This is a genomic window from Micromonospora sp. NPDC005161 (assembly GCF_053599855.1).
The window spans coordinates 1-56,520 of record NZ_JBSFYQ010000018.1 but is presented as its reverse complement, the minus strand read 5'-3'; the positions used below and the strand labels follow the sequence as shown (position 1 = coordinate 56,520).

The 56,520-nt window shown below is 71.6% G+C and carries 52 protein-coding genes and 1 pseudogene (1 of these 53 only partly in view); 34 read left to right on the top strand and 19 right to left on the bottom strand.

Annotation, left to right across the window (positions count from 1 at the left end):
• The 5 genes from ACWD5O_RS18915 to ACWD5O_RS18895 all read left to right on the top strand — a co-directional run.
• Window positions 1–5,234, top strand: partial view of an amino acid adenylation domain-containing protein gene (locus ACWD5O_RS18915; RefSeq protein WP_450086056.1) — the 3' portion only. It extends 277 nt beyond the left edge of the window; the window shows 5,234 of its 5,511 coding nt (coding positions 278–5,511); its start codon lies off the left edge, out of view; it ends in the stop codon at window positions 5,232–5,234.
• Complete coding sequence (locus ACWD5O_RS18910; RefSeq protein ID WP_450086055.1) at window positions 5,231–6,562, top strand: FUSC family protein; 1,332 nt, start codon at window positions 5,231–5,233, stop codon at window positions 6,560–6,562. The genes ACWD5O_RS18915 and ACWD5O_RS18910 overlap by 4 nt, the downstream gene beginning before the upstream one ends.
• A 188-nt stretch (window positions 6,563–6,750) precedes the next feature.
• Window positions 6,751–7,485: a phosphotransferase enzyme family protein gene (locus ACWD5O_RS18905; RefSeq protein ID WP_450086054.1), complete on the top strand. Its 735-nt coding sequence runs from the start codon at window positions 6,751–6,753 to the stop codon at window positions 7,483–7,485.
• Between the two features lie 110 nt (window positions 7,486–7,595).
• Window positions 7,596–7,736 carry a DUF397 domain-containing protein gene (locus ACWD5O_RS18900; protein ID WP_354966758.1) on the top strand — a complete coding sequence of 47 codons (141 nt, stop codon included), beginning with the start codon at window positions 7,596–7,598 and terminating at the stop codon, window positions 7,734–7,736.
• 194 nt (window positions 7,737–7,930) lie between these two features.
• A complete protein-coding gene (locus ACWD5O_RS18895) occupies window positions 7,931–8,887 on the top strand; it encodes a sulfotransferase (protein WP_450086053.1) in 957 nt (318 codons plus the stop codon).
• Between the two features lie 235 nt (window positions 8,888–9,122).
• Here ACWD5O_RS18895 and ACWD5O_RS18890 read toward each other — a convergent pair whose 3' ends face one another.
• Together ACWD5O_RS18890 and ACWD5O_RS18885 are read right to left on the bottom strand one after the other, a co-directional pair.
• On the bottom strand, window positions 9,123–9,518 hold the full coding sequence (locus ACWD5O_RS18890; protein ID WP_450086052.1) for a VOC family protein: 396 nt from the start codon (window positions 9,516–9,518) through the stop codon (window positions 9,123–9,125).
• Window positions 9,515–10,306 carry an arsenate reductase/protein-tyrosine-phosphatase family protein gene (locus tag ACWD5O_RS18885; protein WP_450086051.1) on the bottom strand — a complete coding sequence of 264 codons (792 nt, stop codon included), beginning with the start codon at window positions 10,304–10,306 and terminating at the stop codon, window positions 9,515–9,517. Before ACWD5O_RS18885 ends, ACWD5O_RS18890 begins: the two co-directional genes overlap by 4 nt.
• Window positions 10,307–10,841: 535 nt before the next feature.
• Between ACWD5O_RS18885 and ACWD5O_RS18880 the strand changes: the two genes are divergently transcribed.
• Window positions 10,842–11,213 carry a VOC family protein gene (locus ACWD5O_RS18880; protein ID WP_354966697.1) on the top strand — a complete coding sequence of 124 codons (372 nt, stop codon included), beginning with the start codon at window positions 10,842–10,844 and terminating at the stop codon, window positions 11,211–11,213.
• Window positions 11,214–11,634: 421 nt separating this feature from the next.
• Here ACWD5O_RS18880 and ACWD5O_RS18875 read toward each other — a convergent pair.
• Window positions 11,635–11,715 (bottom strand): annotated as a pseudogene (locus ACWD5O_RS18875) (DUF4291 domain-containing protein); the annotation flags it as partial.
• A 96-nt stretch (window positions 11,716–11,811) separates the two neighbouring features.
• Here ACWD5O_RS18875 and ACWD5O_RS18870 point away from each other — a divergent pair.
• A complete protein-coding gene (locus tag ACWD5O_RS18870) occupies window positions 11,812–12,390 on the top strand; it encodes a DinB family protein (RefSeq protein ID WP_354966696.1) in 579 nt (192 codons plus the stop codon).
• A 118-nt stretch (window positions 12,391–12,508) separates the two neighbouring features.
• Here ACWD5O_RS18870 and ACWD5O_RS18865 read toward each other — a convergent pair whose 3' ends face one another.
• Complete coding sequence (locus ACWD5O_RS18865) at window positions 12,509–12,865, bottom strand: MarR family winged helix-turn-helix transcriptional regulator (protein ID WP_450086050.1); 357 nt, start codon at window positions 12,863–12,865, stop codon at window positions 12,509–12,511.
• Window positions 12,866–12,908: 43 nt separating this feature from the next.
• Here ACWD5O_RS18865 and ACWD5O_RS18860 point away from each other — a divergent pair, with 43 nt between their 5' ends.
• Both ACWD5O_RS18860 and ACWD5O_RS18855 read left to right on the top strand, forming a co-directional pair.
• On the top strand, window positions 12,909–13,514 hold the full coding sequence (locus ACWD5O_RS18860; RefSeq protein WP_450086049.1) for a YdeI/OmpD-associated family protein: 606 nt from the start codon (window positions 12,909–12,911) through the stop codon (window positions 13,512–13,514).
• A 16-nt stretch (window positions 13,515–13,530) separates the two neighbouring features.
• Entirely contained in the window at window positions 13,531–14,013 is a 483-nt protein-coding gene (locus tag ACWD5O_RS18855) for a hypothetical protein (RefSeq protein ID WP_450006503.1), read from the top strand.
• Between the two features lie 261 nt (window positions 14,014–14,274).
• On the opposite strand, the gene ACWD5O_RS18850 is transcribed toward ACWD5O_RS18855, so the two are convergent.
• The 3 genes from ACWD5O_RS18850 to ACWD5O_RS18840 form a co-directional block, all read right to left on the bottom strand.
• Window positions 14,275–15,519, bottom strand: a complete 1,245-nt coding sequence (locus tag ACWD5O_RS18850; protein ID WP_450086048.1) for a hypothetical protein — start codon at window positions 15,517–15,519, stop codon at window positions 14,275–14,277.
• 63 nt (window positions 15,520–15,582) lie between these two features.
• Window positions 15,583–16,098: an NUDIX hydrolase gene (locus ACWD5O_RS18845; protein ID WP_450086047.1), complete on the bottom strand. Its 516-nt coding sequence runs from the start codon at window positions 16,096–16,098 to the stop codon at window positions 15,583–15,585.
• Window positions 16,091–16,528 (bottom strand): OsmC family protein, encoded by a 438-nt coding sequence (locus ACWD5O_RS18840; protein ID WP_354966690.1) that lies wholly within the window; start codon window positions 16,526–16,528, stop codon window positions 16,091–16,093. Before ACWD5O_RS18840 ends, ACWD5O_RS18845 begins: the two co-directional genes overlap by 8 nt.
• A gap of 95 nt (window positions 16,529–16,623) precedes the next feature.
• Between ACWD5O_RS18840 and ACWD5O_RS18835 the strand changes: the two genes are divergently transcribed.
• From ACWD5O_RS18835 to ACWD5O_RS18820, 4 genes are all read left to right on the top strand, one after another.
• Window positions 16,624–17,115 (top strand): type II toxin-antitoxin system PemK/MazF family toxin, encoded by a 492-nt coding sequence (locus ACWD5O_RS18835; RefSeq protein ID WP_354966689.1) that lies wholly within the window; start codon window positions 16,624–16,626, stop codon window positions 17,113–17,115.
• 98 nt (window positions 17,116–17,213) lie between these two features.
• Window positions 17,214–17,555 (top strand): ArsR/SmtB family transcription factor, encoded by a 342-nt coding sequence (locus tag ACWD5O_RS18830; RefSeq protein WP_354966688.1) that lies wholly within the window; start codon window positions 17,214–17,216, stop codon window positions 17,553–17,555.
• Window positions 17,539–18,012: an SRPBCC family protein gene (locus tag ACWD5O_RS18825; protein WP_450086046.1), complete on the top strand. Its 474-nt coding sequence runs from the start codon at window positions 17,539–17,541 to the stop codon at window positions 18,010–18,012. The genes ACWD5O_RS18830 and ACWD5O_RS18825 overlap by 17 nt, the downstream gene beginning before the upstream one ends.
• 54 nt (window positions 18,013–18,066) lie before the next feature.
• Entirely contained in the window at window positions 18,067–19,083 is a 1,017-nt protein-coding gene (locus tag ACWD5O_RS18820; RefSeq protein WP_450086045.1) for a phosphotransferase enzyme family protein, read from the top strand.
• A gap of 45 nt (window positions 19,084–19,128) precedes the next feature.
• On the opposite strand, the gene ACWD5O_RS18815 is transcribed toward ACWD5O_RS18820, so the two are convergent.
• A complete protein-coding gene (locus tag ACWD5O_RS18815) occupies window positions 19,129–19,779 on the bottom strand; it encodes a GGDEF domain-containing protein (protein ID WP_354966756.1) in 651 nt (216 codons plus the stop codon).
• A 264-nt stretch (window positions 19,780–20,043) separates the two neighbouring features.
• Here ACWD5O_RS18815 and ACWD5O_RS18810 point away from each other — a divergent pair, with 264 nt between their 5' ends.
• The 7 genes from ACWD5O_RS18810 (at window position 20,044) to ACWD5O_RS18780 (ending at window position 25,941) form a co-directional block, all read left to right on the top strand.
• Window positions 20,044–20,283 carry a DUF397 domain-containing protein gene (locus ACWD5O_RS18810; protein WP_354966685.1) on the top strand — a complete coding sequence of 80 codons (240 nt, stop codon included), beginning with the start codon at window positions 20,044–20,046 and terminating at the stop codon, window positions 20,281–20,283.
• A gap of 195 nt (window positions 20,284–20,478) precedes the next feature.
• Window positions 20,479–21,312 carry a helix-turn-helix domain-containing protein gene (locus ACWD5O_RS18805; protein ID WP_450086084.1) on the top strand — a complete coding sequence of 278 codons (834 nt, stop codon included), beginning with the start codon at window positions 20,479–20,481 and terminating at the stop codon, window positions 21,310–21,312.
• Between the two features lie 166 nt (window positions 21,313–21,478).
• A complete protein-coding gene (locus ACWD5O_RS18800) occupies window positions 21,479–22,543 on the top strand; it encodes a LacI family DNA-binding transcriptional regulator (RefSeq protein ID WP_450086044.1) in 1,065 nt (354 codons plus the stop codon).
• 2 nt (window positions 22,544–22,545) lie between these two features.
• Complete coding sequence (locus ACWD5O_RS18795; RefSeq protein ID WP_450086043.1) at window positions 22,546–22,749, top strand: hypothetical protein; 204 nt, start codon at window positions 22,546–22,548, stop codon at window positions 22,747–22,749.
• Between the two features lie 110 nt (window positions 22,750–22,859).
• Window positions 22,860–24,329, top strand: a complete 1,470-nt coding sequence (locus ACWD5O_RS18790) for a protein kinase domain-containing protein (protein ID WP_450086042.1) — start codon at window positions 22,860–22,862, stop codon at window positions 24,327–24,329.
• Between the two features lie 33 nt (window positions 24,330–24,362).
• Window positions 24,363–24,989 (top strand): histidine phosphatase family protein, encoded by a 627-nt coding sequence (locus ACWD5O_RS18785; RefSeq protein ID WP_450086041.1) that lies wholly within the window; start codon window positions 24,363–24,365, stop codon window positions 24,987–24,989.
• Window positions 24,990–25,068: 79 nt separating this feature from the next.
• On the top strand, window positions 25,069–25,941 hold the full coding sequence (locus ACWD5O_RS18780) for an alpha/beta fold hydrolase (RefSeq protein WP_450086040.1): 873 nt from the start codon (window positions 25,069–25,071) through the stop codon (window positions 25,939–25,941).
• 15 nt (window positions 25,942–25,956) lie between these two features.
• On the opposite strand, the gene ACWD5O_RS18775 is transcribed toward ACWD5O_RS18780, so the two are convergent.
• Together ACWD5O_RS18775 and ACWD5O_RS18770 are read right to left on the bottom strand one after the other, a co-directional pair.
• Entirely contained in the window at window positions 25,957–26,397 is a 441-nt protein-coding gene (locus ACWD5O_RS18775) for a VOC family protein (RefSeq protein ID WP_450086039.1), read from the bottom strand.
• 74 nt (window positions 26,398–26,471) lie between these two features.
• Window positions 26,472–27,338 (bottom strand): SDR family oxidoreductase, encoded by an 867-nt coding sequence (locus ACWD5O_RS18770; protein ID WP_450086038.1) that lies wholly within the window; start codon window positions 27,336–27,338, stop codon window positions 26,472–26,474.
• A 116-nt stretch (window positions 27,339–27,454) separates the two neighbouring features.
• On the opposite strand from ACWD5O_RS18770, the gene ACWD5O_RS18765 reads away from it, so the two are divergent.
• Window positions 27,455–28,066, top strand: coding sequence for a TetR/AcrR family transcriptional regulator (locus tag ACWD5O_RS18765; RefSeq protein ID WP_450086037.1), 612 nt, complete (start codon window positions 27,455–27,457; stop codon window positions 28,064–28,066).
• Here ACWD5O_RS18765 and ACWD5O_RS18760 read toward each other — a convergent pair.
• Entirely contained in the window at window positions 27,969–28,844 is an 876-nt protein-coding gene (locus ACWD5O_RS18760; protein WP_450086036.1) for a carbon-nitrogen hydrolase family protein, read from the bottom strand. The two genes, ACWD5O_RS18765 and ACWD5O_RS18760, sit on opposite strands and share 98 nt — an antisense overlap.
• On the opposite strand from ACWD5O_RS18760, the gene ACWD5O_RS18755 reads away from it, so the two are divergent.
• From ACWD5O_RS18755 to ACWD5O_RS18735, 5 genes are all read left to right on the top strand, one after another.
• Window positions 28,843–29,625 (top strand): DedA family protein, encoded by a 783-nt coding sequence (locus tag ACWD5O_RS18755; protein ID WP_450086035.1) that lies wholly within the window; start codon window positions 28,843–28,845, stop codon window positions 29,623–29,625. The genes ACWD5O_RS18760 and ACWD5O_RS18755 overlap by 2 nt on opposite strands.
• Before the next feature lie 30 nt (window positions 29,626–29,655).
• A complete protein-coding gene (locus ACWD5O_RS18750) occupies window positions 29,656–30,819 on the top strand; it encodes a sensor histidine kinase (RefSeq protein ID WP_450086034.1) in 1,164 nt (387 codons plus the stop codon).
• Complete coding sequence (locus tag ACWD5O_RS18745) at window positions 30,810–31,454, top strand: response regulator (RefSeq protein ID WP_450086033.1); 645 nt, start codon at window positions 30,810–30,812, stop codon at window positions 31,452–31,454. Before ACWD5O_RS18750 ends, ACWD5O_RS18745 begins: the two co-directional genes overlap by 10 nt.
• 958 nt (window positions 31,455–32,412) lie before the next feature.
• A complete protein-coding gene (locus tag ACWD5O_RS18740; RefSeq protein ID WP_450086032.1) occupies window positions 32,413–32,970 on the top strand; it encodes a hypothetical protein in 558 nt (185 codons plus the stop codon).
• Between the two features lie 415 nt (window positions 32,971–33,385).
• Window positions 33,386–33,808 (top strand): protein-tyrosine phosphatase family protein, encoded by a 423-nt coding sequence (locus ACWD5O_RS18735; RefSeq protein WP_450086031.1) that lies wholly within the window; start codon window positions 33,386–33,388, stop codon window positions 33,806–33,808.
• A 193-nt stretch (window positions 33,809–34,001) separates the two neighbouring features.
• Here the strand turns inward: ACWD5O_RS18735 and ACWD5O_RS18730 are convergent, their stop codons facing one another.
• A complete protein-coding gene (locus ACWD5O_RS18730) occupies window positions 34,002–36,296 on the bottom strand; it encodes an ATP-binding cassette domain-containing protein (protein ID WP_450086030.1) in 2,295 nt (764 codons plus the stop codon).
• 176 nt (window positions 36,297–36,472) lie between these two features.
• Here ACWD5O_RS18730 and ACWD5O_RS18725 point away from each other — a divergent pair, with 176 nt between their 5' ends.
• The 3 genes from ACWD5O_RS18725 (at window position 36,473) to ACWD5O_RS18715 (ending at window position 39,606) form a co-directional block, all read left to right on the top strand.
• On the top strand, window positions 36,473–37,201 hold the full coding sequence (locus ACWD5O_RS18725; RefSeq protein ID WP_450086029.1) for a MerR family transcriptional regulator: 729 nt from the start codon (window positions 36,473–36,475) through the stop codon (window positions 37,199–37,201).
• A 188-nt stretch (window positions 37,202–37,389) separates the two neighbouring features.
• Window positions 37,390–38,694: a D-alanyl-D-alanine carboxypeptidase family protein gene (locus ACWD5O_RS18720; protein ID WP_450086028.1), complete on the top strand. Its 1,305-nt coding sequence runs from the start codon at window positions 37,390–37,392 to the stop codon at window positions 38,692–38,694.
• A 159-nt stretch (window positions 38,695–38,853) separates the two neighbouring features.
• The gene (locus tag ACWD5O_RS18715) at window positions 38,854–39,606 is read left to right on the top strand and encodes a peptidylprolyl isomerase (RefSeq protein ID WP_450086083.1); all 753 of its coding nucleotides are present in this window, start codon (window positions 38,854–38,856) and stop codon (window positions 39,604–39,606) included.
• Window positions 39,607–39,831: 225 nt separating this feature from the next.
• Here the strand turns inward: ACWD5O_RS18715 and ACWD5O_RS18710 are convergent, their stop codons facing one another.
• The 5 genes from ACWD5O_RS18710 to ACWD5O_RS18690 all read right to left on the bottom strand — a co-directional run bounded on the left by ACWD5O_RS18710 (window position 39,832) and on the right by ACWD5O_RS18690 (window position 47,651).
• Window positions 39,832–40,650: a BPL-N domain-containing protein gene (locus ACWD5O_RS18710; protein ID WP_450086027.1), complete on the bottom strand. Its 819-nt coding sequence runs from the start codon at window positions 40,648–40,650 to the stop codon at window positions 39,832–39,834.
• Between the two features lie 16 nt (window positions 40,651–40,666).
• Window positions 40,667–42,076, bottom strand: coding sequence for a heparan-alpha-glucosaminide N-acetyltransferase domain-containing protein (locus tag ACWD5O_RS18705; protein ID WP_450086026.1), 1,410 nt, complete (start codon window positions 42,074–42,076; stop codon window positions 40,667–40,669).
• Entirely contained in the window at window positions 42,073–42,831 is a 759-nt protein-coding gene (locus ACWD5O_RS18700) for a BPL-N domain-containing protein (protein WP_450086025.1), read from the bottom strand. The genes ACWD5O_RS18705 and ACWD5O_RS18700 overlap by 4 nt, the downstream gene beginning before the upstream one ends.
• Window positions 42,831–43,640 carry a dimethylarginine dimethylaminohydrolase family protein gene (locus ACWD5O_RS18695; RefSeq protein WP_450086024.1) on the bottom strand — a complete coding sequence of 270 codons (810 nt, stop codon included), beginning with the start codon at window positions 43,638–43,640 and terminating at the stop codon, window positions 42,831–42,833. Before ACWD5O_RS18695 ends, ACWD5O_RS18700 begins: the two co-directional genes overlap by 1 nt.
• Before the next feature lie 84 nt (window positions 43,641–43,724).
• A complete protein-coding gene (locus tag ACWD5O_RS18690; protein WP_450086023.1) occupies window positions 43,725–47,651 on the bottom strand; it encodes a Pls/PosA family non-ribosomal peptide synthetase in 3,927 nt (1,308 codons plus the stop codon).
• 695 nt (window positions 47,652–48,346) lie between these two features.
• On the opposite strand from ACWD5O_RS18690, the gene pgsB reads away from it, so the two are divergent.
• Genes pgsB through ACWD5O_RS18670 form a run of 4 tightly spaced genes read left to right on the top strand, consistent with a single transcriptional unit; the run spans window position 48,347 to window position 52,398 of the window.
• Window positions 48,347–49,675, top strand: a complete 1,329-nt coding sequence (gene pgsB, locus ACWD5O_RS18685; protein ID WP_450086022.1) for a poly-gamma-glutamate synthase PgsB — start codon at window positions 48,347–48,349, stop codon at window positions 49,673–49,675.
• A 20-nt stretch (window positions 49,676–49,695) separates the two neighbouring features.
• A complete protein-coding gene (locus ACWD5O_RS18680) occupies window positions 49,696–50,160 on the top strand; it encodes a poly-gamma-glutamate biosynthesis protein PgsC/CapC (protein WP_450086021.1) in 465 nt (154 codons plus the stop codon).
• Between the two features lie 35 nt (window positions 50,161–50,195).
• A complete protein-coding gene (locus ACWD5O_RS18675) occupies window positions 50,196–51,212 on the top strand; it encodes an NlpC/P60 family protein (protein ID WP_450086020.1) in 1,017 nt (338 codons plus the stop codon).
• On the top strand, window positions 51,181–52,398 hold the full coding sequence (locus tag ACWD5O_RS18670) for a CapA family protein (RefSeq protein WP_450086019.1): 1,218 nt from the start codon (window positions 51,181–51,183) through the stop codon (window positions 52,396–52,398). Before ACWD5O_RS18675 ends, ACWD5O_RS18670 begins: the two co-directional genes overlap by 32 nt.
• Before the next feature lie 216 nt (window positions 52,399–52,614).
• Here the strand turns inward: ACWD5O_RS18670 and ACWD5O_RS18665 are convergent, their stop codons facing one another.
• A complete protein-coding gene (locus ACWD5O_RS18665) occupies window positions 52,615–53,652 on the bottom strand; it encodes a LacI family DNA-binding transcriptional regulator (RefSeq protein ID WP_450086018.1) in 1,038 nt (345 codons plus the stop codon).
• Between the two features lie 231 nt (window positions 53,653–53,883).
• Window positions 53,884–54,939 carry a LacI family DNA-binding transcriptional regulator gene (locus ACWD5O_RS18660; protein ID WP_450086017.1) on the bottom strand — a complete coding sequence of 352 codons (1,056 nt, stop codon included), beginning with the start codon at window positions 54,937–54,939 and terminating at the stop codon, window positions 53,884–53,886.
• Window positions 54,940–55,078: 139 nt separating this feature from the next.
• On the opposite strand from ACWD5O_RS18660, the gene ACWD5O_RS18655 reads away from it, so the two are divergent.
• Window positions 55,079–56,386, top strand: coding sequence for an ABC transporter substrate-binding protein (locus tag ACWD5O_RS18655; RefSeq protein WP_450086016.1), 1,308 nt, complete (start codon window positions 55,079–55,081; stop codon window positions 56,384–56,386).
• Window positions 56,387–56,520: the final 134 nt, after the last annotated feature.

Sequence of the window (56,520 nt, the reverse complement as noted above, 5' to 3'; positions counted from 1 at the left end):
AGTCGCTGCGCACCCGGTTCCCGGCCGACTCCGACGGGCGGCCCACCGCGGTGCTCGACGACGCGGTCGAGGTGCCGCTGACCGTGGTCGACGCCGCCGACGAGGCCGCCGCGCGGGCGCTGGTCGACCAGGCGGCGGCCGAGCCGTTCGACCTGGCCAACGGGCCGCTGCTGCGGGCCCTGCTGATCCGTCTGGCGCCGACCGAGCACGTGCTCTTCCTCGGCCAGCACCACATCGTCGGCGACGGCTGGTCGGTGGACGTGCTGTTGCGCGACCTGATCACCCGCTACCGCGACAGGGAGCTGCTTGCCCTGCCGGTGCAGTACGGCGACTTCGCCGTCTGGGAGGCGCGGGAGCTGACCGGGCCGAGTGCCCGCCGGCACCTGGACTGGTGGAAGGGACGGCTGGCCGGGATCACGCCCCTGGAGCTGCCGCTGGACCTGCCCCGGCCGGCGACCCAGACCTACCGGGGCGACTTCGTCGAGTTCACCCTGGACGCTGCCGCCACCGAGGGGCTGGCCGCGCTGACCCGCTCCTACGGCGGCACGCTGTTCATGACCCTGCTCGCCGCGTACCAGGTGTTCCTGGCCCGGCACGCCGGCCAAGACGACTTCGCGGTGGGCGCCTCGGTGGCCGGCCGGTCCGCGCCGGAGCTGGAGAACGTGGTCGGCATGTTCGTCAACATGCTGCCGCTGCGCGCCGAGCTGGCCGGCGACCCGACCTTCACCGAGCTGCTGGGGCGGACCCGCCGCGCGGTGCTGGACGGGTTGGAGCACGCCGAGGTGCCGTTCGCCCGGGTGGTGCACGAGCTGGGCCTGCCACGCGATGTCAGCCGCTCGCCGGTGTTCCAGGCGATGTTCGTGTTGCAGAACTACGAGATGGGCCGGTTCGACGGTGTCGCCGACGACGGCGGGGTCGGCTTCGAGTGGCATCCGATGGAGCTGCGCGCCACCCGCTTCGACTTCGAGCTGCACGCCGTCGAGACCAGCGACGGGCTCTGGGGCAAGCTGGTCTTCAACACCGACCTGTTCACCCGGGCCACCGTCGAGCGGATGGCGCACCGGCTGACCACCCTGCTGCGCGCCGTGGTCGCCGCACCGGACCTGCCGGTCTCCGCGCTGGACCTGCTCGCCCCGGCCGAGCGGGAGCTGTTGACCGGATGGAACGACACCGCCGGCGACTTCCCCCGGCAGCAGACGCTGCACGCCCCGATCGAGGAGCGGGCCGCCCGTACCCCGGACGCGGTGGCGCTGCGGTTCTACGGCCGCTCGGTGACGTACGCCGAGCTGAACGCGGCGGCGAACCGGGTGGCGCACCGCCTGCGCGGCGCCGGGGTGGGCCCGGAGACCCTGGTCGGGGTCTGCGCGGAACGTTCGGTGGAGCTGGTCGCCGGCCTGCTCGGCGTGCTCAAGGCCGGCGGCGCCTACCTTCCGCTGGACCCGGAGTACCCGCCGGACCGGCTGGCCTTCATGGTCACCGACGCCGCGGCGCCGGTGGTGCTGGTGCAGGAACACCTACGCGACGTGCTGCCGGCGACCGACGCGAGCGTGCTCGCCCTGGACGACGAGTCGACCTGGGCCGACCAGCCGGTGACCGACCCGACTCCGGCGGCGGACCCGGCCAACCTCGCGTACGTCATCTACACCTCCGGCTCCACCGGCCGGCCCAAGGGCGTGCCGAACACCCACCGGGGCATCGTCAACCGCCTCGACTGGATGCAGCGCACCTATCGGCTCGGCGCCGACGACGCGGTGTTGCAGAAGACCCCGGCCAGCTTCGACGTCTCGGTCTGGGAGTTCTTCTGGCCCCTGCGCGAGGGCGCCCGACTGGTGCTGGCCGAGCCGGGCGGTCACAAGGACGCCGGCTACCTGCGCGACCTGCTGATCTCCGAGCGGGTCACCACCGCCCACTTCGTACCGTCCATGCTCACCGTCTTCCTCGCCGAGGACGGCGTCGAGGCGGCCACCGCGCTGCGTCGGGTGATCTGCAGCGGCGAGGAGCTGCCGCTCGCCGCGGCCCGGGACTTCACCGCCCGTTTGCCCGGCTGCGGCCTGCACAACCTGTACGGCCCCACCGAGGCGGCGATCGACGTCAGCGCCTGGACGTGCGACCCGGCGCTGCTGGCGGAGCTGACCAGCGTGCCGATCGGCGCGCCGATCAGCAACCTGAGGCTGCACGTGCTGGACGCTCGGGGCAACCCGTGCCCGGTCGGCGTCGCCGGTGAGCTGCACATCGGCGGCGTCGGGCTGGCCCGGGGCTACCACCGCCGGCCGGCGCTGACCGCCGAACGGTTCGTGCCGGACCCGTTCGTCGCCGAGCCGGGCGCCCGGCTCTACCGCACCGGCGACCTGGCCCGCTGGCGCGTCACGCCCGGCGTGGCGGCTGGCGGGGTGCTCGAGTTCCTCGGGCGGATCGACCACCAGGTCAAGCTGCGTGGGCTGCGCATCGAGCTGGGCGAGATCGAGAGTGCGCTGCGCGCCCAGCCCGGGGTGACCGAGGCGGTGGTGCTGGTCCGCGAGGACACCCCCGGCGACAAGCGGCTCACCGGGTACCTGGTCGGCGCGGCCGAGCACGACGCGGTCAAGGCGGCGTTGAAGGAGACCCTGCCCGAGTACATGGTGCCCGCCGCGTTCGTCACCCTGGACGCCCTGCCGCTGAGCCCGAACGGCAAGCTGGACCGCAGGGCGCTGCCCGCGCCGGTGGTCACCCGCGCCGCGTCGGTGGCGCTGGTCGAGCCGCGCGACGACACCGAGCGGTTGCTCGCCGGCATCTGGTCGGACGTGCTCGGGGTGGCGAGCCTCGGCATCGACGACGACTTCTTCGATCTGGGTGGGCATTCGATGCTCGCCACCCAGGTGGTGGCCCGGATCCGCAAGGCCGAGCACGGGGGACGGCCGGTCGGCGTGATGGACCTGTTCCAGCAGCGGACCATCCGCGACCTAGCCACGTTCATGTCCGGCGACGGTGAGAGCGACGGGCCGCGCCGGCTGCTCTACGAGCTGACCAAGCCGATCCCGGCGGCGCAGCGGGTGATCACCTACGTCTGTGTGCCGTACGGCGGCGGCAGCGCGATCGTCTACCAGCCCCTCGCGGACGCGCTGCCGGCCGGGCACGCGCTCTGGTCGCTGGCCATCCCGGGTCACGACGTGGGGCTCACCGAGGACGCGCTGCCCTTCGACGAGCTGACCTCCCGCGTCGCCGAGGAGATCCTGGAGCGCGTCGAGGGCCCGCTCGCCCTGTACGGGCACTGCGGCGTCGGCAGTGCGATCGTCGCCGAGGTGGCCCGCAAGGTGGAAGCCGCCGGCCGGGAGTTGACCGCCCTCTACATCGGCGCGATGTTCCCGTTCGCCCGTCCGAAGGGACTTTTCGCGGCGGTCCGCACCCGGCTGGAGAAGCTGCGCAGCAACAAGCACTACGCGAGCTGGCTCAAGTCGATGGGGGTGGACACCGACGAGCTGGACCCGGAGCAGGCCGACCGGATCATCAGCAACATGCGCGCCGACTCCCGGGCCTCGGAGGAGTACTTCACGGACCTGCTCGACCGGCGCGCGGAGAAGCTGCGCGCCCCGATCATCTCGGTGGTCGGCTCGGAGGACCCGGTCACCGACTACCACACCGAGCGGTACGCCGAGTGGCAGTTCCTCAGCGACCGGCTGGGGCTGGTCGTCCTCGACCAGGCCGGGCACTTCTTCCTCAAGTACCGGGCCGAGGAGCTGGCCGAGATCGTCACCCGGGTGCACCCGGCGCTCGTCGCCGGCGACGTTGCCGCGCTGACCCCGCAGGCACGCGGCGAGGATGCCGGCTGGGCGGTGGCCGACACCACGGGCGTGGACGCCCGCACCGGCCCGGAACAGCCGGTGGTACGGCCGAGCATGGCCCGGTTCGTGGCGGTCACCGCCGGTCAGTTGGTCTCCACCACCGGCTCGGCGCTGACCGCGTTCGCCCTGCCGATCTGGCTGTTCACCCGCACCGGCTCGGTGGCCAACCTGGGCCTGCTCTGGGCCCTCGCGCTGGTCTGCGGCGTACTGATGCTGCCGGTCGCGGGCGCGATCACCGACCGGGTCAGCCGGCGAAAGATCATGATGGTCGCCAGTTGCAGCGCCGGCTCGATCCAGCTGATCCTCGCGGCGCTGCTCTGGACCGACAACCTGGCGCTCTGGCACATCTACGCCCTGGTGGCGCTGAGTCAGGTCGCCGGATCGTTCCAGCGGATCGCGTTCCAGTCGGCCGTGCCGCAGCTGGTGCCCAAGCGCTACCTGGGCCACGCCATGGGCATCACCCAGCTCTCCAACGGCTTCGGCATGCTGCTCATGCCGGTCTTCGCCGCGGGTCTGCTGGCCGCCATCGACCTCAAGGGCATCCTGCTGCTGGACGTGGTCAGCTACCTGGTCGCGGTGGTGACCCTGTCGGTGGTCCGCTTCCCCGACCTGCTCGGCTGGCGGCCCAGGGAGCGGCTGCTGGTGGCGATCGCGAACGGCCTGCGCTACTCGTGGCGCCACCGCGGCTTCCGCCTGATGCTGGGCTACTTCGCGCTGGGCAACATCTTCCTGGCCCCCGCGCTGGTGCTCACCACACCGCTGGTGCTCTCCTTCGGCAGCGCCACGCAGGTGGCCCAGGTGGCTCTCGCCGAGGCGCTCGGCGCGGTCGCCGGTGGCGTACTCATGTCGCTGTGGGGCGGGCCCCGACACCGACGCATGATCGGCGTGCTGATCGGCAACATCGGCACGGCGGTCGGCTGCGTCCTGGTCGGCCTGGACGCGTCCGTCGCGATGATCTGCGTCGGCGCGTTCTGGCTGGCCATGTCGATGACCACCGCGCAGTCCATCTACGCCACCATCGTCCAGGTCAAGGTGCCGCAGCGCTTCCACGGCCGGGTGTTCAGCCTCAACCAGACCATCACCTGGTCGACGCTGCCGATCGGCTTCGCGCTGCTCGCCCCGGCCGCCACCGGTCTGTTCGAGCCGATGCTCGCCCCGGACGGGGCGCTCGCCGGGTCGGTGGGCGCGGTGATCGGCACCGGTCCGGGCCGGGGCATCGGCTTCGCGTACGTCTGCTTCGGCGCGGCGCTGGTCCTGATCAGCCTGGGCGGCTTCGCGATCCGGCTGCTGCGCCGTTTCGACCTGGAGGTGCCGGACTCGCTGCCCGACGACCTGATCGGCGCGCAGGAGCGGGATCGCCGACTGGCCGCCCGCGCCACGGAACGCGAGGAGGAGCGGGTGCCGGTCGGGGTGTGACGGGTGCGGGTGCCACCGCCGTGCCGCACGGCACCGCGGTGGCACCCACCGCGTACGAGATCATCTTCGGGATTGGCCGGACCTCCCGAGCTGCGCCGTGGTACGAGTGCTCGGTGAATCCTGATGGCCGCAGCCGGCCTGCGGGCAGCCCGCCACCGCGCGACCGGCTGGTGGCACGCGCGAAAGCAACTGCCGCTCGGGTTCGGGGCCGAGGTGGCCGGGCGGGACGACTGCGGCTCAGTCAACTGGAAGTCGCCCTGGTCATCTCGGTACAGGCAGGACTCGCCGCGGCTCTGGCCTGGTCGATAGGGCACGATCTGCTGGGCAACCCCGCGCCGATCTTCGCCCCCTCCGCTGCGGTGGGCACGATCGTCGCCTCACTCGGGCAGCGCGCCCACCGCACGGTCGAACTGCTGCTCGGAGTCGGGCTCGGCATCGCCACCACCGACTTCCTGCTGTCCTTTCTGGGCACCGGGTTCTGGCAGACCGGATTCGTCGTCGGGTGCGCCATCCTCGCCACGCTGGTGCTCTTCGGACGCAGCGGGGCGGCCGTCGGCCAGGCCGGCGGCACGGCGGTGCTGCTCGCGACCCTGGCGCCGGCCCAGAAGGACCTGGAATGGCCGCGCATCGTTGAGGCGATGGTCGGCGGAGCGGTGGGTCTCGTGGTGGTCGCCTTGCTGATTCCGCTGAACCCGATGCGGATCCTCGACCGTGACGCGGCCCCGATCTTCCACTGCCTCGCCCGTCAGTTGCGGGAGGTCTCCGCGGCGCTGACGACGAGCGATCAGCAGCGAGCGGTTCGCGCGTTGGATGCCCTACGCGCCATGGGACCGGACCTCGACCGGATGCACCAGGCACTCAGCGGCGCCGAGGAGGTCGTCAGCCTCGCGCCGGCCCGTTGGCTGCGCCGTCAGGATGTGGAGCGGTTCGCGCGTGCGAGCCAGCAGATGGAACGGGTCATCGAGCACAGTCGGGGAGTGGCCCGCAGGTCAGCGCTGGCCCTGCAGTACAACGAACGGGTTCCTCCCGACCTGCCCGCGAGTGTCGGACAACTTGCCGACGCGGTCGAGTTGCTGCGCCGTGAGCACCGCGCCGGGCGCCCCACCGAGAAGACCCGGCACGCGGTACGCGCCGCCGTCTTCCAGGCTGGCCGAGCCCGAGCCCAGAGGGTCGACGAATTCGGCGACGCGGTGGTGACCCAGGTGCGTACCGCCGCCAGCGACCTCCTTCGCGCCACCGGGTGCGACGCGACAACGGCGAACGAGGAGGTACGCGACGCGGTGCAGCGGGGCGAGGAGTCCGTTCGAGCGGGTGGTACGCCGGAATGAGTCACCGGGTCGACGCCCACCCGTTGAAACGCTCGACCAGGTCAGCCGGCGGTCGGTCAGGGTGACGCGCACGCACCAATCCGGTGTGCCACGATTGAATGGACCTCGGGATGGCGCTGTGTCACGGGTCGAGACAGTCGCCGCGTATCCGGATCTGCCGGGGGCAGTGATGTTCGGAACCCCGTAAGGTGCGGCCAGTGGGGTGGGAGGCACTGGGGCAGTGGGGTGAAGACGCCGCTCGCATCGAACCGCTCGCTGGCGGAGTAGCCAACGACGTGTGGAGCGTGCGCATCAACGGGCGCCTCGCGGTCGGTCGTCTCGGCACCAGGAGCGACGCTGATCTCGCATGGGAGACCGGTCTCCTGCAACACCTCGACCGTGCGGGTCTGACCGTGCCGGTGCCGATCCCGACTACGGACGGCCGGCTGTTCGCCGACGGTCTGGTGGTGATGACCTACCTGGATGGCGGACCGCCCGAGACGCAGGCCGACTGGCGTCGCGTGGCCGGCACGCTGCGCGAGCTGCATCGGTTGACGCAGGGCTGGCCGCAGCGCCCAGGCTGGCGATCGTCGACCGACCTCCTGCACGCCGAGACCGGGACGAAGATCGACGCGATGCCCCCGGAGGGGGTTGCTCGATGCCGGGCAGCGTGGGCGCGGCTGATCGGACGTCGGACATGCGTCGTCCACGGCGACCTCAACCCTGGCAACGTCCGGATGACCGAGAATCAGGTCGCGCTGATCGACTGGGACGAGTCGCACGTCGATGTCCCCCACCTCGACCTCGTGCTGCCCGACAATGCCGCTGGCCTCGACGACGGCGCGTACGACATCGCCGCGCAGGCGTCGGCCGCATGGGAGGCCGCGGTCTGTTGGGACGACGAGTACGCAGTCAAGCGGCTCGCCGAAGTCCGAGCGGTCTGAGAACGCGTTCGAGGAGCGGGGTTGTTGGCGGTCGAGTCCGCATACGCCGACCACGAGCACACGGTGCACGAGGGCCTGCGCTTCGTGCAGCTGACACCACCCGGCTCGGCCTGCTCCACTGCGTGGAGGTCGCGGACAACCTGCCCGGCGTCGTCCTGGTCCGCCACACGAAGAACCGCGACGGCGGCACCCGGGTCTTCGGCCCGACGGCGTGGCGGGCGTTCGTCGGCCAGGTCACCGAGCGGCCGTAACCGCACCAGGGCGCACCCGAAGTCGCTGTCGGTCAGGGTGACGCGGTGGGAAGCTTCGCCAATTCGTTGCTCGCTTGTTGGCGGCGGCCGTCCGGCACGCACTCGGCGCGGCGGGTGCGGGTCCGGTCCGTAGCAGCGTGTGAAGGGTATATATGGCTTGCGCAGGCGCCGGGCTGAGAGTTTGACTGCTCGCCATGCCTTTCCCCGCACCGATTCTCGTTGGGGGTACGGGTCGTTCGGGAACGTCACGGATCGCCGACATCATCGGCGAACATCCGCTGATCCATCGGATTCCCATGGAGACCCGGTTTCTCATCGACCCGGGTGGCCTGCGGGACCTGGCCGACGCGCTCACCGATCGATACGACCCCACCGTCGGTGATGACGCCCTGCACCGGCTGAGCGATTTCCTCACCGTACGAGTGCCCGGCCGGCGCGACGATCGCGGTAAAACCGTTCCCGAACTGGTCGGCGAGCGGCGCTACCGGGACGCAGTGCAACAGCTCTGGCCGCAGTTGATCGCGTACACATACGACGAACCTGCGCCCGCGGAAGGCTTCGGGAACGCTGACCGGCCTGCCGGACCGTTCGAGCCGCTGAGCCGCCGGCGGGTACTTCCCAGGTATTTCAGCGACCGGGGCGAACTGCTCGGAATCTTGCGGGGCCTGATCGACACCGTGTTCGGCGGAGCAGCCGCCGACGCGGGCAAGCCGACCTGGTGCGAGAAGACACCGTTCAACCTGCTGTGCATGGAGTTCCTCTGGGAACTGGTCCCCGAAGCGACCATCGTGCACATCAAGCGTCACCCGGTCTCGGTGCTCGCATCCCACCTGGCCCAGCCATGGGCACCGCCCACCGTCGACGGCGCGCTCGCCTACCTCAAGCCGGTCTACCACCGATGGCTCACCTGGAAGAACACGGTCGACCTGACGGGCAGGCGATACATCGAGGTGAAAGCAGAAGATCTCGCAGCCGACTGGCCCGGGCAGCGCTGCGCCCTGTTCGAACGGCTCGACGTCGACGACTTCGTCACCCCTTCAACGTTTCAGTCGCACAAGCTGACAAACCGCAACGACCAATTCGACGACGAAACCCGCGAGTTCATCGAAGAAGCGCTCGGCGAGGTCATCCCGGCCATGGGATATGAGTGACGGCTCTGGCTGTCCACTTTGACGACGCCGCGTCGCGCCTCTCGACCGTTTTTTGGCCTGCGTTCATGGGCGGGTGCACGCTTCTGGCGCCGATAGCGTGGGCGGCAGCCAGTCGGGTGGGCACACGTCCTGCTACTCGAGGATTGAGCGCTTCACCGCGGTGATGATGTCTTGTCCTTGGCTGATCGCCGACGGTCTCTGCTGCCGGGCGATGGCGCCCGTGGGTGAGCTCCCGTCAGGGGGCGGCTGGTCGGTGGGCGGGTTGGAAGAGTTCGACGAGATTGCCCGAGGGGTCGGTGAGCAGGATCTGGCGTCCGCCGGGGCCGGCGATGACGTCGCTACGGAACGACAACCCGGCGCTGCGGAGTCGGTCGATCTCGGCATCCAGGTCGTCAACCGTGAGGTGGACGCGGTTGCGTCCGGCGGTGGTGGCGTCGTCGGGGGTGGCGCGGGCGCCTGAACTGGCTGGGCCGGACACCAGCAGCCGCAGCGGGCCGCGTACCACGTCCGCGAAGGCTGGCCCGGCACTGGTGTTCAGGGCAAAGCCGAGATGGGTGGTGTAGAAGTCGACGGCCGCCTGAACGTCGTCGACGATGTAGCGGACGCTGGCGTACTGATCGGACGCTGTCACAGTTGGTCTCCTTCAGGATCGCATGCGCTGAGGACGGGCAGCAGGTGCCTGACGCGGGTCTCGATGTCAGTCGCGATGCGCCGGAAGGCGAGGTAGCCAGCCCGATCGGTGCCGCCGGTGGCGGCGGGATCGGGAATGCTCCAGTGCATTCGCCGAGGCTGATCTGGGAAGTCGGGGCACGCCTCACGGGCTTTGTCGCACAGGCTGATGACGTAGTCGAACCGTCGACCGGACAGGGTGTCCCAGTGCCGGGGGCTCTGGCCGGTGATGTCGATGTCGAACTCCTCGCGGAGCACCCGAACGGCGTTGACGTCCAGGTGCGGCTTGGGCCGGCTACCGGCACTCATCGGCTCGACCTGGCCGTCAGTGGAGTGGCGGAGCAGGGCCTCGGCGATCGGTGAGCGGGCGCTGTTGCCCGTGCACAGGAACAGCACGCCGACGCCGGGCGAGCGTTTCAGATCAGCTGGGGACACACCTGGCGCGACGTGCTCCCGGGTCAGCGCCGGGTGCAGGGCCGCCCCGGTGTCGGCGAGTGCGTTCGCGCAGCGGTCCAGATCCAGGTGGTAGTAGCTGTCGCGGCCGTCGAAGCTGCTTCGGGCGGCCGTGACCAGCCCGCCGTCGCGCAGCAGCCGCAGGTGGTACGAGACCAGGTTCTGCGGCTCGCCCACCAGCTTCACCAACTCTCGGACCCGATAATCGCTGGCTGCGAGCTCGGTCAGCAGCCGCCAGCGCAGCGGATGGGCGGCCAGGCGTACAAACGCCGGGGCACCCTGACTCGACAGCGTCACGACTGTAAGTTACATCAAACGGGTGTGATGCATCAAGCAACTCTGATGAGGTGACGTGGATGGAGGAGGTGGGATGGCCTCCGAAAGCCATCTCCTACCCGGATAGGGCAGCGAGTGAGTCCACGTAGATCAGCGCCAACGCCGGGTGAGATGGCACGAGCGATGCGAGGCAGTAGCGGGCCGGCGCCGCTGTGCCCGACGAGCACGACATGCGTTTCGGTCTTGAGGCACGCCAGCACGGTGGCCACCGCGTCTGCGACGCCCCGATGGTGGCAAGGCCTGCCAGTGACGGCAGGGGTCAGATCTGGAATCGTGACGTCGTCACCGGCCGGGCGCCACATGCGCCGCGACTCCCCGCCAGGTGGGCGTCCGAGAAGTACGGGAGCAACCTTGGTCACCCACCGATCGTTCGATCTCATTGCTTATGCGACACGACTCACCTTGCATGTGCGGTGGCCACCCGCTGGTGGCATCCCGTTCTGCCGCAGATGGTGCGGTGAGTCCGAAGGTCGTACCCACGTCCTACGGTGGGCCAATGGACTGGAAGATTGAACTCATCCCGGTTCCGGTGATCGACGTCGACCGGGCCAAGGCGTTCTACCAGAAGGTGGGCTTCAACGCCGACCAGGATCACAGGGTGCACGAGGGCCTGCGGTTCGTCCAGCTGACACCACCTGGCTCAGCCTGCTCCATCGTGATCGGCGAGGGCATCACCGACAAGATTCCCGGCACACAGGAAATCCAGGTTGTGGTCGCCGACGCCGAGGCAGCGCGTCGGCAACTGCTAGACGCCGGCGTCGAGGCCAGCGAGGTCGAGGTGCAGCCATGGGGCAGCTTCGTCTACTTCGACGATCCTGACGGCAACAGGTGGTCGCTGCAGGCGATCGAGTCACGCCCCAACGGCTGATCGGCGGTCATAACAGTCCTGGTAGCGCATTGATTTGTAGCCGCTGAGCGGGCGTCGGGGGCCGCGCCTGCGAGACTGATAAGTCAGCCGGCCGCTCGTCGTTCAGGTAGTCGATGAGCGTGCTGCTGCTCGATCCGGCGGCTGCCACGCCGTCGACTCTGTTGGATGTCGTCGTTGTGCTGCCCGCTGATAGGACTGACGGAGCAGCGGGGTGAATTGAGGGTAGCCAGGACGGTGTCGCCGGCGGTCAGGCAGCGTGGCGGGCGCGGCGGCGGGCTCGGATGAAGGCTGTATCGCCGTGCACGCGGCCCCACCAGGACCACGGAACGCTGGTCATGTACCGGCCGATCGACGCGAAGACCTGCGCGGCGTCGGCGTCGCGGCCAGTGCGCGCCAGCCCGTACGCCAAGAAGTTCGCGTCTTGCCACGACCAGGTCGCCTTGTCGCCGTGCAGGTCTCGGTCGTAATGGCTCAGGCAGGCGTGCACCATGGCCCACTCAAATGCCAGCGCCCAGTCCGAAAGAGACCTGCGGCTGCATCCGGATCTGCCGCTCTGGGCGGGCACACGGGGCATTCCGGCGGTGAGATCCTGGGCGGCATGACAGACCTCGACGCCAAGGCGAATCTCCATCGGTACCTACGGGAGGCACGCGAGGCGCTGCTCGGGAAGCTCGACGGGCTATCGGAGTACGACGTACGGCGCCCGCTCGTGCCGACCGGTACGAACCTGCTCGGGCTGGTCAAGCACGTGGCCTCGGTGACCGCCGGGTATTTCGGCGAGGCGTTCGACCGACCCTTTCCCGAGCTCGTCGCGGGTCTGAACGAGGACGCCGAGCCGAACGTGGACATGTGGGCCACAGCCGACGAGTCCCGCGACGACGTCATCGGCCTGTGGCACCGAGTCTGGGCACACGCAGACGCGACGATCGAGGCGCTCCCGATCGACGCGCCCGGCTCGGTACGGTGGTGGGGCCAGACGCCGGTGACGCTGCACCTCATCCTCGTGCACGTACTCGCCGAGCTGAACCGGCACGCCGGGCACGCCGACATCGTGCGGGAACTGGTCGACGGCCAAGTCGGCTGGCGGCGGCCCGGCGACAACGTGGTCGAGGGCGACGAGGCATGGTGGGCCGCCTACCGCGAGAGGCTGGAATCCACCGCCCGCGAGTTCGCCTGAGGACGCGAGCCTCGCGCTGTCAGCGACCGCAATCACGTGAGCACCGCAGAGCCGGGCGTTGGACGAGCCGCCGCCGAGCCCTGGCCGTCGTCCTCGACTCGGCAGGCATTCCAGCGGACTATGCGGGCGGCGGATTCCGCGGCCAGGCGTCGACGAATCGCTTCAGGAGAACAGCGAGGCTGTGTGACTCCTCGGCGGTGAAGCCGGCGAGCGCCTCGGCGACGCTTTGTCGCCGACTCTCGTTCATTTCGGCGACAAGCTTCCGGCCTCGGGCGGTGAGCCGGATCAGGGCGTACCGCGAGTCGTCCGGAGCAGACTCCCGCTGGATGTACCCCTCATCGAGCAGCTCCGTTGTCAGCCGGCTAGCGCGCGGCCGGTCCACTCCGATCATGTCGGCGATCTGAGATATCGACAAACCCGCACGGGGACTGCTGAGCGCGTCAAGGTAGCGGAAGCGTGCGGCGTTCGTGCGCATCCGCCCCAGCCGGCAGCCCGACGAGTCGGGTTAGTCTGCAGTGATGGCGAACGCGGAGCTGGACGAGTTGATCGTCGCGGACGCCGACGCGCTGCGCGCGTGGATGTCGGCCAACCACACCACGTCGCCCGGCGTCTGGCTCGCCCTGACCAAGAAGGGCGGCACAGTCACGACCCTGACCTGGCAGCAGGCGGTCGACGAGGCCCTGTGTTTCGGCTGGATCGACGGGCAGGCCCGTAAACGGGACCAGGAAACCTCCTGGATCCGGTTCACCCCTCGCAGGCCCCGCAGCTCCTGGTCACAACGCAACGTCGCCCACGTGACCCGGCTGGAAGCGCAGGGACGAATGCTGCCCCCGGGCCGCGTCGCGGTAGAAGCCGCGAAGGCGGACGGGCGGTGGGCGGCCGCCTACGCCCCACCGTCGGAAGCCGAAGTGCCGGCCGACCTACTCGCCGCCATCGCCGCCGACCCCGCCGCCCACGCCATGTTCGACGTACTCACCAAAACCAACCGGTTCGCTCTCATCTACCGACTCAACGCCGTCAAACGGGCGCAGACCCGCGAGCGAAAGATCGGCGACTTCGTTGCCATGCTGGCCCGTCACGAGACGATCTACCCACAGAAGGCCAAGCCTCCGAACTCGCCGTAACCACTATCGTTCTGGCATGGTGACCAAACCATCCGTTGCCGTCGCTGCGGCCTTCCTCGCGGACGGGCCTGCAGATGGCGCCGACCTCAGCCTGTTTGGACAGTTCGCCGGATCGTGGGCGCTGGACTGTACCGAGTACAACCCCGACGGGTCCTCGGCTGATCGTCGAGGCGAGTGGCACTTCGGGTATGCGTTGGGCGGGTGGGCAACCACCGATGTCTGGATCCTGCCCGGCGTCGAACATGGCGTCAGCGTGCGATTTCCCGATCCAGCAGCCGGTGCGGGTGTCTGGCGCTCGACGTGGGTGGGACCGGGCCGGCGTCGGACACACACCTTCCTGGCATCTCGCATCGGCGAGGAGATCGTGCTCGACGGCGACGATCTGCGCTGGACCTTCTCCCACATCGAGACCGACGAGTTCCGCTGGCGGAACGAGGCACAGCAGCCCGATGGCACGTGGCGGCTTCAACAGACGTTCCGAGTTTGGCGGCAGGCCTGACTTCTCGCTCGCCGTCGCGAAGAATGACGCCTCAGGCCTGCGTGTCTGGCCCGGTGGCCCGCAGTGCCCCGGCGAGTGGCCCGCCGCGGGCTTCGACGGCCGCGAGTACCTCCCGGCAGGTCCAGTCGAGGGTGCCGGCGAGGACGGACCAAAATCGAGGGCCACCAGCGGCCCAAGGGTCTCGATCATCGCCCGTACGGCCTGCGGCTCTATTGGCGCACCCGAAGCGCCCGGCCTTACGGGCGCAGGGAACGCCCTGGCTCAGACATCGGCCTCCGGCAGTTCCTCCGGCTCGGCGACCCACCCGGAGAAGACCGGCACTCCGTGCCACGGCCCTGTCGCGCCGTCGGCCTGCCTGTCGGTGGCGACCGCGACCACCGCGTACGGGTGGCCGAACCGCAGCTCGGCGGTGCGGGCGACGCCCTCCGGCGGCATGCTGGTCAGCTCGAACATGCCGGTGACCGCCGCCGCCTCGAAACCGTACCGGCCGAACCGGGCCATCGCCGCCTGCCGGGCCTCGAAGTCCTGCACCGGCAGGGCCAGCGCCGTCGCCAGTGCCGCCGACGCGGCCGGGAAGCCGAGTGCCGGCGCGCTCAGGTCGTGTTCGCTCCGCGCCGACCAGCAGGGGAGCACCGCCAGGTGCCGCTCCTCGCGGCCGTCGCGGGCCCGGGTCCGTACCCGTTCCTCGCGCAGCGTCCACAGCGGAGCGTCGCCGAGCGGCAGCTCGAACAGCGAGCGACGGCCGGCCGGCTCGGCGCCGTCGGCGGCACCGGCGCTGAGCTGGTACGCGGCGGCCAGCACATCGGCCGGCGGCACGTGCGGCGCCGCGGCCACCGAGAGGACCACCAGCCCCGCGCCGTCGGCCACCTGAGCGGGCGCGGCGTGCACGATCACGTCACCGGCCCGCCCGGTCGAGAGAATGGCGCCCCGGTGACCGCGGCGCGGGCTGCGCAGCACCCGGCGCAGCCGGCCCGCCCAAGCACTGCCCGGGCCGAGCGCGCCGGCGTCGGCGACCTCGAACGGATCCGCCCAGGAGATCCGGGTGGCCAGCGCGCTGGCCAGGGCCAGCACCACGTCCGGCCCGACCCGCAGCGGGAACCTCTCGATCAGGCCGAGGGTGTGCTCACGCGCCCAGGCGTCCAACCCGGCCTGGTCGGGCAGCGGGCCGACCTCGGTCGTCGCGGGCAGTGCCGCCCGCCAGTCGGCCGACCCACCGCCGCCCTGACCCGGCCGGTGCCAGAGCGCGGTGGCGGACGCGACCAGCGGATGCGGCGCATCCAGCAGCGCGCGGGCGACCTCGGCCGCGCTGGTCAGGTCGGTGCCCAGGGCCTCCGCCAGCCCGTCGGCCGCCGGACGGTTCGCCGGGCCGGGGTTGGTCGTGGTCGTGGCGCAGAGCGCGAGCAGCAGCCAGGCGCCGAGCGGTGAGGCGACGTGGTGCTCGGCGCCGATCTCCGCGTGCAGGTTGTCGGCGTACCGGGACAGCGGGCCGTGCAGGTCGCTCGTCATGCCTCCACTCTGCCCCAACCGCCGCGCCGGGGCATGGGGCCGAGTCGGCCACCTGCACCTCGGTCACGAGAACAGCTCGAACGGCTCGTCGATCTCCTCGCCGGCCAGGAAGGGCGTGATCAGGCGGGGGAGCTGTCCCGGGTAGAAGCGCGCGGAGCTGGCCACAACCTCGGGCAGCGGCCACCAGCGGAAGCCGAAGTAGTCCTCCAGCTCGTAGTCGAGTCGGTCCGTCTCGTCCACGTCCGGACCCGGGCCATCCAGCCGTACCGTGACGACCACCTCGTCCTGGACGTGGCGCAACTGCCGGTGCCGGAAACTCGCCCGCCGACGCCAGGCAGGCGTGCCCACCTGCTCGGCGGTGACCGCGATGCCGGTCTCCTCGCGCAGCTCCCGCACCGCCGTGTCGCGGTACGTCTCCCCGGGGTCCATGCCGCCGCCGGGCAGCTCCCACCAGGTGCCCAGCCGGGGGTGGTCCGGGTCGCGGGTGTGGAACAGCAACACCCGGTCGGTGTCGTCGAGGACCACCACCCGCACGGCACGCCGTTCGAGGATCGGCAGGTCGCGCGGCAGCTCAATCACCGGTTCCCCGCACTCCGGCGCCGGCGACCTCGGTGCGACCCAGGCGTACCGGGGTGCCACCGCGCAGGGAGTTGGGGATCTCGGCGATCGCGTCCACCCGCTCGACCAGAGCGCGGAGCACCTCCGGCGGGGCGTCGCCCTCGACCCGGACGTCGTACCGGACCTCGCCGGACACCGCCGGCTCGCCGGTGAAGTCGCCGCGCACCGTCACCTCGACCCGGTGCAGGTCGAGGCCGGCCGCCCGCGCCTCGCGGAACAGGTCGTTCGAGACGCAGCCGGCGACCGCGAGGTAGAGCAGTTGACCCCCGTTGAACCCGAGCCCGCCGCCGCCGGCGTCCGCCGGACGATCCACCACCAGGGTGTACGCCCCGGCGGACCCGAGCGCCGTCGCGGTCCCGGGGAGAGTGCTGGTACGCACCTCAATGGTCACTGGCAACACCTCCGCGTCGTCCCGCTGCCGGGCACCAGTCTGCCGCAGCGCCGCCCGCTCCGGCGGCCGGCGCGGGGACCGGTAGGCTGCCCGCCGTGGCTGGTCTGTTGAGGAACGTGGCGGCGCGCATCTCTCGGGTGGGCGCGGTGATCCCCTCACCGCGACGTCCCGGGCCGGCCCCGGCGCAGGTGGCTCGCCGTCGTCAGGTGAGCGCGTTGCAGCGGCGCGAGCTGACCTACGCCCCGGAGCGGGACGGCCAGGCCGACCCCGGGGAGATCGTCTGGACGTGGGTGCCGTACGAGGACGACCCCCGCCAGGGCAAGGACCGTCCGGTGCTGGTCGTCGGACGGCACAGCCGGACGCTGTTCGGGTTGATGTTGTCCAGCCAGAGCGAGCGGGACGGCCAGCGGCACTGGTTCGCCCTCGGGCCCGGTGACTGGGACCGGGACAACCGGCCGAGCTGGGTCCGGTTGGACCGGGTGCTCACCATGCGCGAGGACAGCATCCGCCGCGAGGGCGCCGTGCTGGACCGGCCCCGGTTCGACCGGGTCGGGCAGGCACTGCGCGCGGGCTACGGCTGGCGCTGACCGCACGCGAGTTTCCGTCGAAGGGTGTTGACGCAGCTACGCTGGGCTGTATATTCAACCTAGCGGTTTACAAGCCAAATGGTTGAGAGCGACACCTGATGACAGATCCCACCAGCGCCGTGTTCGCCGCCCTCGCCGATCCGACCCGTCGGGCCATCCTGGCCCGGCTGGCGACCGGCGAGGCGACGGTCAACGAGTTGGCCGAGCCGTTTCCGATCAGCGTTCAGGCGATCTCGAAGCACCTCAACGTGCTGGAGCGCGCCGGATTGATCGTGCGGACCCGCGAGGCGCAGTGGCGTCGCTGCCGGCTCGACCCGGCCCCGCTGCGCACGCTGGCCGAATGGGTCGAGCAGTACCGCCGGCTCTGGGACGACCGCTACGACACATTGGACGACTACCTGCGCGACCTGAAGGAGGCCAGCCGTGACCAAGCCCCGTGACCTCGCCATCGACATGCCGTCCGACCGGGAGATCACCCTCACCCGTTCCTTCGACGCCCCGCGCGAGCTGGTCTACGCCGCGCACACCCAGGCCGAGCACCTGAAGCACTGGTGGGGGCGGGGCAACCCGCTGGACGTCGAGATCGACTTCCGGGAGGGCGGCAGCTACCGCTTCGTCGAACACGCCACGGACGGCAACGCCTACGGCTTCCGCGGTGAGTTCCGGGAGATCGTCGTGCCGGAACGGATCGTGCAGACCTTCGAGTACGAGGGCATGCCCGGTCAGGTGGCGGTGGAGACGCTGGTCTTCACCGAGACCGACGGACGCAACACCGTCACCGGCACCACCCGGTTCGACACCACCGAGCAGCGCGACGGCATGGCCGAGTCCGGCATGGCTCAGGGCGCCGCTGAGTCGTACGCCGCACTGGACCGGTACCTCGCCACCCTGCGCTGACCCGGGCCGGTTTTCGGGTGGGCCGGGCCGCCCGGCAGGTGGCATGGTGTGCCGGTGATCGAGGACGCGACGCGGCGGGTGGCCCGGTGGGTCCGTACGGACTTCGGCCTCGACCTGACCCGCATTGACGAGGTGACCCACGGCGCCGACCAGCGCGCCCGGCTGTGGCTGGCGCACGCCGCCGACGGCACCCGGTACGCGGTCAAGCTGAGCGGCGGCGGCACTCCGGCCGGCCTGGTCGTGACGGCGCACCTGGCCAGCCAGAAAGTGCCGGGCATCCCCGAGCCGCTGCGCACCCGCGACGAGCGTCTGTGCGGGGACCACCGGGGCCACCGCCTCTCGGTGGTGCCGTGGGTCTCCGACCAACGGGCGCTCGACGGTCCGATGACCGACGCGCACTGGCGCGGGTACGGCGAACTGCTGGCCGCGGTGCACGCGGTGCCGGTGACCGACGAGCTGATGCGGCTGCTGCCGCCCGGCGGCGCGGCGTACCCGGGGATCGTGGCCGCGACCCGCGCGACGGCCCAGCGGTTGCGCGAACCTGGCCGGGCCGACCCGGCCGGTCCGCCGGTCGCCGAGCTGGCGGCCGTCTGGGCGGCGGTGGCCGACCGGGTGTCCACATTGGCTGCGGAGGTCGAGCGCCTCGCCGCGGGCCGGCGCGAGCGGCCGGTGGTGGTCTGCCACGGCGACCCGCACCTCGGCAACCTGCTGCTCGGGCCGGATGGCCAGGTCTGGCTGATCGACTGGGACGACGCGGTGCTCGCCCCGCCCGAGTGCGACCTGATGTTCGTCACCGACGGGGTGCTCGCCTTCGCGCCGGTCACCGCCGACCAACGCGCGGCCGTCCTCGCCGGCTACGGAAGGGGTGACATCGACCCGGTCGGCCTGGCCTGGTTCCTCGCGGTCCGTGCGCTCGACGACCTCACCGACTGGACCCGCCAGGCGTTGGATCCGGATGCGGACGCGGCCGACCGCGCGATGGCGGCCCGGATCGTGCGCGGACTGGTGTCGCCGGTCGGCCTGGTCACCCTCGCCGACGCGGCGCTGCGTGACCTCGGCCGGCCGAGTTGAGCGCGGCACCCGCTCGGACGGATGTGGCCGCGGACGCCGGAGCGGTCAGCACTCGGCGAGGCGGACGCTGTCCACGAGCTGGCGGGGCGACCGGTTGCCGCCCAGGCTCTTCGCCTGGTACATGGCCGCGTCGGCGCGGCTGAGCGCGTCGGTGAGCTGGGCCGGGCCGGTCACCGGGGCGAGCCCGACGGAGGCGGTCACCTGAACGCTGACCCCGCTCAGGCGGATCGGGGCGGCGACGGTCTCGGCGAGCCGCCGGGTGGCGTGCTCGATCCAGCGCCGGTCGATGGTCGGGCTGGCCAGCAGCCCGGCGAACTCGTCCCCGCCGAGGCGGGCGACGAGGTTGTCCCCGGCGAAACCGGCCAGCCGCTCGGCCACGCTGATCAGCACCTGGTCGCCGGCCGCGTGCCCGTACCGGTCGTTGATCTGCTTGAAGTCGTCCAGGTCGAGCACGATGGCGATCAACGGCTGCCCGGCCGCGTCGGTGAGCAGGGCGGCCGCGAGGCGGTAGAAGGCACGCCGGTTGGGTAGCCCGGTGAGCGGGTCGTGGCTGGCGGCGTGCCGCTCGGCGGCGAGTTCGGCCTGGAGGTGCCCGATCTCGGCCTCGGCGCGCAGCGCCCGCCGCCGTAGTTGCCACGAGGAGAGCAGTGCGCCAGCAGCGCAGATGCCGGAGGCGACACTCATCGGATCCGGCACGGACCCTCCCATCGCCGCGATCGCCTCCAGCCGTCGGCCGGCACGACGCGCGCCGCGTCGGGCCCGGTTTTCCCTCATCGATGCCCATGCAGATAACTCAACGTGCGCGAATACGCACCGATCTTGTGCGTTATCATGCTCGCCGTCCGGTGCAGATGCAATAGCAGATGCACGTGCAGCACCGTCCGATGTCGATACCGCACCCCTCGCCGTCACCGCTCCTCCCACGGCCACCGGCGGGCTCGTGAGCAGAAAGACGCCCTCATGCAGCAGCCACCGAACGGCGTTCCGATCCATCAGTTGCCACCGCTGAGCTGGAAGAAAAGTCGCCGCAGCAACCCCAGCGGCAACTGCGTGGAGCTCGCTGAGCTGCCCGGCGGAGCCGGCATCGCGCTCCGCAACTCCCGACATCCGGAGGGGCCGGCGCTGATCTACACGGTGGATGAGATCGCCGCCTTCGTGCTCGGCGCGCGTGACGGCGACTTCGACCATCTGATCAACTGAGCGACCCTCGGTGGACAATCCCGGGGACGGGACTGATCTACCGGTCCGGAGGAGTTCACCTCACTGTCGGTCCATGGCATGCTTACACGTCGGCCGGGCCGGGGCGCCCGACCACGCTGGTCGGTGTCCGGAGGTCCGCACGTGACGAAGGTTCCCGCCGAGGGCGGCCCGACAACCGGGCCGACCGTGCTGCGCATGCTGCTCGGTGCCCAACTGCGCCGGCTGCGGGAGTCCAGCGGCGTGACGCGGGAAGGCGCCGGCTGGGAGATCCGGGCCTCCGAATCCAAGATCAGTCGGATGGAGCTGGGCCGGGTCGGCTTCAAGGAACGCGACGTGGCGGACCTGCTCACGCTCTACGGCGTCAGTGACGAGCAGGAGCGCGACGCGCTGCTCAAGCTCGCTCGGGACGCCAACAGCCCCGGTTGGTGGCACCGCTACGGCGACGTCCTGCCCGCCTGGTTCCAGTCCTACCTGGGCCTGGAGGCGGCGGCGGCGCTGATCCGCACCTACGAGGTGCAGTTCGTGCCCGGCCTGCTGCAGACCCGTGAGTACGCCCGAGCCGTCGTGCTGCTCGGGCACGGCGCGGCCGGTCCGGCCGAGCTGGATCGGCGGGTCGCCCTGCGGATGCAGCGCCAGCAGTTGCTCCACAGGGAGCGCCCGCCGCAGCTCTGGGCGGTGGTGGACGAGGCGGCGCTGCGCCGCCCGATCGGCGGTGCCGACGTGATGCGCGGTCAGCTCACCGCGCTCATCGAGGCGACCAAGTCGCCGAACGTCCGCCTCCAGGTCATTCCGTTCGCCGCCGGTGGTCACGCGGCCGCCGGTGGTGCGTTCACCATCCTGCGCTTCGGCGACCAGGAGCTGCCCGACATCGTCTACATCGAACAGCTCACCAGCGCCATCTACCTGGACAAGCGCGACGACCTGGATTATTACGCGGTGGCCATGGAGCGGCTCTGCGTCGAGGCCGAGCCGCCGGAGCGCACCCCGGAGATCCTCGGCCGCCTGCTGGAGGACCTCTACCCAGCCTGACCGCCGTCGGGGCAGCGCCTGAGGGCGTCCCGGCCCCGGTCGGTGCGCTTCTTCTGGTTCGTCCCCGCCACCGGACGGGTCCGGCCGACACTTGGTATTGACCGCCGCCGACTCGTCCGGCTAGTCTCTGTATCGATACAGACTGGATCGATACAGAGGGGTGCCGGTGAAGCCAACCCTGCAAGCCGTGGCGGACGCCGTCGGCGTCTCCCGCAGCACGGTGTCCAACGCCTACAGCCGCCCCGACCAGCTCTCCGCGGCGCTGCGCGAGCGGATCCTGGACTCCGCACGGCAGCTCGGCTACCCGGGCCCCAACCCCACCGCCCGCTCCCTGCGCCGCGGGTTCGTCGGCTCGATCGGGGTGCTGTTCACCTCGCAACTGTCGTACGCCTTCACCGACCCGTTCGCCGTCCGCTTTCTCGCCGGGGTGGGTGAGGCCGCCGAGCGACACGGCACCAGCATGCTGCTGGTGCCACTGGCCCGGGCGGAGCTCGACGCCCGTCGCGCGGTGGAGAACGCCGCGGTCGACGGGTTCTGCGTCTACTGCGTCGCCGACGAGGAGTGGGCCCTGGATGTGATCCGGGCCCGCGGGTTGCCGTTCGTCAGCACGGCCGCTCGCGACGACGCCGGCCCCGACGAGCGGTTCGTCGGCATCGACGAGCGGGCCGCGGCCCGCGGCGTCGCCGCGCACGTCGCCGGCCTCGGCCACCGCCGGGTGGCCCTGCTCGCCGACTCCGTGCTGCCCGACGCGCCGGCCGGCCCGCTCACCCTCTCCGGGGTCGACCAGGCGCCGCACCCGACCACCCACGGCCGGCTCGCCGGGTTCGCCGACGCGTTCGCCGAGGTCGGCGTCGACTGGGCCGAGCTGACCCTGGTCAACGCCCCGGGCAACAGTCGCCAGGCCGGGGCGGCGGCCGTCGCCGGGCTGTTCGACCGGCCGGCGCCGCCGACCGCCGTGCTGGCCTGCTCCGACGTGCTCGCCCTCGGCGTCCTGGACGCGCTGGCCGGGCGACCGGCTGGCGACCGTCCGCCGGTCTCGGTGACCGGCTTCGACGACGTTCCCGAGGCCGCCGCGGCCGGCCTCACCACCGTCCGGCAACCGGCCGAGGAGAAGGGCCGGATCGCCGCCCAACTACTGCTCGACCCGCCCGCGGACGCCGCGGCCGGTCATGTGCTGCTGCCCACCGCACTCGTCGTCCGGACTTCCACCGGACCTGTCCCGAGGAGTTGACCATGGAACACCCCACCGGATACCTCACCGCCCTCGACGCGATGAACCGCCACGTCAACTCGGCCCGACCGAACGCGCCGGTCCAGGTCGAGCGAGCCCGCCCGGCGCTGCTCGCACCAACCCGGCGGGCCACCGCCATCGCCCTGCGCCGGCTCGCCGACCGGATCCAGCCGCGACCGCTGCCCACCGCCACCACCTGCTATTAGCCGACCAATAGGCTATTTCGGCACGTACGGGAGGAATTGGTCGGGACCGGGCGGCGCGGGTGGTCGAGGGGAGTGCGGCCAGGCAGACTGGTGAGGCCATGTCGCCCTTCATGCCCACTCTCCGTCTCCACGACCGCTACGTACTGCACGAGCGGATCGGTCTCGGTGGCATGTCCGAGGTGTGGCGGGCCGACGACGAGGTGCTCGGCCGGCCGGTCGCCGTCAAGGTGCTCGCCGGGCAGCTCGCCACCGATCCGCAGCTGCGGGCCACCATCCAGCGCGAGGCCCGCGCGGCGGCCCGGCTCACCCACCCGCACGTGACCCAGGTGTACGACTACGCCGAGGCGACGCTGGCCGGCGGCGCCGTGGTGCCGTACCTGGTGATGGAGCTGGTCGAGGGGCACAACCTGGCCGACCGGCTGCGGACCGGGCCACTGCCCTGGCCGGAGGCGGTGCGGGTGGCCGGGCAGATCGCCGCCGCGCTGGCCGCTGCGCACCGGATCGGCGTGGTGCACCGCGACGTCAAGCCGGGCAACGTCATGCTCACCGACACCGGCGCCAAGGTGCTCGACTTCGGCATCGCCGCGCTCGGTGGCCCGCAGCACACGCTCGGCGGCCAGGCGGGCGAGCCGCTGATGGGCACACCGGCCTACTTCGCCCCGGAGCGGCTGACCGCCGGCCCACCCGACCCGGCCAGCGACGTGTACGCCCTCGGCGCGCTGCTCTACCGCACCCTCACCGGTCAGGCGCCGCTGCCCGTGCAGAGCTGGGAGGACGCGCTGGAGGTGCACCGGCGGGGCACCCCGGTGCCGCCGTTGCGGGTGCCCGGCCTGCCGGCCGACATCGCCGAGCTGACCGTCGCCTGCCTGGCTGCCGACCCGGCCCGCCGACCCACCGCCGCGCAACTGGCCATCCGGTTCGGCGCCGGCCAGCCGGTCGAGCCGCCCACCGAGCTGCTGCGCATCCTGCCGGCTGCCCACTCGGCCCACCCGCCCACCCTGATCGATCGCTCGGCGGCCCGCCCCCAACCCGCGCGGACCGGTGCCGCGCCGCGCCAGCGCGGGTCACGGCGGCCCCTCGCCGTGCTGACCGCGGCCGGCCTCGCCGCGCTGATCGGCGTCGGCGCGCTGCTCGCCCAGGGCCTCGGCTCGCCCGACTCGCCCGGCTCGGCGCAGGGCGTCAACCCACCGGCGAGCACCGCACCGACGACCGCACCCGGCGACTCGACGCCGACGCCGACGACACCGTCCTCGCCGTCGCCGTCCGCCACCAGCGCGGTGCCCTCGACCGTCGGCCAGCAGATGCCGATCAGCATGCGGGAGGTCAGCGCCGAGTTCGCGGCGGTGCTCGCCCAGGCGCAGGCCCGTGGCGACATCGACCGGAAGACCGCCGAGGACCTGCGCGACGACCTGGCCGACCTGAACCGGCGGTCCAAGGACCGCGCCAGGCACGTCGCCGACCTACGGGAACGGATCGCCGAGCTGGTGGACCGGGAACGACTGCCGGCGCCGACGGGCGCCCAACTCGACGCCCTGCTCACCCAGGCCTGGGTTCTCTCCGCCGGCCGCTCCGACGACTGACACATCTATCAGCGCCGCTGGCATGATGGTCCGATGCGGACGCGGCTCATCTTCGTACGTCATGGCGAGTCGGTCCACCAGGTCATGGGGATCGTGGGCGGCCCGCATGGTTGCCGGGGTCTGACCGAGCTCGGCCGGGACCAGGCACGCACACTGGCCAGGCGGCTCGCCAGCGACTGCGCCGCCGACCGACCGGCGGCGGTGTACTCGTCGGTGCTGCGCCGTGCCGTCGAGACCGCGCAGCCGATCGCCGACGCGTTCGGCGTCCGCCCGACCGCGGACTGCGGGCTGTGCACCTGGCACACGCCGCCGTACGCCGACGGGATGCCGACGATCCGCTTCCACGCCGACCACGCGGCGGAGGGTGGGGGCCTGTTCCGGCCCTTCCAGACGGGCAACGAGAGCTGGGCCGAGCTGGTGGCCCGTGTCAGCCGCGCGATCATGGAAATCGCACACCGGCACCGAGGCACGACCGTGATCCTGGTCGGGCACACCGAGACCGTCGAAAGCGCGTTCCACGCGCTCGCCGCCCAGCCGCTCCACCGGGCGTTCGACCTGGACGTGGCCCCGGCCTCGATCACCGAATGGACCACCGGGGACGACGCCTCCCGCTGGCCGCCGGCCCGCTGGACGCTCCGTCGCTTCGGCGACACCGGCTGACGCGCCGGTGGCCTACAACCGGCTGCGACCCGCACACAGAGCGCCCCGATCCGGTGCCGACGGCCGTAGTCTCACCGGCATGACAACGCAGACACACACCCTCGCCGTACCCGGCGTCGACCTGGTCTACGACGTCCGCGGCCCGCTACCTCCGTCCGGCGGGCGCCCCGCGCTGCTCATGATCGGCCAGCCGATGACGGCGGAGGGCTTCAACGCGCTCGCCGCACACTTCAGCGACCGGACGGTCGTCACCTACGACCCGCGCGGCCTGGGCCGCAGCACCCGCAAGGACGGCCGGTCCGACCACACGCCGCAGCAGCAGGCAGCCGACCTGCACCTGCTGATCGATGCGCTCGACGCCGGCCCGGTCGACGTGCTCGCCAGCAGCGGCGGTGCGGTGACCGCACTCGAACTGGTCGCGACCCACCCCGGCGACGTCGTCACGCTGGTGGCGCACGAGCCGCCGATCAACGCGGTGCTCCCCGACGCCACGGCCGCCGAGCGCGCCCGGGCGGCCTTCTACGACGCGTACCAGGCGAAGGGCACCGGCGCGGGCATGGCCGCGTTCATCGCGATGACGTCCTGGCAGGGTGAGTTCACGGACGCCTACTTCGCCCAGCCCGCCCCTGACCCGGCGATGTTCGGCATGTCGACCGACGACGACGGCACCCGCGACGACCCGCTGCTGTCGAAGAACTCGTGGGCGGTCACCGACTACCGCCCCGACGCGGACCTGCTCACCGCCGCACCGACCCGGATCGTGATCGCCGTCGGTGAGGAGTCGGCGGGGACGTACACCGCCCGTACGGCCCTGGCGACCGCGGCCCTGCTCGGCCAGGAGGCCGTGGTGTTCCCGAGCCACCACGGCGGCTTCCTCGGTGGCGAGTTCGGTTACGCGGGCAAGCCCGAGGAGTTCGCGGCGAGGCTGCGCGAGGTGCTGGACGCCGGGTGACCGTCGGGACAGGACTCAGCCGAAGGCGATGAGGGCGCCGCGCTCGTCGAAGCGGGCCGTGCCCGCCCAGGCGATCTCCCAGCGGTTGCCCTCGGGGTCGGCGATGTAGGCCGAGCGCCCACCCCAGGACCGGTCGGTCGGCGCAGCCACCAGCGTCGCGCCGGCCGCGACGGCCGCGGCGAAGGCAGTGTCGACGTCCGCGCGGCTGTCGACGTTGCAGGCCAGGGTGACGCCGGACCAGCCGCCGGTCGGATCGGCCAGGCCGGGCGCCGCCTCGGCCGCCAGGTCCGGCAGCGGATAGAGCGCGAACAGGACGCCACCCAGGAGGAAGGCGGACCAGCTGTCGTCACTGGACGGCAGCTCGGGCCAGCCAAACGATCGGTAGAACGAGCGCAGCACTCGGATGTTGCGCGCGGCCAGGGTCACGACGGACAGTCGAGCGGGGAGTGGGCCCATGCGGCCGATTCTGCCCGAGCCGTACGACATGCCCCCGACCAAAGCGATCCGTCCCGCTGTTCGTCGGGCAGCGGTCAGGTCAGCTCGGCGCCCGGGGGCGGGACGGCCTTCTCCGCTCCACGGCTCACCTCTTCCCAGCCGGCCCAGGTTTCCATGCGTCGCTGGGAGATGTCGAAGGCGAGGTCGTACACCATGCTGCCCAGCAGTAGCCGTAGCGGCGGGTCGTCGCTGGCGACCAGCGTCATCAGCGCCTCGGCGGCCAGCCGTGGTTCGCTGTCGATCGACCCGTCAGCCCACTGCTTCTCCAGCTCGGCGCGCAGCGAGTCGTAGGCGGGGTTCGGGGTGGTCGCCGTGCTGCTGGTGTAGAGGTCCGTCCAGTAGCCGCCCGGCTGGACGATGGTGACCTTGACGCCGAACCCGGCGGCCTCGGCGGCGAGTGCCTCGCTCATGCCCTCCAGCGCGAACTTGCTCGCGCTGTAGAGGCCGGTACTGAGGAAACCGCCGAGCGCACCGATGCTGGAGATCTGCACGATGTGTCCGCGGCCCTGGGCCCGCATCGTCCGCAGGGCGGCCTGGCTCACCCAGAGCGCGCCGAAGAAGTTGAGGTCCAGTTGAGCCCCGGCCTCGGCTTCGGTGAACTCCTCGACCATGCCGGCGAAGAGCGCCCCGGCGTTGTTCACGACGATGTCGAGCCGGCCGAAGTGCTGGACCGCCTGGCCGACAACGTCGAAAACCGCCGAGCGGTCCGTGACATCGAGGCGAAGCGTCAGCAGGCGGCCGGGGTAGCGGGCGGCGAGGTCGTCGAGCGGCGAGACATCGCGGGCGGCGCCGACAACCCGGTCACCGGCGGCGAGCGCGGCCGCGGTGAAGGCGCGGCCGAGGCCACGGCTCGCCCCGGTGATGAACCAGACCCGGGATGCGGCAGTGCCTGAGGTATCCATGAGGTTCCTTCCGCCGTACGAGACGAACCGTCCCGTCTCGTTGCTGCCTGACCCTACCCGCTTGGGCCCCCCTGTCAAGACGGACCGTCTCGTCTCTTCTTTGCTAGATTGGCCACGTGCCCAAGCAGGTTGCCCCCGACTCGAGCCGCCGCAGCCAGACCGCGCGGCGAGCCATCCTCGCCGCCGCCTTCGACCTCGTCGGCGAGGTGGGATACGCCAAGCTCAGCATCGAGGGCATCGCCGCCGCCGCCGGCGTCGGGAAACAGACGATCTACCGCTGGTGGCCGTCGAAGGGCGCGCTGCTGTTCGACGCCTTCCTCGCCCTCACCACCGAAGGGGAGGACGGCCAGACCGGTGCCCTGCCGGACACGGGCGACCTGGCAGCCGACCTGAAGCTGGTCCTGCGGGCCACCGTCGTCGAGCTGAACGATCCGCGCTACGACCAGCCCATGCGCGCGCTGCACACCGAGATCGTCCACGATCCCGCCCTGGCTTCCGACTACGCGAAGCGGCTGGACGAGCCGATGCGGGAGCTGAAGAAGGACCGTCTGCGCGCCGCCCAACGCGCGGGGCAGTTGGCCGGGGACATCGACCTCGACGTGGCCGTCGACATGCTGTTCGGCCCGGTCCTCAACCGGTGGCTCCAGCGCTCCGGTCCGCTGAATCCCGAGTACGCCGACCAGGTGGTCGACACGGCACTGCGTGGTCTCCGACCTCGCGAGCCGTAGCGACGGTGGTGGAGACCAGCTCTCCCGGCTCCGTACCCGCCTGGGCGTACACCTCACCCTCCGGCGTCCAGACGGCGGAACCGCCGGCCGCCTCGGTGTAGCCGCCGCCGGTCGAACCGGCGAAGCTCGCCACCGCCACCCAGACCCGGTGCGCGATGGCGATGCGGTGGGCACGCCGGCCGGGCACGGCGGCGTCGCTCGCCGACTCCAGCACGGCCGCCGCGTAGACGTCGATCCCGAGCGCCGCGGTCCGGGCCGCGTGCGCGACGACGCCGGTGTCCTTGCAGATCGCCAGGCCCAACCGCCACCCGTCCACATCGAGCACGGCCGGCGCGTCGCCCGGCAGGAACCGGCGGGCCTCCGCGTCGCCCAGCCACATCTTCCGGTACGCCACGGTCGCGCCGGCGCCGGTCACGGCCAGCATCGCGATGTGGTCACCGGCGACCGGCGCGCCGGCCAGGGCCACCGCGCCCGTCTCGGCGCACGCCTCGACCAGTGGCCCCAACCGGGGGTCGTCGACCGGCACGACCGGGGCGTCCAACTCGTACCCCGTCAGCGACAGCTCCGGAAAGAGCACGACCCGGGCGCGCGCCGCGCGGACCGCGGCGGCGTGCGCCCGCGCGTTCGCCGCGACGTCCTGGGGTACGCACGGCGGCTGCGCCACCGCGAGCCGCAGCGGGGTGCGGTTTTCCGCAGTCTCGCCGCTGTGGTCGACCCGCGCGGCCGGGCGGTCCACCTCATGGTCGACTCTCAGGATCACTTCGTAGCGTGGGGGCATGATTCGAACGTCCCACGCCTTGCTCGTCACCGGAACCCCCACCGCCGCGGCCGAACCGCCTCAGGATGGAATGGTCGGCTACGTCAGTGAACTGGTGGAACGACTCGGTGGGCCGGGCGCCGGCCTGGCGGTGGCACTGGAGAACCTGTTCCCGCCGATCCCCAGCGAGGTGATCCTGCCGCTGGCCGGGTTCGTCGCCGCGCAGGGCCGGATCAGCCTGATCGGTGCGATCTTCTGGACCACGCTGGGTTCGGTGCTGGGCGCGCTGGCGCTCTACCTGATCGGCGCGTCGCTCGGCCGGGACCGGATGCGTGCCATCGTGGCCCGGCTGCCGCTGGTGAAGCTCAGCGACGTGGACCGGACCGAGGCGTGGTTCCTTCGGCACGGCGTGAAGGCGGTCTTCTTCGGCCGGATGATTCCGATCTTCCGAAGCCTGATCTCCATCCCGGCGGGGGTGGAGCGGATGCCGGTCAGCACCTTCCTGCTCTACACCACGCTGGGCAGCCTGATCTGGAACACCACGTTCGTGCTCGCCGGTTACCTGCTCGGCGACAACTGGCACCTCGTCGAGGGGTACGTCGGGGTACTCCAGAACGTGGTGATCGTGGCCTGCGTGGCGGCCGTCGCCTGGTTCGTCGGGTCCCGCGTGTTGCGGGCCCGCCGCGCCGCGCGCAACCCCGAGCCCGCCGGCCTCGATGGCCTCGACCAACGCGGCGTCCCCGATCCGGCCGGTCGCGGCACCCTCTACCGTGGCGGCTCATGGGCCTCGGACGAGCGCTAGGCCGGCGGGCTCGGGGCGGAGGGACGTCAGATGGTGGTGAGGGAGCCTCGGACCGGCCGGCGGTGGGACGGACACCGGCTACCGGTCGGCGTCGGCGCCGGGACCGCGACCGCCGCCGTCGAGCTGGTCTTCCTGGCCGTCGCGGCGGTCGCGCTCGCCGGGTCCGCGCTCGCGCCGCCGACCGCCCGGCGGGTCGCTGACCTGACGAGACGGTACGCCGTACAGCTCGTGCGCGTGGAACGCCGCCGGTTGACCGGGCTGCTCGCCGCGGCTGAGCTGCCCGCGCCGAACGCCGCGTCGACCCGGCGGCAGGTCGGCTACCTGGCGGCCCGGCTGCTGCCCGGCGCGCTCGGCCTGTTGGCGTACGCCCTGCTGGGCGTCGGCGTGGTGCTGGCCGGGATCGTGCTGCGCGCGGCGGTACGCGGCGAGCTGACCCTCCTCGACGCGCTGGCCCAGGTCGCCGTCGGGGCGCTGCTGCTGTTGCTCAACGTCCAGGCCCTCGTCAGCGTCGCCGCGCTCGACGTCCGGCTGGCCCGGCGGCTGCTCGGCCCGGGGAGTCGGGCGGAGCTGACGGAGCGGGTCCGCGAGCTGACCACCAGCCGGGCCGGGGTCATCGCCGCGGTCGACGCCGAACGGCAGCGCATCGAACGCGACCTGCACGACGGCCTCCAGCAGCGGCTGGTCGCCCTCGGCATGCTGCTCGGCCGGGCCCGGCGCGCCCGCGACGCCGACCGCACCACCGCCCTGCTCGCCCAGGCACATGAGGACGTGCAGCGGGCCGTCGAGGAACTGCGCGAGGTGGCGTGGCGGGTCTACCTGTCCGCGCTGGACAGCAGCGACCTCGGTGAGGTGCTCGCCATGGTCGCCCACCGCTCCGAGGTGCCGGTGCGGATCCGCTGCGAGCTGCCGGTCCGCCCCGAGCGGCAGATCGAGACGGTGCTGTACTTCGTGGCCTGCGAAGCACTCACCAACGCCGCCAAACACGCCGCCGCTACCCTGGTCACCGTAGAGATCGGGGTACGGGAGGAGTGGGTCCGCATGCGCGTGCACGACGACGGCGTCGGTGGCGCGGACCCCACCGGGCGAGGCCTGTCGGGGCTGGCCCGACGGGTCGCCGCACTGGACGGCCACCTCCGGGTGACCAGCCCGGCCGGCGGCCCGACCACCGTGTTGGCGGAGCTGCCGTGCGGCTAGTCCTCGCCGAAGACTCGACGCTGCTCCGGGAGGGCCTGGCACGGTTGCTCGCCGAGGAGGACCACGAGGTGCTCGCGGCGGTCGGCACCGCCGACGAACTGGTGGAGGCGGTCGGGCGTTCCCGTCCCGACGTGGTCGTCACCGACGTCCGGATGCCGCCCACGCACACCGACGACGGGCTGCGCGCCGCCCTGGAGATCCGCCGGCGCTGGCCCACCACGGGGATCCTGGTGCTCTCCCAGTACGTGGAGCGACGGTACGCCGGCCGGCTGCTCGCGGACCGTCCCGAAGGGGTCGGCTACCTGCTCAAGGACCGGGTGGCCCAGGTCGACGACTTCCTCGACGCACTGGACCGGGTGGCCGCCGGCGGCACCGCGCTCGATCCGGAAGTGGTCCGTCAGGTGGTCGCCGGCTCCGACCGGCCGGACCCGTTCGGTCGGCTGACCCCGCGCGAACGGGACGTGCTGCACGAGATGGCCCAGGGGCACACGAACGCCGCCATCGCCCAGCGGCTGCACGTGTCGCAGAGTGCGGTGGAGAAGCACGTCAACGCCATCTTCGACAAGCTCGACCTCGCGCATGTCGCCGGCTACAGCCGCCGGATCCTCGCCGTGCCGCGCTACCTGGGCACCTGACGCGCCAAGCGCTTTGATCCTGCGCTCGCGAGACTCGCTGGTCGCTGGTCGCTGGTCGCTGGTCGCTGGTCGCCGGTCCGTTTCGGTCCCTGCGGTGGGCGCGGTCCGGCCACCTCCTTCGGCGGTCGGTGTTGTGAGCGGTATACCTGTGAGGCATAACTATGCCTCTGAGGTATACCGCTCGTTGACCACCTCGCCCCGGGGTTCGCTTTCATCCTCGTTCGCGGTGATCGACTCGATGTCAGCGATGCGGCGTTGTCGGCGATTTCGAGGACGTCGGCGATTTCGGCGATGTCGCGGTGCCCCGGTCGGCCGGATGGCCCGGTATCGGTGATACCGAGTCGATCAACCCCCAGCCGGTCGAGTTGGGCGCGCGAGGACGAGCCCATCCCCGCGTCGAATGTCCCGTATCGGGTGACTCTGGCCTGTGACCGGGTGCACCCACGGGGTGGAATCGTGGCGGGCCGGGGGTCGTTACACACCCTGACGATCGCAGCACCACCGGCCCGGCACCCCGCCCCGCAGGGTTGGGATGGCAGCCAGGCCCGGATTGGAATGCCCGCGAGGCCGCGGTCGTTGCAGCCCCCTGACGATCGCAGCCCCACGGCCCGGCACCCCCGCCCCTCTGGGGTTGGGATGGTGGCCAGGCCGGGTTGGAATGCCCGCGGGTGGCCGGTCGTTGCAGACCCCGCGAACGACCGCACCAGCATCCCCTCACCTGGGGCCGCTGGGACGGAGCCCCCGGTCACCGGGGTGTCGATGGATGGGCCACCCGCGGAATGCCCGCGGCCTGGCGGTCGTTAGACACAGTCCCGGCGCCACGAGCCCCCGCCCGTAGGCCGCCGAACTCCAAGACTTTTGCCCCGTGTTGTTGAAAGCGCCGGACGAGGTGCTCGCACCCTTGCGCCGTTCCCCCTCGGGCGTGTGGGTGTCTACCCCCTGAAGGAGCTGATCTCTCATGAACACGATCATTCGTAAGAGCATGCTGTCTGTTGCTGGTCTCGCGTTCGCCGGTGGTGTGTTCGCCGGTCCGATCGCCGCGCACGCCGCCACCCCCGCCGATGGCAAGCCGGTCGCGGTCGCGGTGCAGACGGCCAAGGCGCAGGGCGCGCAGTCGCACATCGACCTCAACGACGAGCAGGTTGCGAACGTCAAGGCGATCATCGCCGCGACGAAGAAGGCTGGTCTGCCTGAGCGGGCCGCGGTCATCTCGATCGCCACGAGCCTGCAGGAGTCGAAGCTGGAGAACCTGGGCCACCTCGGCGACGCCAACGACCATGACTCGCTGGGCCTGTTCCAGCAGCGCCCGACCTCCGGTTGGGGCACCCCGGAGCAGATCACCAACGCCGAGTACTCCACCACCGCGTTCCTCAAGGGCCTCAAGCAGGTCGACGGGTGGCAGGACATGGCGCTGACCGACGCCGCGCAGACCGTGCAGGTCTCGGCCTACCCGGATGCCTACGCCCAGTGGGAACAGCAGGCCACCGACCTGGTCGCCCAGCACTGGAACAGCTGACCGCACACTGACCGCTGGCCGGCACCCCACCCCGGGGTGCCGGTCAGCGGCATACCCACGACCAGATCTTGGACAGTTCCCGTCACCCGCGAACGGAAACTGTCCAAGATTCGCAGGTCGCGGCGGGGGAACAAGGTCGGGCCTGGGCTGGTTGTGGACAGTGTCGGTGTGATCCAGTGTCCCCGGGCCTCACCTAATATCGCCCTCGCGGAATACCGTTCGGCTGGAACCGCGTCGCGCCACTCGCCGAGAGGCGACCTGCACACCGACACCAACGCCGCCCCCAGCCCACCAGCCGGGGGCGGCGCTGTCTGTGCCCCGTCGCCTCGGGTGACCGGCGGGTGCGCTGTCTGTGCCCGTCCACTGGTGACGGGCGGGGACGATGGCCAGATCCCGTTGGCGGCACAATGCTGAGGTGACTGTTCCTCAGCCCTGGTCCGAGCAGTCGGGTGTGCTCGTCCTGCCCAGCGGGGCGACGGTGCGCGGACGGCGCATCGCCGCCGAGGTCGCCTCACCCGCCGACTTCGCCCTGCTGTTGGCCCCCGGCCCGGAACCGGCGTGGCCACACCGGCGGATCCGGTGGCCTGACTTCTGGATACCGCTCGATCGGGCGGACGCGCTCGACGCCCTGCGGGCGACGCTGCGACGCGCGCACGACGGTGAGCGCGTCGAGGTGGCCTGTCGGGGCGGGGTGGGGCGCACCGGTACGGCGTTGGCCGCGCTGGCGATCCTCGACGGGATCCCGGCCGACCGGGCGGTGCCGTGGGTACGGGCGGGCTACCACCCGAAGGCGGTGGAGACCCCGTGGCAGCGGCGCTGGCTGCGCCGCATCGCCTGATCACCACCGCCCCGAGCGCCACCGGCCACGCGTCCACCGCCCCGAGCGCCCACCGGCCAAGCGCCCACACGCGCCCACCGGCCCCGAGCGCCAGCCGCCACGCGCCCACCGGCCACGCGCCCACCGGCCCCGAGCGCCAGCCGCCACGCGCCCACCCGCCCAGCGCCGGCGCCGCCGGAGGTGGCACGTGCACCTATCCCTGGGCGATCACCGCCGGCTCGGTGACGTACTCGCGTAGGTGGTCGGCGGTGAGCGTGTCGCCCCGGGCGACCAGTTCAGCCGGCGTGCCGGTGAAGACGATGCGTCCACCGTCATGCCCGGCGCCCGGTCCCAGGTCGATGAGCCAGTCCGCGTGCGCCATGACCGCCTGGTGGTGCTCGATGACGATCACCGTGTTGCCGGCGTCGACCATCCGGTCCAGCAGGGCCAGCAGTTGGTCCACGTCGGCCAGGTGCAGGCCGGTCGTCGGCTCGTCCAGCACGTACGTGCTGGTCTTCTCCGCAAGGTGGATGGCGAGCTTGAGCCGCTGCCGCTCCCCGCCGGAGAGGGTGGTCAGCGGCTGGCCGAGGCTGAGGTAGCCCAGCCCGACGTCGACCAGCCGGCCGAGGATGAGGTGCGCCGGCCCGTTCGGAAAGAACGTGTGCGCCTCGGTGACCGACATGGCCAGCACCTCGCTGATGTTCTTGCCGCGCAGCGTGTAGGTGAGCACCTCGTCGGTGAACCGCCGGCCCTCGCACCGCTCGCAGACGCTCGCCACCCCGGCCATCATCGCCAGGTCCGTGTAGATCAGCCCGATCCCCTTGCAGGCCGGGCAGGCGCCCTCGGAGTTGGCGCTGAACAGCGCCGCCTTGACGCCGTTGGCCTTGGCGAAGGCGGCACGGATCGGGTCGAGCAGCCCGCTGTAGGTGGCCGGGTTGCTGCGTCGCGACCCACGGATCGCGGACTGGTCCACGATCACCACCCCGGTCCGGCCGCGCAACGACCCGTGGATCAGCGAGCTCTTGCCGGAGCCGGCCACGCCAGTGACCACAGTGAGCACCCCGAGCGGTATGTCCACGTCCACGTCACGCAGGTTGTGCAGGTCGGCGTGGCGGATGGCGAGCTGCCCGGTCGGTACGCGTACCTCGTCGCGCAGCGTCACCCGGTGATCCAGGTGCCGGCCGGTGAGTGTGCCGGAGCGGCGTAGGCCGGGCACGTCGCCGGTGAAGCAGATCCGGCCGCCGTCGGTGCCGGCGCCCGGCCCGAGGTCGACCACGTGGTCGGCGATGGCGATGGTCTCCGGCTTGTGCTCCACCACCAGCACGGTGTTGCCCTTGTCGCGAAGCCGCAGCAGCAGGTCGTTCATCCGGGCGATGTCGTGCGGGTGCAGGCCGACGGTCGGCTCGTCGAAGACGTACGTGACGTCGGAGAGGCTGGAGCCGAGGTGCCGGACCATCTTCACCCGCTGGGCCTCACCGCCGGAGAGGGTGGCCGACTCGCGGTCCAGGCTGAGGTAGCCCAGCCCGATCTCGACCAGTGACTCCAGCAGGTCCCGCAGGTTGGCGATCAGCGGCGCCACCGCCGGGTCGTCGACGCTCCGGACGAACGCGGCCAGATCGCTGATCTGCATGGCCGAACAGTCCGCGATGTTGCGGCCGGCGATCCGCGACGACAAGGCCGCCGCGTTGAGCCGGGTTCCGCCGCAGGCCGTGCAGGTGGTGAAGGTGACCGCCCGGTCGACGAAGGCGCGGATGTGCCCCTGCATCGACTCGCGGTCCTTGGCCAGGTAGAGCCGCTTGACCTTGACCGCCAGGCCCTCGTACGTCCAGTTGTTGCTGCCCATCTTGATCTTTGTGGCCGGCTTGTACAACAGGTCCTGCCACTGCTCGGGGGTGTAGTCCTGCAGCTTGACGTCCGGGTCGAACAGGCCGGACGAGACGATGGTCTGCCAGTACCAGGAGTCGACCGCGAAGTTGGGCACCGTGATCGCGCCGTCGTTGAGCGAGCGTTCGACGTCCACCAGCTCGTTCACGTCGAGGTCGGACACCCGGCCCAGCCCTTCGCAGGTCGGGCACATCCCTTCGGCCAGGTTGAAGCTGAACGTGCCGGCGCCGCCCACCGACGGCTGGCCGAGCCGGCTGAAGACGATCCGCAGCATGGCGTACGCGTCGGTGGCGGTGCCCACGGTGGAGCGGGAGTTGACGCCCATCCGCTCCTGGTCGACCACGATGGCGGCGCCGAGGTTGCGCAGCGAGTCGACGTCCGGCCGGTTGAGGTTGGGCATGAACGACTGGAGGAAGGCGCTGTAGGTCTCGTTGATCAGGCGCTGGGACTCGGCGGCGATGGTGCCGAAGACGAGCGACGACTTGCCCGAGCCGGAGACACCGGTGAAGACGGTCAACCGGCGCTTGGGGATGTCGACCGAGACGCTGGCGAGATTGTTCTCCCGCGCTCCGCGTACCTCGATCATGTCGTGGCTGTCGGCGACGGACCATGCTGGCTGCGACATGCGAACCCTTCACGAGATCGGTGGGGCAGGCGGACGCCCACCCTGGCTTCGGGGTCTGACCGCTTCAATTCTCTCATTCACCCACCCGTGGAGGGTTTCGCGAATGGCCGCGCATGCCAGGTGGCGGGATGGGCGCGAAAGTCTCAAACAACGTGACAACCGGTACGGTGGTCGACGTGCATACCGGTGAGCGACTGCGGGCGGTCGACCTGGCGGCGACCGTGGGGATCTCGGTGCAGCAGGTCCGCAACTACGTGGACCTCGGGGTGCTCCCCGCCGTGCGACGCACCGAGAGCGGCTACCGGATCTTCACCGCCGAGCACGCCCGCGCGCTGGCGGTGGCTCGCCGGATGGCTGAGGGGCACGGCTGGGCGCGTACCCGGGAGATCATGGCCGCGGTGCACCGGGACGACCTGCCGGCCGCGCTGGCGGCGCTCGACGGCGGCCACGCCGAGCTGGATCGCGAGCGGGCCGAGATCCGTCGGGTGCTGGGCGCGTTCGAGACGGTGGTGACCAACCCGGCTGCGGTCGCGCCGGCGCCACGTCGTGCGGTCCGGATCGGTGAGGTCGCCGAGCTGGTCGGCGTCCGCACCTCGCAGCTTCGGCTCTGGGAGGAGCGCGGCCTGCTGCGCCCGGCCCGCGCCCGGGGCACCGGCTACCGGGTGTACGACGAGGCCGAGCTGCGCGCCGCGCAGGTGGTCGCGCTGCTGCGCCGGGGGGCCTATCCGTTCGACATCATCGCGGCCGTGCTGGCCGAGCTGCGCACCACCGGCAGCGCGCAGCGGGTCCGCGCCGAGCTGGGCCGGCGGGAGCAGGAGCTGCACTGGCGCAGCCTGCGCCGGCTGCGCGCCTCCGCTGCGTTGCACGACTACCTGCGCCACCGGGAATCCCTCGGCCCGGCCTGACCCGGTGCGGCCGGGGCCGTGGCCGACGGTGCGGACGCGCGGTCGGCCTCAGGCGTGGCGGGTTGAACGACGGCGCCGAGGGCCTCTCGCCAGTACACCCCGGTGCGGCTCGAACGGCTCGTGGGTGGCCGGCGGCTTGCCCCGCGGTCCCGCCCCGGCCCGGCTCCGGCCCGCATTAGGGTGCTGGCATGAGAGTTCGGCTGCTGGCGACCACGGCGACCGCCGTCCTGCTCGCCACCGGCGTGGCCCTCCCGGCCTCGGCCGCCGGCGGTGTCGTCCCGGAGCGGGCCGGTCCCGCCGGGGCGGCGGGCGGGGTGCCGGGTGCCGGCTCGGTGGTGCACCGGGCCGGTGCGGCGCAGAGCGTGCCCTGCCCCCGCGCGGCGGCGCCGGCGGTCTCCCGGCCCCCGCGCCCGTCCCCGCCGCCGGTGGTGCCCGAGGACCGGGTCTTGGGCGGGCCGGAGCTGGCCACCGCCGGGCTGGCCGTGCCGGCCGGGGTGGCCGCGCCGCCGAAGATCACCGCCACCTCCTGGCTCGTCGCCGACCTGGACACCGGGCAGGTGCTCGGCGGCTGCGGCCCGCACGAGTACGCGACCCCGGCCAGCGTGCAGAAACTGCTGCTGGCCGCGACCATGCTGCCGCAGCTGGACCCGAAGCGGGTCGTCACGGTCACCGCGAGGGACATGGAGATCGAGCCCGGATCGTCGGCGGTCGGCCTGGTCGAAGGGGGCCGGTACAGCGTCGAGACGGTCTGGTTGGGGCTGCTGCTCAACTCGGGCAACGAGGCGGCGAACGTGCTGGCCCGACTGGGCGGGGGCGCCGACGGCGCGGCCGGCGGGGTGCGGGCGATGAACGAGTACGCCCGCCGGCTCGGCGCGCTCCAGACGCACGCGGTCACCCCCTCCGGGCTCGACGGGCGTGGTCAGTTCACAAGTGCGTACGACCTGGCCTTGATCGCCCGCGTCTGCTTCGCCGACCCCACCTTCCGCCGGTACGCGCTGACCGAGCGGACCCAGATCCCGGCCCAGCCGGCGAAGCGGACCAAGGGCTTCCAGATCCAGAACGAGAACCAGTTGATCTACCGCTACCCGGGGGCGCTGGGCGGCAAGACCGGCTTCACCGACCTGGCCCGGCACACCTACGTCGGCGCGGCCGAGCGCGACGGCCGCCGGCTGGTGGTCACGCTGCTGGGCGGCGAGCCGCAGCCGAGGCGTGGCTGGGAGCAGGGCGCGGCTCTGCTCGACTGGGGCTTCGCGCTGCCCCGGTCGGCCTCGGTCGGTCGGCTGGTCGAGCCGGGGGAGCCGTCGGCGACGTCGACGGCCACCCCGTCCTCGCCGGCGGGGCCCGGGGAGGCGCGACCGGCCGCCGCGAGCGGCCCGGTCGGCGGCGGGACGTCGGGCTTCTGGGCGGTGGCCGGGCTGGCCGGCGCGGCGGTCGTCCTGCTGCTCGCCGGGCTGGTCTGGCGCCGTCGGGCGGCCCGCCGGCAGGTGCCCTGACCCGGGCCGACCAGCCGCGGGCGGCCGGCCACGGATCGACAAGCGCCGACGGGATCCATAGACTCCGGTCGCTCCGGTACCACGAGTCCAGGAGGATCCCCAGTGTCGCGTGAACCTCGACCACAGTCCGTTTCCGTCCCGCGCCGCCCGTCCCGTACGCTGACCCGCCTCGCCAGCGCCGCGCTGCTCGCCGGCGCGCTGGTCGCCGCCACCGGGGCCGCCGCGGTGGCCGCCCCCGTCGGTTCCGCCGCCCCGGCGGTCGCCCCGGCCGGCTCGGGCGGCACCCACGGCCCGTGCGGCTACCTCGCCACACCGGAGGAGCCGGCAGCCCGGCCGGTCCCGCTGCCGCCCGACCCCCGCCGTACGCCGGACCGGGGCACCGTCCGGGTGACGTTGTGGACCAACCACGGCCCGATCGGGCTGCTCCTGGACCGGGCGGCGGCGCCGTGCACGGTGCAGAGCTTCCTGCACCTGACCCGCCACCGCTTCTACGACCGGACCTCCTGCCACCGGCTCACCGCGTACCCCACGCTCAGCGTGCTGCAGTGCGGGGATCCGTCCGGAACCGGTTCGGGCGGGCCCGGCTACCGCTACGCCGACGAGCTGCCGACCGACCTGCCCCCGGCGCCCACCGACCCGACGGGCGAGCGTCGGCTCTACGCCCGGGGCACGCTCGCCATGGCCAACGCCGGCCCGGACACCAACGGCAGCCAGTTCTTCCTGGTCTACGCCGACTCGGCGCTGCGGCCGAACTACACCGTCTTCGGCTCCGTGGATCGGGCCGGGCTGGCCACGCTCGACCGGATCGCGGCCGGGGGAGTGGCCTCGACCGAGGAGGACCCGGCACCCGTCGACGGCGCGCCCGCGCTACCGGTCGACATCCGCAAGGCCCTGCGGCACCACCACCGCTGACGGCGGGCGTCCGGCGTCGCGCCGATCGGAGCCGATCCGACCTGGCGCGGCGCCGTCCCGCGCGGGGCCGCCCCGAGTGGATCCACATGTTTCGGCGAGTTGGCCGCGGACGGACACCGGTCGCGGCCGACGGGTTCCCGTCGGCGAGACGTCCGGGGGGCGAAGGGGCAGGCTCGTCCGGGCGACCGAAACCTGGCCGGCCGGCCGGGACCCGGGGGCAGCGCGTCAGGTCTCGGTCTGCACCGCCCCCTGTCGGTCCATCGTGCTCTGCACCAGGTCGTGACCAAGATCGAACCGGATGCCGTCCGGGTTGGTCAGCCCCTCGTCGGCGTACCATGAGCGGTCGGCTTCGGGGTGTGGCCCGACGAGGCCGACCCGCCCGGCGCCGAAGGTGGTGACGACGGCGGCGGCCGCACCGTTGTCGTAGGTGGCGAGCACGTCGCCCGGCGCCCCGGGCCGCAGCTCGAACGTCGGCCCGTCCTGGAAGTACATGTGCCGGGCGCGACCACGCCACCGAACCTCGATCACCGTGTCGTCGGTGCTGTCGACGCTCGCCCCATCGGTGCTGATGTACTGGTTCACCCTTCCGTTGATCAGCCCGAAGCCGGGATCGGCGGAGGCGAGGTACGCCCCCAGGCAGAACCCGAGGTAGTGCCCGCCGCCGTTGACGAAGTCGCGGATGTCCTGGGCGTGGTCACGCATCCTCCGCCAGGCCCGGTTGACGTCGTCGCCTCCGGGCTGGGCGTAGACCGCCGCCTCGGCCAGCGTGCTCCGCGATATCTGCCGCTCCTCGTCCGGGCCGCAGTACTCGGTCCGGAAACCGGCTGGTGCACTGCGCAGGAGCGCGGCCACCGCCTCGGCGCAGCCGGGGCTGGCGGCCGGACCCCGGTAGACCAGCGCCAGCGGCCCGTCCCCGGAGATCGCCGACACCCCGACCCACCCGAGCGCGGTCAGGGTGCCGCCGGCGCCGACGCCCACGAGGAGACGCCGCCGACTGATCCTCCGCGTGTCGCCGATCAGCAGGCCCCACCTGGTTTGCCTCATATCGCTCCCCTCCCGCTCAGCCGCGGCGCGATCCCGTCGCTGCCGGCTCGACCGGGTGTTCACCCGCGCGGGACGCCTCTTGTGCATACATCGACATGCCCACGCGGCCGTGCCTGCGTCGGCCGTGCCTGCGTCGGCCGTTCCAAGTGGCCAGCCGACGAGCGCCGCGGGACAGCGCCGTCACGAGCCCTTCCAGCGGGCCCCGGCCCGCGGTGGCCCACCACGCGGCCGCGACCAGCACTATGGCCACGACCTGCACGACGAATCCGGTCACCGGCGCGGAGGAGTCGAGGTCCGAGTTGATGAACATGATGTGCGCGGTGTATAGCGTCAGGGCCATGCCGCCGGCCGCGGCCAGGGGCACCAGCAACACGGAGATCACCCACCGCGGGAGTTTCCGTACCACGCGGCTGGCGAGCAGCATGACGGCGAGCAGGGCGATCGCGCTCCCGATCGTGCCCAGTAGGGCGAGCGGCGTGCCGGTGTGCGGCGCGTCGACCGCGAGCCACCACCAGGTCGAGGTGGGCGCGGTGCCGTCCCCGCCGAGGGTGAGGAGCTGGGCTGTCTCCGTCGCGTCCAGTCCGCTCTTCGGCTGGGTGAGCGTGATCTGCTGCGCGCCCCCGTACCGGTTGAGCAGGACCGACGACGCCATCGGCGCCGCGGCGGCGAGCACGACTCCGGCGACGAGCAGCCCGACGATGACTCTCATCCTGGTCAGGGTCAGTCGTCCGACGACCAGGCCGGCACACAGGTACGCCAGCCACGTCACGGCCGGAAACGCCCCGGTGAGCGACAGCTCGGTGAGCAGCGCGACCGGGTTGTCGACGAGCTGCGCGAATCCCGCGTTGTCGTAGGTCGGTTCCGGCAGCTGCGGCAGGAGGTGACGGAGGGCGGGAGCGCCGGCGGCCACGACCACGCCGGTGATCGCCACCAACCAGGTCGGCAGGAACACCAACGGGATCGCCAACAGGAACATCACTGCGTAGTAGGGCAGGATCACCGATACCAGGGAGGCGTCGGCGTAGCCCAGCGCCAACCCGATCGCGCCGATGGCCAGAGCCCGGACGATCAGCGCCGCCACCAGACCCGAGCCGGCGGTCAGTCGGACCCGCTGTCGATCGGTCAGGAACGCGATGCCGACCCCGGCCAGCACCGCGAACAGGGCAGCCGCCCGCCCCGCGAAGGCCGTGAACCACCAGGTGGGTCGCCCCGCGGCGTCAGATTCGGGCAACGACTGCACGGCGATCATGGCGAACAGCGCGGCACCGCGGGCGGCGTCCACGCCGAGCAGCCGGAGTCGCCCGACCGGCGGCTCCGGCGCCGGCGCCGGGGGCGGGCTGTCGGCGCTCCGGGCGACGGTGGCGCGTCTGTTCGCCTCGGCCGCTCGGTCGAGATCCTGCCACCTGAGGTTCGCGGTCTGGGTCATGGCCTCATCACTGTTTCGATCAGATCGTGGCCGAGATCCGCGCCGAGCCGGTCGGCGACGCGCATCCCGGCGTCGATGAACCAGTCGTCGGTGGCTTCGGGGTGGGGGCCGACGACGCCAACCCGGCCCGCACCGAGGCGGGTGACCATCGCGGCGATCGTCCCGTTCGGGTAGGTCGCGAGGATGTCGGCTTCGGCGCTCGCCTGCAGCCAGAAGTACGGGCCGTCCTGGAAGAAGAGCGTCCGCCGCCGGCCGCGCCAGGAGAGCTGGACGACGGTGTTTTTCTCCGAATCGACGCTGGCGGCGAACGAGGCGATGTACTGGTCGGTGTCCCCAGGCAGGAGGGCGAAGCCGGGGGTGGCCCCAGCGAGGTAGCCACCCAGGCAGAACCCCAGGTACCGCCCGCCGGAGTGGACGAACTGCCGGATCTCGTCGCGATGGCCCTTCAGGTGCCGGTAGCCGCGCTTGAGGCTGCCGCCACCGGGCTGGGCGTAGAGCGCGGCCCCGGCGAGCGCCCGACGGCTCAGCGGCAGATCCTCGTCCGGCCCGACGTACCGCACGTCGAAGCCCCACCGGCTGGACTTGAGGAGCGCCGCGACCGCCTCCGGGCAGCCGGGTAGCGTCGCCGGTCCCCGATAGACCAGCGCCAGCGGTGATTCCGTTGGCTCGGGCAGCGGCGAACGGACCGTCAGGCCGTGGCCGGTGAGTGCCCTTCCGCCGGCGCCCAGGAGGCGACCGAAGGGTCCCGACGCCATCATGATCTCGCCGGGAGGGGGTTGTCGAGGGTCAGCGCGGTGCAGCGCACCCCTCCCCCGCCCTTGGCGAGCTCGGTCGTGTCGAGTTCGACGACCTGCAGGCCGCGGGCGCGCAGAGTGGCGGCCAGCCGCGGCGCTCCCTTGGTCATGGTCACGGTGGTGCCGTCGCTGATCAGGTTGAGCGCGAAACGGGACGCCTCCTCGACGCAGACCTCGATCAGGTCCATGCCGAGTCCGCGCAGCCGGCGGCGGCTCGGCTGATCGAGGGCCTCCGGGCAGTAGGCGAGTGCCCGCCCGGGCTCGACGACCGCGACCGCCAGGTCGAGGTCGTACCACCGGGGGCTCACCGTCTGCAGCGGCACCACCTCGTAGTCCAGCGCTCGCGCGAGAACGGCGTGCATCCTCCGATCGGTCCGCTGGCCGTGGCCGGCGAGCAGCAGGTCGCCGCAGGCCAGGGCGTCGCCCTGACCGCTGAACGGGTACGGCGCCTCCACGACGTCGAAGTCGTGGTTGATCAGCCACTCCTGGAAGTACGGCATCTCGGCCTTGCGCTCCGGTGGCGGTGCGCCCAGAACCGCCCGGTTCCCGCGCACCAGCGCGGTGTTCGCGGTGAACACCATGTCCGGGCACTCCGGCGCCGACGGCACGTACTCGATGCGGCGGCCCGCCGCCCGGTGCGCGACGACGATGTTCAGGTGCTCGACGACCGCCGCCTCTGGGTTCGGCTGCACCTCGGCGTGCATGTACGGGTTGATTTCGTAGTCGACCCGGAAGTAGGCGGCGTCGGAAACCAGAAGTGCCTTGTTCATTGAGCGGTTCTTCCTCTCGTGGATGGAGAATGGACGGAATCGGTTGCGGACACGTGGTGGCGGCCGCAGCCGTACGGCGCGGCGTCAGGCCGCCCGTTGGTCGACGGGGTCGCGGGTGAGCACCCCTTGGGCGGGGATGCCGCGCCATCGGGTCCCGGGAGTGAGGTGTTCGCCCTTCATCAGCAGCGACAGCGACCCCAGGAAGACGTCGTGGCCGACAACGGCGTCGTAGAGCACGATCGCGCGGGTTCCGATGGTGGCGCCGGCGCCGACGGTGACGACGGACATCTTCATTACCCGGTCCTCGAACAGGTGGGTCTGCAACGACACCTCGGCGCCGACAGTCGCGTCGTCGCCGATCTCGACCAGGTCGAACTCGGTGAGGTAGGTGGTCCCGATCCAGGTGCGTCTGCCGACGCGGACCCCGAACCAGCGCAGTACCGGCGGCAGGAACGGCGTGCCGACGAGCAGCCCGACGCCGACGGGGATCGCTGCGGCCTCGAAGAGCCCGGTGACGAACTCGGTGCGCCGGACGAAGGCGCTCCACAGCGGTTCCACCCGGGGTCGGTAGGTGCCGACGATGTTCCGCTTGGTCGCCGCGCAGAACAGGATCACTCCGACGCTCGACGCGATCGCGACGAAGGGCGACACCAGCGCCGGCACGAGCAGGCCCCGGCCGTTGGCGAGCCAGGAGAGCGCCAGGAGGTAGAGGTAGAAGCTGACGCCGAGCACCGATGCGGGCAGGGTGGCACGGAAGAATTCGACGAACAGCCGATGGGCCACCAGTCTGCGCGGCGGGCGGAAGGTCTGCTCCTCGGAGAAGGATCCGCTGCTCTGGCGCACTGGCAGGTGTATCGCCGGTGAGCCCAACCAGGAGGTGCCCTCCGGGACCTGCTTGCCGGGCGGTAGCGTGCCAACGCCGAGCAGGCAACCGTCGCCCAGCACCGTGCCGGCCGGTACGAACGCGGCGTTGCCGACGAACGCCCGACTGCCGACCGTGGTGGGCAGGAACGCCACGCGTCCGTTGGCGAACGTCGCGGCGCCGAGGCTGGCCATGTCGGCGACGAAGCTCCCCGGTCCCAGGGTGAGCAGGTCGGGGTCCAGGTGCGCGGCGGTGGAGACTTCAGCGCCGGGACCCACGCGGGCGCCGAGCATGCGCAGCCAGGGACCGGTGTAGAGCGTCGCGTAGAGCGAGTTAGTGAAGATGAGGCTGAACTCGAGCAGCTTGTCGACGATCCACTTGCGCACGCCGAGCATCGAGTGCACCCGGTGGTGGAAGCCGACGGGTGCCCGCGGCAGTACGAGACGCTTGCCGATGGCGACCACCGCGCAGACGGTGAGCACGTAGACGATCCCGGCGGGGATGGTCGCGACGAGCCCCGCCAGCAGACCTTGGGTCAGCAGCACCCACCAGACCAGCGCCACGCTGGGCAGGACCATCGCGATCGCCCCCAGTTCCAGGCCGAGCAGGCCGACCAGGGCGGCGGCGACGTGGTGCAGACGCCAGCCCTGACGCAGCGGGCGGGAGGAGAGCAGGGATTCGACGGTGGAGGTGAGCCGGCTGGTCGGAGCCGGCGGTGAGCCGGCCCAGCGCGCTCCGGCTGGTACCGCCTCGCCGTGCACCAGGACGGACTGCTCGCCAATGGCGGAATACGCCCCGACGGAGGCGCCCGGCTCGAGAACCGCGTTCGCGCCGACGAAGGCACCCCGCCCGATGGTGATCGGTCCGACGACGACCCAGCCGTCCTCCGCCCGCCACGCGCGCAGCGAGACGCCGTACCCGACAGAGGTGTCCCGCCCGATGGAGATCAGTGTCGGGAGGCTGATCGCGCTGGTCGCGATCGTGGTGCGGCGGCCGATCCGGGCGCCGAGCAGTCGCAGGTAGGTCGCCATCAGCGGAGAGCCGCTGAGCACGGGCAGCGGGCCGATCGCCATCAGCGTGTTCAATGCCCAGAGCCGGACGTAGGTGAGTCCCCACAGACGATATCGGCCGGGCCGGATACCTGCGGCCAACGGCCGGGCCAGCAGCACTGGCAGCACCCACCGCACGCCGAGGTAGCTGAGCAGGATCGCGACCATCAGTTCCACGAGGACCCGCACGGATACCAAACCGTCGTTTCGGGTGTAGACGTAGGAGACGGGGATGGTGACGGCCAGCAACAGCAGGTAGGTCACCGCGCCCTGGCCGAACCCGGCCAGCGCGATCCGGCGGCTGCTGTGCCGCAGCGGGTCGGGCCGCGGCGGCGCGGTCGGCCCTCCGACCCGCTCGGCGCCACCAAGGTGAGCGGCCATGCCGCGTACGGTCGGGTGGGCGTACAGGTCCCGGACCGCGGGGTTCACGCCGACCTCCCGCGCGCGCAGCAGCGACACCACCCGCGCCGCGAGCAGCGAGTGTCCCCCGAGGTCGGTGAAGAAGTCCGCCTCGACCGAGATCGCTTCGGGTTCGAGGCCGAACGCCTCCGCCCACGCCGCGCGTACCCGCTCCTCCAGCTCGCTCTCGGCGGCCACTAGCGGGCCTGTGACGCGGGTGAGCCGGCGGACCGGCGCGGGCAGCCGTTTCCGGTCGACCTTCCCGCTGGGCATGGTCGGCAGTTCGGCGACGACGTCCAGGAAGGAGGGCACCATGTAGGCGGGCAGCCGAGTCTGCAGGGTCTGGCAGAGCCGGCCGCTCAGCTCCTCCCATCCGTCCTCCGCGCCGTCGTGGGGAACGAGGTAGGCGGCCAGCTCACGCGGGGCGTCGGGGCCGTCGGCGACGGGGACGAGCGCCGCCACGGCCTCGGCCACACCCTCGTCCTCCAGCAGCACGCTCTCGATCTCGCCGAGGTCCACTCGGTGCCCACGGATCTTGACCTCGGAGTCCGCCCGGCCGAGATACTCGATCTCGCCGTCGTCGGTGAGCCGGCCCAGGTCCCCGGTTCGGTAGAGCCGGCTGCCGGGCGGCGCCAACGAGTGCTCGATGAACCGGTCGGCGGTCAGTTCAGGGCGTCCGACGTACCCGCGCGCCACCCCTGGACCGCCGATGCAGATCTCGCCGACCTCGCCGTCGGCGACCGGCTGCCGCTGCTCGTCCAGCAGCACTACCGAGTAGGTCGGCAGGGGTCGTCCGATGGTGACGATCCGCCCGGGGAGCAGTTCGCCCCAGGTCGCCGTGACCGTGGCTTCGGTCGGCCCGTAGGTGTTGAGAATCCGCCGGCCGGGCCGGCTCCACCGTTCGACGAGTTGTCCCGGGCACGCCTCACCACCGACGAGGAGGTTTCGGATCCGGGGCAGATCGCGGGGAATCGTGGCAAGCAGGGTGGGGACGCAGTAGAAGACGGTGATGCCAGCCTCGTCCAGGAAGTCCGCCAGTTCCGCGCCGAGGCGGCGGGAGTCGGTCGGACCGGCCACCAGCGTCGCGCCGACCGACCAGGTCGGCCAGATCTCTTCGATCGCGAAGTCGAACGCGATCGTCATGCCCTGGTAGACCCGGTCGCTCGGGCGCACGTCGTACACGCCGGGCACCACGTCCAGGAAGTTGCAGATGCTCGACTGCGCGACCTCGACGCCCTTGGGCCGACCACTGGAACCGGAGGTGTAGATCACGTAGGCGCTGGGGTCATTGGTGTCGTCGCAGCCGAGCTCCGGCCGGTCGGCCGGTGCCGCGGCTAGTTCGGCGGCGCTCTCATCGATGACGAGGGCGCGCTGGTCGCCCACCCGGTCGGCGAGTGCCGAGGAGGTCAACACCACATCGACGTCCGAATCCTCGGCGATGTAGGCGACCCGGTCGGCCGGGGACTCGGGGTCGATGGGCACGAAAGCCGTGCCGGCCTTTCCCACGCCCAGCAACGCCACGTACGTGTCGACCGAACGCTGGAGCAGGATGGCCACCCGGGCGCCGCCCGCGACGCCGAGGGCATGCAGGTGGTGGGCCAGCTGGTTCGCGCGTTCGTCCAGCTCTCGGTAGGTCAGCCGCTCGTTGCCGCACTCGAGCGCGATGGCCGACGGGTCGCGGTCACAGGCGGATTCGAACACGTGATGCAGGCGCCGCGGCCCCCTGACGCTGCCCTCCTGCTGCGGCCCGCCCACCGGATCGACGATCGGCGAGCCGATGATGACGCGCGTCTCCGCATCCGGACGTCGCTCCGGTCGCAGGGGCAATGTGGACGCACCGATGTACCCGACCTGCTCCACGGAAACGCGAACCTCCTGCGCTGACCACGCTCGAACCACCTGTGCCATGCGGCGACACCGTGCGGACTCCAGGTCGATTTGCCAGAAGACGGCACCGACAGATCCGGCGGAGCGATGGGCACGGCGAATGCGGATAAATGCTCGCAAGTGCCGTAACCCCGACAAGGCTTCACGAAGCTAGCAAAGGTCCCTAGCCGACATTGCCCGAACCGCCGAGATCCGCCCAAATCTGCTGACTGGCGTCGCAGTCAGGTGACTGACGGGACAGTCACTTGACTGACGGAGCGGTCAGACAGCAACCTGCGCGCCGCGCCGTCGTTGCCTGAAAGGGCAGATCCGGGTACAGGACCTGCCGCTGCATCGGATCCTGCCGAATGCAGATCTTGACGGTCGTGGTCGACCCCGGAGGAGGCAGCTCGGATGGAACGCGGCGCGGTCACGGTGCGGACCGGACGGTACGTGACCGCTCTGGGGGGCTTGCTGTTCGCGTCACCTGCGGAAGGCCGGGTGCCCGATGGTCGCTGGCGTCGATCGTGGTGAGGACTCAGCTCGCCGTCTCGCTGGGCGGGCTCGGGCTCGCGCTGCTCGTCCTGCTGGCCCACCTGGTGGTGGAGCAGGCCCGGCACCGGCGGCAGTTGGCGCGGATACCGACCCGGATCGTGGTGAACGGCATTCGGGGCAAGTCGTCAGTGACCCGGCTGACCGCTGGCGCGCTGCGCGGGGACCTTCGACGCATCGTGGTGGCCAAGACGACCGGCACGGCGGCGAGGTTCATCTACCCCAGCGGGCGGGAGGTACAGATCCGTCGCCGTGGTGCGGTCAACGTGATCGAGCAGGTGGACGTGGTGCGGCGGGCGGTACACGCCGGCGCCGACAGCCTCGTCGCCGAGTGCATGGCGGTTCAGCCGGAACTGCAGCAGGTCAACCAGGAGCAGCTGATCGAGGCCGGCATCGTGGTGATCACCAACGTGCGAGAGGACCACCTCGACGAGATGGGTCCGACCCTCGACGACGTCGCCCGGTCGCTGAGCCGGTCGATGCCGCGTCGCGGCGTAGTGATCACCGCCGAACGGGACCGGCTGCACATCCTGCGGAAGGAGGCCGTCCGTCGGGGGTGCAGGCTGATCGCGGTCGACCCGGACACCGTCAGCGACGCGGACATGGCCCCGTTCCCATGGATCACGTTCAAGGAGAACGTCGCGGTCGCTCTGGCGGTCGCGCGGCTGTGCGGAGTCGATCGGGCGACCGCCCTGGCTGGCATGTACCGCGCGCGCCCCGACCCCGGCGCCCTACGCGTCGACTCGTGTGCGCATCGTGGACGGCGGTTCACCGCGGTCAACCTGTTCGCCGCCAACGACCCCGCGTCGACGCTGATGAATGTCAACCTGCTGCGCCAGCGACGGCTGATCGGAGACCGCGTCGCTGCGGTGATCAATTGCCGTCCGGACCGACTCGAACGCAACGGCCAGATGGGCACCATCATTCCGCGGCTCAACCCGCACCGGATATTCCTGATCGGCTCGCCGACTCGCAGCGCTCTGCACCAGGTGCCCCAGGCGTGGCGCGCCCGGGTCGTCGATCTCGGCGGGGAGCACCGCACCGGCCCGCAACTACGCGACGCGATCGTCGACACGATCTCTCCCGACGGCATCGGAACCTCGCTACTCATGATCGGCAACATTCATGGCCGCGGCGAGGAACTGCTCGCGGCCCTGCGCCAGGTCACCGTGGCCGCAACCGCGCCATCCCCGCGCGACAGGCTGACCGCCACGCTCGAGGCTCTCTACCGGGCCGACACCGCGGTCCTGCCGGTAGCGCACCGGGCGGTCGTGCCCGCCGCCGGCCGGGGTCCCGCCCTCCGTTGACCGAACAGGAGTCGTCACTCATGGCACCATTCGACCTGTCGTCCGAGCTCAGCGCCGTCATTGTCGCCGCCGGACTGCTGTTCGGACTTGTCGGCTACCTGATCACCAATGTGGCGCCGGCCGGCCTGATGGTGCCCGGTTGCATCGCGTTGGCCGCCCTCGAAGACCTCGGCAGCCTCATCCCCATCACCAGCGTCACGATCGTGACCGTTGGGCTGATGAAGGTCCTGCAGCGCATCACGATCCTGTACGGCAAGCGGCTCTTCGCGGTGACGGTCCTCGTCTCGTCCTGCCTGTCGCTCGGCGCGTTCCTGGCACTGCACGTGCGCTACCCGTTCCTGTTCGGCGGCGACACGCTGTCCTTCCTGGTGCCCGGGCTGATGAGCTTCCAGCTCGTACGGCCACGTGCCCTGCAGACCCTCGCCGCCACCGCCGTCGTCACCTGCGGCACCGGCGCGGTGGCCCTTGCGGTGATCTCCCTGTGAAGCTGGTCCGTCGCGGGTTGGCAGCCACGGCTTGCGTGGCGGCCGTCGTCGTCGTGGCCTGTGCGGCCGTCGACTCCGCCGGGTCCACCCCGGACGGCCCGGGCCCGTCACCGCACGCCACCAGGCCAGGAACCCGTCCGGTCGGCAACCCGGCGGCGGAGCGCCTGGGCCAGGAGTACGAGCTGGTCGATCTCGCCGACCCGGCCCGCACCCAGGTCCGCCGGAGGGCCGATCAGGCCGTCGTGGCGACCCTGACCGTCGGCGCGCGAACGACCGTGTTCGCTGGCGCACCCCGCCGGTTCGACGAGCCGTCGACCACCACCGCGGTGGTCGAATCGACGGCGTACGTGCGAATCGCCCCGCGGGCGTGGCAGCCCGGTCCGCAGATCCCGGAGGCCCTGGCCCGCTGGCTGATCACCGAGCTTGATCGCGGCGACCCCACGGACGTGCTAGCCGCAGCGATGCAGTACCTGCCCGGCGCGCCCGACCTCCGCGACGAGCAAGGGGTGCGGTACGCCGGCGACGCCGACTTCGGGTACGTACACAGCCGCGACGAACGCGACGGAGCGGACTTCTACGACTACCTGGAGATCCCCTGGACCCCTCCGGACACCGGCACGGTCAGACCGTCGGCCCGGTGGGACCGCGACCTGGACTGCTCCGGCTACATCAGGCTGGTCTACGGCTACCGGTTCGGAATCCCGCTGCTCAACCAGACCGCCAGCACAACCGTCGACGGCCTGCCACGGACCGCGGCGAGCATGGCGGCACACGCTCGCTCGGTGGTGATCGCCGCCGGCCGCAACCCCAGCCGCCCACCGGCCGACCTGTCCGCCGTGCAACCCGGCGACCTCGTCTTCTTCGCCCTGCACGACGATCCGGCACTGGTCACACACTCCGGGATCTACATCGGTGACGACGCGGACGGAGGTATGCGGTTCGTATCGTCTCGCGGCACCGCCGACGGGCCCACCTTCGGGGACGTGCGCGGCGCCGGCGTCATCGACTCCGGCTACTTCGGTGATCGGCTGCGCCGCGTCATCCGCCTGTAGGAAGGGAGCCCCAACTGTGCGCATTTCCCCCATCCGCGCGGTGCTCGCCATCGCGCTGGTCGTCGCCCCGGCCGGCGTGTGGGCACTGCGCGGTGACGTCATTCGCGAGCGCCTGTCGCAGCGGCCTGTGGCGGCTACCGCACGACCGGCAGTGGACGGACCACGCCACGTCAGCATCCTCGGGTCCGGGGACATCCTGGTGCATCCACCCACCTGGCAGCAGGCTCGGGCGAACGCCGAGGCGGCCGGCCGCGCCGGCTACGACTTCGATCCGATGTTCGCTTCGATCCGTCCAGCGGTCGAGTCGGCGGACCTGTCCATCTGCCACCTGGAGGCGCCGATGGGGCCCGGCGCACCCGAGGACTTTCCGCGCTTCAACGCGCCGACCGACCTCGCCGCCTCGGTCAGGCTCGCCGGTTACGACACCTGCTCGACCGCCAGCAACCACGCTCTAGATCAAGGAGAGCAGGGCGTGTACGACAACCTCGACGCGCTCGACGCGGCCGGTCTGCGCCACACCGGCACCTTCCGCAGCGCGGCCGAGGCCAGCACCCCGACGATCTACCACGTCAATGGCGTCAAGATCGGCCACCTGTCCTGGGCCATGCACTTCAACGGCCTGAAACCGCCAGCCGGCAAGGCGTGGCTGGCCAACCGGATCGACGTTGCCGCGATCCGCGCCGCCGCCGCCACCACCCGCAAGGCCGGCGCCCAGATCATCGTGCTCTCCGCGCACTGGGGCACCGAGAAGGTTCACACGCCCGGCGGCGAACAGCTGTTCTGGGCCAGACAACTCATCGCCGACCCGAACATCGACCTGATCATCGGCCACCACAGCCACGTCGTACAGCCCTTCGAGCGGGTCGGCGACAAGTGGATCGCCTACGGCGTCGGCAACACCCTCGCTCGCCACGACTTTCCGAACGACGCGAACCGCGAGGGAGTCCTCGCCAGGTTCACCTTCACCGAGCAGCCCAACCGGCGGTGGGTCGTCACCCGCGCCGAGGCCATCCCCATCTGGCTCTCTCTCCGGCCGACCATCCGCGTCCTCGACCTCGCCCGCGCTCTTGAGCGGATGCCCGCCGTCGACCGCCGTCGGGCCATCTACAGCGCGGCCCAGGATCGGATCACGGGTTACCTCAACGACCGCGGCGCGATCGACGCCGGGCTCCAGGTGACGCGTTGACCGGGTACCTCGAGGACGTTGGGGTACACCCTGCCGGAGGCGTCCGTCGCCGCCCGGGCCTGCACGTCACGCCCCTACCACTGCCGGTCGCCGCACACCCGTTCGTCCCGTGGGAGCGTTTCCGGCCGTGACCGTAGAGGGTTACGGCCGGATTTCCGGAATTCTCGGGCCCGGACCGGAAGCGGTCGGGCTGCCCGTCGGATGCGGTTCGGGCCGTCACGACGCCCGCGACGACCCGGTCGGCGGCGCGGCCGTGCTGTCGCGGACCACCAGTTCGGTGGCGAGTTCCACCCGGGGTGAGTCGATGGCCTCGCCCTGGGCGAGCCGCAGGACGGTCCGCGCGGCCAGCCGACCCATCTCGACCAGCGGTTGCCGCACGGTGGTCAGTGGCGGTGAGGCCCACCGCGCCTCGGGCAGGTCGTCGAAGCCGACCACGCTGACGTCGCCCGGGACCAGCAGGCCCCGTTGCCGGATGGCCTCGTAGACGCCGAACGCCATCTGGTCGCTCGCCGCGAAGATCGCCGTCGGCGGCTCGTCGAGGTCCAGCAGCGAGGTCCCGGCGGCGAAGCCCGACGCGTGGTAGAAGTCGCCCGGTCGGAGCAGGTGCTCCTCCACCGGCAGGCCGGCGGCCTCCAACCCGGCCCGGTAGCCGTCCAGCCGGGCCCGGCTGCACAAGAGGTGCGTCGGCCCGGCCACGAAACCGATCCGCCGGTGTCCGAGCGAGAGCAGGTGCTCGGTCGCGGCGAGCCCGCCGGCCCAGTTGGTGGCTCCTATGGTCGGCACGTCGGTGGCGGGCACGCCGGCCGGGTCGACCACCACCACGGGCACGTTGAGCCGCCGCAGCTGGGCGTAGAGCGGGGGGCTGACGTGCGATGTCACGAAGATGACCCCGTCGGTGGCCCGGGCGCGCAGGTTCTGCAGCCACTGACGGGCGGCGGTGGACTGTCGGTGAATCGCGGAGACCACGGTGCCGACGCCGGCGGCGTGCCCGACGTCCTCGACCCCGCGGATGATCTCCACGGCCCAGGGGCTGTCCAGATCGTTGAAGACCAGGTCGACGAGGCCGGCGGGCTGCACGGTACGGCTGGCGCGACGCCGATAGCCGTGGTGACGCAGCAACTCCTCGACCCGTTCCCGGGTGCCGGGTGCCACGTCTGAGCGCCCGTTGAGCACCCGGGACACGGTCGGCACCGAGACTCCGGCCTCTCGCGCGATGGCGCTGATGGTGACCCTGCGTCCGTCGTCCGCGTCCACCCGCGTCTCCTTTGTTCTTTCGGGGGCGGGCCGGACGCCGACACCGGGATGCCCAGGAGCAGCGTGCCCGTCCCATCGGTCATCTTGCCGCACGGACCGGGGGCTGGCGACAGGGCGCATCGCCGCCGTGTGCCGGGAAGTTGCGGAGAAATCCCGGAAGTCCGGCTGATCGGCACGGGCCGGCGCGTCGCCGGTCCCGGCGCGGCACCCGTGACCTCGCCGCTCAGCCGCTCAGCCGCTCGCCGTACCGGCGGCCGGCGGCGGCCGATCGGGCCCGGGGGAGGGCGTGCACGGGGCGCAGGAGGACCGGACGACCAGTTCGGTCGGCAGCCGGACGTGCGGGTCGCGTTCGATGCCGCCGAGGAGGTCCATGAGCAGCCGCATCGCCTCGGCACCCATGCGCTGAAGGGGTTGCGCGATCGTGGTGAGCTGCGGGGTGACCAGCGCCGACTCAGGGATGTTGTCGAAGCCGATCACGGACAGGTCGTCGGGCACCGTGAGGCCCATGCACCGGGCGACGTCCATCGTGGAGATCGCGGAGAGGTCGTTGCCGGCGAAGACGGCGGTCGGCCGGTCGGGCAGTGCCAGCAGTTCGGCGGCCGTGGCGGCGGCGCTCTCGACCCGGAAACCGCCGACGCGGACGAGTCGTTCGTCGACCGCGACGCCCGCGTCGGCCATGGCCCGGCGGAAGCCGGCCTCGCGAAGGCGCGCCGACTCGAGGTCGGGGCGACCGCTGATGTGGCCGATGCGGCGGTGACCGAGCGACAGCAGGTAGTTGGTCGCGAGCACCGCGCCGGCGAAGTTGTCGGAGTCGACGGTGGGCAGCCCCGACGGGCCGGTGTGGGGGTCGACGGCCACGACATGGAAGCCCTGCTTGGTCTCGACCACCGTCGGCGTGACGATCACGGCCCCGTCGATGAGCGTCCCGGACAGGCGGGCCAGCGAGCGCCGCTCCCAGCCGACGGCCGTGCCGTCGCCGTCGCCGCCGGAGTAGGCCAGCAGCTGGTAGCCGGTGCCGGCGACCTCCTTCGACGCGCCCTTGAGCAGCTCGGTCGAGAACGGCTCGAACTCGGCGACCAGGATGCCCAGGACGTTCGTCCGGTGGCTGCGCAGGCTCTGCGCTCCCAGGCTGGCCTCGTAGCCGAGCTGGTGGATGACCTCCCGGACGCGCTCCACGGTCGCCTGCGCCACGCCGTAGCGACCGTTGACGACCTTCGATACGGTCGCCACCGAGACGCCGGCCGTACGGGCCACGTCCGACATCTTGACACGCTCGGGGAAGGTCACGCCGACGATGATAGAGGGCCACCTGGGAGGCGTCGCAAGGGAATCGAAAACGTTATCGACAACGGTTGACACCCCGTTGCGGGGACTGCAAAACTCGCCGCACCTAATTACCGCCACTGCTAGTCGAGGAGACGTGTCGATGGCGATGAAGCACCGCGCGGGCGCCACCCTGGCGCTGTTGATGACCACCGCACTGCTCGTCGCCGGGTGTAACGGCGGCGACAGCGACGCACCCGCCGAGAACGAGCTCTACAAGAACCCGGTGACCCTGACCTGGTGGCACAACGCCTCCCAGGACGGGCCTGGCAAGACCTACTGGGAGAAGGTCGCGAAGGACTTCTCCGCACTGCACCCGACCGTCACGATCCAGATCGAGGCGATCGAGACCAACCAACTCCAGCGCACCCGGCTCCCCGCCGCGCTGCTGACCAGCGACCCGCCGGACATCTTCCAGGCGTGGGGCGGCGGCGAGATGCGTGAGCAGGTGGAGGCCGACTACCTCAAGGACATCACCGGTCAGGTCAAGGACGAGGTCGCCAACATCGGCAGCGCGACCGAGATCTGGCAGGTGGACGGCAAGCAGTACGGCCTGCCGTACCGGATGGGGATCGAGGGCATCTGGTACAACAAGGACATGTTCGCGAAAGCGGGCATCACCGCTCCTCCGACCACTTTCGAGGAGCTCAACCAGGCGGTCACCAAGCTCAAGGCCATCAAGGTCATCCCGATCGCGCTGGGCGCCGGTGACAAGTGGCCCGCCGCGCACTGGTGGTACAACTTCGCGCTGCGTGCCTGCTCGGTCGACACGCTCAAGAAGGCGTCCGTCGACCTGGTCTTCGACGACCCGTGCTTCGTCAAGGCGGGCCAGGACCTGAAGACCTTCATCGGCACCAACCCGTTCCAGCCGAACTTCATCGCGACGCCGGGCCAGAACGACCCGACCAGCGCCAATGGGCTGGTCGCCAACGGCAAGGCCGCGATGGAGCTGATGGGCGACTGGAACAGGGGCACCCTGGAGACCGTCGCGGAGGACCCGCAAGCCCTCACGAAGTTCCTCGGCTGGTTCCCCGTACCGGCGATCACCGGCTCCGCCGGTGACCCGAAGGCGGCTCTCGGCGGCGGCGACGGGTTCGCCTGCGCCAAGAGCGCCCCGGCCGAGTGCGTCGAGTTCCTCAAGTACATCGTGAGCCCCGAGGTGCAGAAGGGCTTCGCCGCGACCGGCACCGGCCTGCCCGTAGCCAAGGGTGCGGAGGCCGGCGTGGCCGACCCGTCCCTGAAGTCCATCCTGGAGGCCACCTCCGGTGCGACGTATGTGCAGCTCTGGCTGGACACGGCCTTCGGCAGCACCGTCGGCAACGCGATGAACGACGCGGTCATCGCCATTTTCGCCGGCAACGGCACCCCGGAGAAGGTCGTCGACGCGATGAAGGCGGCCGCGAAGAAGTGACCTCCACCAACCCGACCCTCAGCCCCGCCGGCGGCGCGTCCGCGCCGCCCGCGCGCCCCGGCGTGCATTTGCTTTCGCGCCCGGGGCGGGGCCCCCCCACGACCGCGGGCGCCGGGCTGGAGGAGATCCTGTTC

What these genes read in the sequence shown, in the direction of transcription:
- ACWD5O_RS18895 (WP_450086053.1), top strand. Translation starts at nt 7,931, where the DNA reads ATGCCTTTCCCCGCACCGATTCTCGTTGGGGGTACGGGTCGTTCGGGA.
- ACWD5O_RS18880 (WP_354966697.1), top strand. Translation starts at nt 10,842, where the DNA reads ATGGACTGGAAGATTGAACTCATCCCGGTTCCGGTGATCGACGTCGAC.
- ACWD5O_RS18870 (WP_354966696.1), top strand. Translation starts at nt 11,812, where the DNA reads ATGACAGACCTCGACGCCAAGGCGAATCTCCATCGGTACCTACGGGAG.
- ACWD5O_RS18865 (WP_450086050.1), bottom strand. Translation starts at nt 12,865, where the DNA reads ATGCGCACGAACGCCGCACGCTTCCGCTACCTTGACGCGCTCAGCAGT.
- ACWD5O_RS18860 (WP_450086049.1), top strand. Translation starts at nt 12,909, where the DNA reads ATGGCGAACGCGGAGCTGGACGAGTTGATCGTCGCGGACGCCGACGCG.
- ACWD5O_RS18855 (WP_450006503.1), top strand. Translation starts at nt 13,531, where the DNA reads ATGGTGACCAAACCATCCGTTGCCGTCGCTGCGGCCTTCCTCGCGGAC.
- ACWD5O_RS18850 (WP_450086048.1), bottom strand. Translation starts at nt 15,519, where the DNA reads ATGACGAGCGACCTGCACGGCCCGCTGTCCCGGTACGCCGACAACCTG.
- ACWD5O_RS18830 (WP_354966688.1), top strand. Translation starts at nt 17,214, where the DNA reads ATGACAGATCCCACCAGCGCCGTGTTCGCCGCCCTCGCCGATCCGACC.
- ACWD5O_RS18810 (WP_354966685.1), top strand. Translation starts at nt 20,044, where the DNA reads ATGCAGCAGCCACCGAACGGCGTTCCGATCCATCAGTTGCCACCGCTG.
- ACWD5O_RS18805 (WP_450086084.1), top strand. Translation starts at nt 20,479, where the DNA reads ATGCTGCTCGGTGCCCAACTGCGCCGGCTGCGGGAGTCCAGCGGCGTG.
- ACWD5O_RS18795 (WP_450086043.1), top strand. Translation starts at nt 22,546, where the DNA reads ATGGAACACCCCACCGGATACCTCACCGCCCTCGACGCGATGAACCGC.
- ACWD5O_RS18790 (WP_450086042.1), top strand. Translation starts at nt 22,860, where the DNA reads ATGCCCACTCTCCGTCTCCACGACCGCTACGTACTGCACGAGCGGATC.
- ACWD5O_RS18785 (WP_450086041.1), top strand. Translation starts at nt 24,363, where the DNA reads ATGCGGACGCGGCTCATCTTCGTACGTCATGGCGAGTCGGTCCACCAG.
- ACWD5O_RS18780 (WP_450086040.1), top strand. Translation starts at nt 25,069, where the DNA reads ATGACAACGCAGACACACACCCTCGCCGTACCCGGCGTCGACCTGGTC.
- ACWD5O_RS18775 (WP_450086039.1), bottom strand. Translation starts at nt 26,397, where the DNA reads ATGGGCCCACTCCCCGCTCGACTGTCCGTCGTGACCCTGGCCGCGCGC.
- ACWD5O_RS18770 (WP_450086038.1), bottom strand. Translation starts at nt 27,338, where the DNA reads ATGGATACCTCAGGCACTGCCGCATCCCGGGTCTGGTTCATCACCGGG.
- ACWD5O_RS18755 (WP_450086035.1), top strand. Translation starts at nt 28,843, where the DNA reads ATGATTCGAACGTCCCACGCCTTGCTCGTCACCGGAACCCCCACCGCC.
- ACWD5O_RS18760 (WP_450086036.1), bottom strand. Translation starts at nt 28,844, where the DNA reads ATGCCCCCACGCTACGAAGTGATCCTGAGAGTCGACCATGAGGTGGAC.
- ACWD5O_RS18750 (WP_450086034.1), top strand. Translation starts at nt 29,656, where the DNA reads ATGGTGGTGAGGGAGCCTCGGACCGGCCGGCGGTGGGACGGACACCGG.
- ACWD5O_RS18740 (WP_450086032.1), top strand. Translation starts at nt 32,413, where the DNA reads ATGAACACGATCATTCGTAAGAGCATGCTGTCTGTTGCTGGTCTCGCG.
- ACWD5O_RS18730 (WP_450086030.1), bottom strand. Translation starts at nt 36,296, where the DNA reads ATGTCGCAGCCAGCATGGTCCGTCGCCGACAGCCACGACATGATCGAG.
- ACWD5O_RS18720 (WP_450086028.1), top strand. Translation starts at nt 37,390, where the DNA reads ATGAGAGTTCGGCTGCTGGCGACCACGGCGACCGCCGTCCTGCTCGCC.
- ACWD5O_RS18710 (WP_450086027.1), bottom strand. Translation starts at nt 40,650, where the DNA reads ATGAGGCAAACCAGGTGGGGCCTGCTGATCGGCGACACGCGGAGGATC.
- ACWD5O_RS18705 (WP_450086026.1), bottom strand. Translation starts at nt 42,076, where the DNA reads ATGACCCAGACCGCGAACCTCAGGTGGCAGGATCTCGACCGAGCGGCC.
- ACWD5O_RS18700 (WP_450086025.1), bottom strand. Translation starts at nt 42,831, where the DNA reads ATGGCGTCGGGACCCTTCGGTCGCCTCCTGGGCGCCGGCGGAAGGGCA.
- ACWD5O_RS18695 (WP_450086024.1), bottom strand. Translation starts at nt 43,640, where the DNA reads ATGAACAAGGCACTTCTGGTTTCCGACGCCGCCTACTTCCGGGTCGAC.
- ACWD5O_RS18680 (WP_450086021.1), top strand. Translation starts at nt 49,696, where the DNA reads ATGGCACCATTCGACCTGTCGTCCGAGCTCAGCGCCGTCATTGTCGCC.
- ACWD5O_RS18655 (WP_450086016.1), top strand. Translation starts at nt 55,079, where the DNA reads ATGGCGATGAAGCACCGCGCGGGCGCCACCCTGGCGCTGTTGATGACC.